Source organism: Kitasatospora purpeofusca, from assembly GCF_034043715.1.
GTDB lineage: Bacteria > Actinomycetota > Actinomycetes > Streptomycetales > Streptomycetaceae > Kitasatospora > Kitasatospora purpeofusca_A.
This window is the reverse complement of record NZ_JAXCLC010000064.1, coordinates 1-54,572: the sequence shown is the minus strand read 5'-3', so window position 1 is coordinate 54,572 and position 54,572 is coordinate 1. Positions and strand designations below refer to the sequence as shown.

Here is a 54,572-nt window from a genome sequence, read left to right as displayed (position 1 = left end):
GGCGGCGGCGCCGCCACTCGGTCGCGCCGGCGGGCGCCCCCCCCCGCCCCCCCCCCCCCCCCCCCCCCCCCCCCCCCCCCCCCGCGGCCCGTGGGGGGGGGGGGGGGGGGCGGCCCCCCCCCCCCCCCCCCCCGGCCGTTGCCGTGTCCGTACCCCTGTCCTCCCCTTGCCCTGCCCTTGCCTTGCCCTGCCCTCACCTGCCCCGCCCGGGCCTGCCCGGGCCGCCGCTCAGCGCCGCCGCACCGGCCGGGCGAGCGCGACGGCGAGGCCCGCGACGAGGGCGAGCGCGAGCAGGACCGACCGGCCGCCCACCGCCGGACCGGCCAGGTGGACGCCGAGCACCGGCAGCGCGGTGCCGAGCGCCGTGCCGAGACTGCGGGCCATGTTGACCATGCCGCCGCCGACGGCCGAGCACTCCGCCGGGATCGCCCGCATCACCAGCGCGTTGTTGGCCGGCAGCAGCAGGCCGAGGCCGCCGCCGGCCACCAGCAGCGGGCCCGCCAGCAGCACCGCGGGCGCGCCCAGGGCGGGCAGCAGCGCGCAGCCGAGCAGTCCGGCCCCGGCGAGGGCCGCGCCGCAGCGGCAGCGGGCGACGTCGGACCAGCCGCGCGGCAGCAGCCCGCCGCCGACCGTCGCGGCCACCGCGAACGCGGCCGGGAGCACGGTGATCACCAGCCCGGAACGCGCGGTCGGGAGCCCGGCCTCGGCGAGCAGCACCGGGCCGAGGACCAGCGGGCAGAACAGCAGCAGGTAGCCGATCAGCGCGACCGCGAGGCCGGGGCGGACGCCGGGGGTGTTGACCAGGCCGGGAGCGAGGATCGGCCGGGTGGCGCGGCGCTCCTGGCGGACCAGCGCGAGCCCGCACAGGACGGCGGCGGCCAGCAGGGCGGCGACCGCCCAGGCGGGCAGCGGCAGACCGGAGGCGGCGGAGAGGGCGAGCAGCAGCGCGGTGGTGGAGCCGCCGAGCAGCAGCAGGCCGGCCAGGTCGAAGCGCCCGCCGTCCGGCTCGGGCCCGAGGGCGGCACCGGCGTCGACGCGCGGACGCGGCGGCGGGCTCGGTGCGGTCGCCGCGCGCGGGAGCGCCGCGTCCGAGAACACCGCGTGCGGCAGCGCCGGGTGTGACAGCGCCGGTGCGGCCTCGACCCTGGTCCGGGGCAGCAGGAACCACCCGGCCACGATGCCCACCAGCGCGACCGGCACATTGATCCAGAACACCCAGCGCCAGGAGGCGTGCGCCACCAGCAGTCCGCCGAGGCTCGGGCCCAGCGCCAGACCGAGGCCCTGCGCCGCCGCCTGCACCCCGAGCGCCCGGCGCATCGCGTGCCCGGGGACACCGCGCGCGACCAGGGCGACGCTGTTGGCCTGCATCATCGCGCCGCCGACGGCCTGGACCGCCCGGCAGGCGACCAGGGTGCCGAGGCCGCCCGCGAACCCGGCCCCCAGCGAGGCCAGGCCGAAGACCGCGAACCCGCCCAGGTACATGATCTTGCGGCCGACCAGGTCGGACAGCCGGCCGATCGGCGCGAGCAGCGCGACCAGGACCAACAGATACCCGAGGGCGACCCATTCGACGGCCGCGAACCCGGCGTCGAACCGGCGCTGGAGCGCCGGGTAGACGAGCGCGGTGACGCTGGCCGTCAGCTGGCCGAGGAACGCGCCGAGGCAGACGGTCCCGACGGCGAGCCAGTGGGCGTACCGGCGGCCGGCTATGCCGCGCGGTCGGGGGCGCTCGGCGAGCAGCCGGGCGGTGAGCGTTGACGCGGCGTTCATACGGGGAAATATATCGGATGCAGATATGTTCGTTCTACGACGTGTTCTGCGGGCGACCGGTCCGTGACCGAGCGGGACCGGTCGCCCCCGACCGATCCGCCGCCGTCAAAGGGCACCGGTACCAGGCGCTACGCTGTCGGCCATGCCGTCGTCACCACCCGTTCCCGAATCCGCCACAGGCCCGCAGGACATCGAGCCGCAGGACACGGAGCCGACGACGATCGAACGCGCCCGCCGGCTCACCGACGCGGTCACCCGGCTCCGCCGCGCCCTGCGCAGCAGTATCCGGACCGACTACCCGTGGGAGTCCCTGCCGATGGCGCAGGTCGAACTCCTCCAGACGCTCGCCGCCGCCCCGCTCCGGGTCGGCGAACTGGCCGCCCAGCAGCGGCTCGCACCGAACACCGTGAGCGGACTGGTCGGCAAACTGCTGGAAGCCGGCTTCGTCGACCGCCAGGCCGACCCCGGGGACCGCCGCACCGCCCGGATCGCGCTCACCCCGGCCGGCCGCCGCCAGCTCGACGACTGGCAGCGCGCCCACGAGCGCCGGATCGCCGGCGCCCTCGACACCCTCTCCACCGCCGACCGCGACGCCGTGATGCACGCGCTCCCCGCCCTGGAGAACCTCGCCCGCGCCCTCGCCGAGCCCCCGGCCTGAACCGCGATCCCCCGGCCTGAGCCGCCAGCCCCCGGCCCGGACTTCCGACCCCCGGCCCGGGCCGCGAAATCCGGTACCGCTCCGGCCGTCGAGGCCACTATCGTCCGGCCATGGACGCCCCCGCGCTGCGACTCGAACCGTGGACCGACGCCGACCTGGGCCTGCTGCGGCTGATCAACACCCCAGAGATGCGCCGACACGTCGGCGGTCCGGAGAGCGAGGAGCGGATGCTCGTCCGCCACCGCCGCTACCTCGACTTCGTCCCCGCCGGGATCGGCTGCATGTACCGCGTGGTGCTGGAGACCGACGGGCCGGAGACCGGGCGGGTGGGGTCCGGCGGGGCGGGGCCCGACGGGGTGGGGTCCGGCGGGGTGGGGTCCGGCGGGGTGGACGTCGGCAGTGTCGGCTACGCCGAGCGCGCGTGGCAGGGCGGCACCGTCTACGAGATGGGCTGGAACGTGCTCGCGCCCTACCGGGGCCGGGGCATCGCCGCCACCGCGGCGCGGGCCGCCGTCGAGGCCGCCGCCCGCACCGCGCGCCACCGCCACCTGCACGCCTTCCCCTCGGTGGACCACCCCGCCTCCAACGCCGTCTGCCGCAAGGCCGGCTTCACCCTCGTCGGCGAGACCGACTTCGAGTTCCCGCCCGGCCGCTGGATGCGCAGCAACGACTGGCGGGTGGACCTGAGCGCGCTCAGGGGCGCCTGACCTGCTCCGGCCCGGTCGGTCCGACCTGCTCGGGGTGGGTGCGGAACAGGGCGCTGCCGCCCTCCAGGTCGAGCAGCCAGCGCTTGCGGTCGACCCCGGCGGCGAAGCCGGTGAGGGCACCGTTGGAACCGAGGACGCGGTGGCAGGGGCGGACGATCAGCAGCGGGTTGGCGCCGACCGCGCCACCGACCGCGCGGACGGCGCGCGGGGACTCGCCGGCCAGATCGGCGAGCTGCCCGTAGGTGACGGTCTCCCCGTACGGGATCCGGTCGAGTGCCTCCCAGACCCGCTTGCGGAAGTCGGTGCCGCCCGGGGCCAGCGGCAGGTCGAAGGTGGTGCGCTCGCCCGCGAAGTACTCGGTGAGCTGGGTGGCCGGTGCCGCGAGCGCGTCCGGGTCGTAGACCCAGCCGTCGGCCGGCTCGGCGAGCGCGTACTTCTGGCCGGGGGCGGTGACGGTGGCGAGCCCGGCCGGTCCGCCGTCCTCCGGCAGGACGCCGCTGAGCATCAGCCGGCCGAAGGGGCTCTCCAGGAAGGTGAAGACGGTGGTGCTCATGCGGGGGTGTTCTCCGTTCGGGTGCTGAGGTCGTCGGCCGGGGCCGCCCAGAGGCGGTGCACGGCATAGGAGCGCCAGGGGGCCCAGGCCCCGGCGGCGAGGGCGGCGGACTTCGGGTCCCCCGGGGCGCCGAGCCGGAGCAGTCCGTGCTTGACGCCGATGTCGCTCGGGAGGAAGACGTCGGGATCGGCGAGCGCGCGCATCCGCAGGTAGCCCACCGTCCACGGGCCGATGCCGGGCAGGGCGAGCAGTCGGGCGGCCGCCTCCTCCCGGTCGACGCCGCCGTCGAGCCGGACGGTGCCCTCGGCGAGGGCGGCGCACAGGCCGGTGAGCGCACGGCGTCGGGCGGCCGGCATCGCGAAGTCCTCCGGGTCGGCGGTGGCCAGGGCGGCGGCGGTCGGGAAGAGCAGCCGCAGTCCGCCGCTGGGTTCGGGCAGCGCGGTGCCGTACTTCTCGGCCAGCCGGCCGGCCAGGGTGCGGGCCGCGCCGACGGTGACCTGCTGGCCGAGGACGGCGCGCACGGCCAGTTCGTGCGGGTCGACGTGCCCCGGCGAGCGCAGCCCGGGGCGGGCCCGGACCAGCGGCCCGAGCAGCGGGTCGGCGCCGAGCTGCTCGTCGACCGCGACCGGGTCGGCGTCCAGGTCGAACAGGTTCCGCATGCGCTGGACGGCGGTCGGCAGGTCGCGCAGGTCGGTGAGGAACAGCCGGCAGTCGAGCCACCCCCGGGTGACCGGCCGGTCGGTGCCCAGGCCGTCCACCTCGGCGATGCCGGTCCCGTACGGGAGCGCGAGGGTGCGGCGGTAGGTCCGCACGCCGGGGCCCCGGCCGGGCACGACCTCCTCCACCCCGGGGACGGCCCGCAGGGCGAGGAAGTCGATCAGGTGGTCACTGTCCAGGGCGCCCCGGTAGGCGAGCCGCAGGGCGAGGCCCCCGGCCGGGGTGGCGGCGCGCCGGCCGGCCGCGACCTCGGCGCGCAGCCCGCTCGGGGTGCGGTCGTAGATCTCCCGCACGGTGTCGTTGAACTGCCGGACGGAGGCGAAGCCGGCCGCGAACGCGATCTCGGTGACCGGCAGCCCGGTGGTCTGGAGCAGCAGCCGGGCGGTCTGGGCGCGACGGGCGCGGGCCAGCGCGATCGGCCCGGCACCGAGTTCGGCGGTGAGCTGGCGCTGGAGCTGGCGGGAGCTGTAGCCGAGGCGGTCGGCCAGACCGGCCACGCCCTCGCGGTCCACCACGCCGTCGCCGATCAGCCGCATGGCCCGGCCGACCAGGTCGGCGCGGTGGTTCCATTCCGGCGAGCCGGGGACGGAGTCGGGGCGGCAGCGGCGGCAGGCCCGGAAGCCGGCGTGCTGGGCGGCGGCGGCGCTGGGGTAGAAGGTGCAGTTGACGCGCTTGGGGGTCACGGCCGGGCAGCTCGGCCGGCAGTAGATGCCGGTGGAGGTGACGGCCGTGAAGAAGACGCCGTCGAAGCGGGCGTCCCGGCTGTCCACCGCGCGGTACCGGATGTCGTCGTCGATCACGTTATCCAGTCTGCGGCACCGGAGGGACCTCGACCGGCGGGAATCGGACATGGGCGTCGGCCGCCCCGCCGGGCCGGCCGGGCGGTGCGGCCGGACACCGGGACCGGTGGAAAACCAGGGGCCCGCGCCCGCTCCGGCCGGATAGCCTGCCCGACGCCCGACGTGTCCCGACACATCCCGACCTTCCGCACGTGCCCCGACCGACAGGAGATCCCGTGTCCGAACAGCCCTACTCCGGTCCGGCCGACCCCCGGGTCGCCGCCCTGCGCCTCGCGGAGTTCGCCTTCCCCGGCCCGCTGCGGGACCAGTTGGTCGACGCCGTGCTGTCCGGGGCCAAGACCAGCACCGCCGGTCTGGTCACCCTGTACGAGGCCGAGGACGAGCCGGTGCCGCGGGCCGGGGACCGGAACGCCGTGGTGGACTCGGCCGGACGGATCGTCGCGGTGACCGAGACCACCGAGGTCCGGATCGTCCGGCTCGACGAGGTCGACCTGCGGCACGCCCTCGACGAGGGCGAGGGGTACACGACGGTCGCCGAGTGGCGGGCCGGGCACGAGCGCTTCTGGCACAGCGACGAGCTGTGCCAGGTGCTCGGCGACCCGGACTTCACCGTGGAGGACGACACCCGGGTGGTCCTGGAGCGGTTCCGGCTGCTCGCCGACTTCCGCTGACGGCCACCACCGCCCGCCCCCGGCCCGCCGCCGGTAGCGGTGGCGGGCCGGACGGGCAGGCGGACAAGCGGACAGCCGGACGGGCACCGGCCCGACGTCACCGCTTCACGGGGCCTCCCGCGGCGCGCATCGACTTGGTGATGCTCTTCCACTTCTTGAGCCGCTCGGAGGCGAGCCTGGCGTCCGAGCGGGAGGCGATCCAGTCGTTCTCCCGCTGGAGCTTGAGATAGCTCTCCATCCGGCGCTCCGGCAGCGAGCCGTCCTCCAGCGCGGCCCGCACCGCGCAGCCGGGCTCGCCCCGGTGGCCGCAGTCGTGGAAGCGGCACCCCTGGGCCAGCTCCTCGATGTCGGCGAAGGCGAGTGCCACCCCCTCGCCGCCGTAGAGGCCGACCTCACGCAGGCCGGGGGTGTCGATCAGCACCCCGCCGCCGGGCAGCGGGACGAGTTCACGGGTGGTCGTGGTGTGCCGGCCCTTCTGGTCGCCCGAGCGGGCGGCCTGGACGGTCATCGCATCGACCCCGGCGAGCACATTGGTGAGGGTGGACTTGCCGACGCCGGACTGGCCGAGCACGGCGGTGGTGCCGGGCGTGCAGGCGCGCAGGACGTCGATGCCCTCGCCCGTCTCGGCGCTGACCACCAGGACGGTGACGCCGGGCGCGGCGGCCTCGACGTCGGACCGGATGAAGTCGGCGTCGTCGACCAGGTCGGCCTTGGTGAGCACGACCAGCGGCTCGGCACCGGACTCCCAGGCGAGGGCGAGGAAGCGCTCGATCCGGCCGAGGTCGGGCTCGGCGGCGAGCGAGGCGGCGATCACCACGGTGTCGACGTTGGCCGCGAGCACCTGGCCGTCGGAGCGCTTGCCCGCGACCTTGCGGATGATCGCGGTGGAGCGCGGCAGCAGGGCCGCGACCGCGGGCAGGGGCCGCCCGGGCGAGAGGTCGACGGCGACCCAGTCCCCGGTGCACGGACAGTTGATCATGTCGGCGTCGCCGACCTGCCGGGTGTCGGCCCGGACGGTGCGGAGCTCGCCCGTCCCGGGGTCGACCAGGACGGCGTCGCACTGCCCCCGGTCGATCCGGACGATCCGGGCCGGGACCAGCCCGGCCTCGGCCAGCGGCGCGAACAGCTCGTCGAGCGCGCTGGTCCAGCCGTAGCCGGCCAGCGACGCGGCGGCCTCGGCGGAGTCGAAACCGTCGGAGCCGGTGGAGGGGAAAGAAGAGGAGAACGGAACGGAGGCAGCGTCGAACAACGCAGTGGGCCCTTCGGGAGGAAAGTGATCCCGCCGGGCGGCTGCGGCTGCGTGCGCGAAGGGCTACGTCAGCCGGCGGCCGGCAGGGAGAGGTGAACGCGGTCGCTGCCCAGGGCAGCCGTCATGGCAATCGTGGCCACGAGACTCACCTCCTGCTTTCTCTCCTCGGACGGCGCACCACGCCGCCCGAACCGGACGCCCAACACGCTAGCGGGCCCCACCGGCCCTGCCAACCGGTTTTTCAGCTGCGGCTCCGTACACCATCTGCGGCTCCGTACACCACCTGCACACCACCTGCGGCTCCGGGCGCCCCTGCGCTCAGCGCCGGTCCCACGGCGGGCTCGGCGGGCGACTCGGCAGCGGGTACTCGGGCGGCGGCGCGGTGGGCCGGTCGCTGTCCGGCGGCGGCGGGGCCGGCCGGTGGTGCGGACCGCCGCCGCGCGCCGTGATCCGGCCGCGGACGTTGTCGGCCGCGAGCACGTCGGCCCACCGCTCGGGGTACTCGGAGGGCACGTCGGCGTCCTCGCCGTCCTCCTCCCAGTACTCCTCCTCGCCGCCCTCGGCGAGGCCCAGCTCGCGTGCCCGGCGGGCCCGTTCGACGGCGCGCCGGGCGGCCACCTCGCGGACCACGGCGGCGGCGGCCTCCTCGTGCGCGCGCTCGTTCTCGGCGCGGGCGTCGGCGGTCTCCAGGGTGGGCCAGCGGCGGTCTATGGCCGCGTTCATGGCGGCGCCGATGAGCACCGCGAGCGCGACCACGAAGATCCACAGCAGTACGGCCACCGGCGCGGCCAGCGAGCCGTACACCGAGTGGCCCTCGATCGAGCTGACCAGGTAGAGGCGCAGCGCGACGCTGCAGAAGACCAGCACCACCAGGGCGACCAGCGCGCCGGGGATGTCCTCGCGCCAGGGCGTGGAGACCGGTACCGCCAGGTGGTAGAGCGTCGTCAGCGAGACGATCAGCAGCAGGATCGCGAACGGCCAGTAGGCGGCGTTGATCAGCCCGCCGCTCTCCGGCACCGCGTTGGTCACCAGCCCCGGCCCGGCCATCAGCAGCGGCAGCACCAGCGAGCCGATCACCAGCGCGCCGAGGTAGAGGCCGAGCGACATCAGCCGGGTCTTGACGATGCCGCGCTTGCCGTCGAGCCCGTACATCACCGTGATGGTGTCGATGAAGATGTAGAGCGCCCGGGATCCGGACCAGAGCGACAGCAGGAAGCCGATCGAGATGAGGTCCGGCCTGGTCTGGTCGAAGACCTGGCGGAGCAGCGGCTGGACGACCTGGGTGATGGAGGAGTCCGAGAGCACCGTGCCGGCCGCCTTGACGATGTCGGCCTTCAGCTTGTCGATGGTGCCCGCGCCGAGGAAGTCGTCGAGGTAGCCGAGGGTGCCGGCCAGGCAGAGCAGCAGCGGCGGGATGGAGAGGAGGGTGAAGAACGCCGCCTCCGCGGCGAGCCCGGTGACCCGGTACTCGACGCAGGTGTTGGTGGTGTCCTTGACCAGCGCCCAGACGGTGGTCCGCCAGGTGGCCTGCTTGGCCGCCCGCCGGGAACCCTTGCCCCGACGACGGGAGGGGCGTTCGGGGGTCGACCGGGTCGTTTCGCCTGCTGCTTGCACAGGGCCAACGTTATCGGGCCCGGACCGGTCGGCCGCTCTCCCGGGGCACGGGCGCGACACGGACGCGACACGGACGGGCACACGGGCACGGCACAGACGGGTGCGCGGGCGCGGCACGGGCGCGGCACGGGCGCGGCGCGGGCGCCCCAGCGGCGCGGCGGCGGCTCGGCGGCGGCTCGGCGACAGGGCGGCGGCGGGACGGAAAAGAAGGGGCGCCGTCGGCCCGGTCGGCAGGAGCGGCGGGAACGCTCCGACATCTCGCCATCCGAAACCAGGAGGTCCAAAATACGGACGTTAGTGGACCTCGAGTCGTGCTCCGTGCGAATCTCTTGCCATGCCGAGCGCCGGAACCACCCTAGTAGGTCGACTGCACGTCGATCTCCTTCGCGTGTCCAGCGCCATCTGTCCGGTGACCTGAGCCCAACCCCGCCGCCTCCCACCGCACCCGGCGCCACCTCACCGCCATCCCCGTCGAAGCGGATGCGCAGGCGCCCGCCCGGCCGCCGCGAATGCTCTCCCGGTCCTGAGAAACCCGCAGGTCACAGCAGCTTCGCCGGGTCGAGCACGCCCCGTGACCAACCCGGCGTCAGAGCCACCTGCCCCGAAGGACTTCACCATGGCCACCACTCCCGAGACCGCCGAGCCACAGGCCGAGAGCGCCCCCGCGCGCCGCCCCGCCGCGGTTCGCAAGGTGACCCGTCACCGCGGCGAGGGCCAGTGGGGCATGGGCCACTTCACCCCCTTGAACGCCAACGAGCAGTTCAAGAAGGACGACGACGGTCTCAATGTGCGGACACGTATTGAGACGATCTACTCCCAGCGGGGCTTCGACTCGATCGACCCGGCCGACCTGCGCGGCCGGATGCGCTGGTGGGGGCTGTACACCCAGCGCAAGGAGGGCATCGACGGCGGCAAGACCGCGATCCTGGACCCGCACGAGCTCGACGCCGAGTACTTCATGCTCCGGGTCCGGATCGACGGCGGCCGGCTGACGGTCGCCCAGCTGCGCGCCGTCGCCGAGGTCTCCGAGGAGTACGGCCGCAACACCGCCGACCTGACCGACCGGCAGAACGTCCAGTACCACTGGATCCGGATCGAGGACGTCCCGGCGATCTGGCAGAAGCTGGAGGCCGTCGGCCTGTCCACCACCGAGGCCTGCGGCGACACCCCGCGCGTCATCCTCGGCTCCCCGGTGGCCGGCGTCGCCGAGGACGAGATCATCGACGGCACCCCCGCCATCGACGAGATCCAGCGCCGCTTCATCGGCAACAAGGACTTCTCCAACCTGCCGCGCAAGTTCAAGTCCGCCGTCTCCGGCTCGCCGCTGCTGGACGTCGCCCACGAGATCAACGACATCGCCTTCGTCGGCGTGGTCCACCCCGAGCACGGCCCCGGCTTCGACCTCTGGGTCGGCGGCGGCCTCTCCACCAACCCCAAGCTCGGCGTCCGGCTCGGCGCCTGGGTCCCGCTCGACGAGGTCGCCGACGTCTACGGCGGCGTCATCGGCATCTTCCGCGACTACGGCTACCGCCGGCTGCGCAACCGCGCCCGGTTGAAGTTCCTGGTCGCCGACTGGGGCACCGAGAAGTTCCGCCAGGTGCTGGAGGACGAGTACCTCGGGTACAAGCTGGTCGACGGCCCCGCCCCGGCCGAGCCGAGCGGCCGCTGGCGCGACCACGTCGGCGTGCACCGGCAGAAGGACGGCCGCTACTACGTCGGCTTCGCGCCCCGGGTCGGCCGGGTCGACGGCAAGCTGCTCGGGCAGATCGCCGACCTCGTCGAGGCCCACGGCAGCGACCGGCTGCGCACCACCGCCGAGCAGAAGATGATCGTGCTCGACATCGCCGAGGACCGGGTCGAGTCCCTGGTGGCCGGCCTGGAGGCGCTGGACCTGCGGGTCACCCCCTCGCCGTTCCGCCGCGGCACCATGGCCTGCACCGGCATCGAGTACTGCAAGCTCGCCATCGTCGAGACCAAGGAGCGCGGCCGCACGCTCATCGACGAGCTGGAGCAGCGGCTGCCCGAGTTCGCCGAGCCACTGACCATCAACATCAACGGCTGCCCGAACGCCTGCGCCCGCATCCAGGTCGCGGACATCGGCCTCAAGGGCCAGCTGGTGACGGACGAGCACGGCAACCAGGTCGAGGGCTACCAGGTGCACCTGGGCGGCGCGCTCGGACTGGAGGCCGGCTTCGGCCGCAAGGTCCGCGGCCTCAAGGTCACCAAGGACGGCCTGCCCGACTACGTCGAGCGCGTCCTGACCCGGTACCAGGAGGACCGCACCGAGGGCGAGCGCTTCGCCCAGTGGGCGGCCCGGGCCGACGAGGAGCAGCTGTCGTGAGCGAGCGTGCCGCCCCGTTCTTCTGCCCGTACTGCGGGGACGAGGACCTGCGCCCGTCCGAGGCCGGGCACGGCGCCTGGGAATGCCACGGATGCCGCCGGGCCTTCCAGTTGAAGTTCCTCGGCCTGCTGTCACCGAGCAATGGGGGTAACCGGAGTGACCGGCACGACGACTGACTTCGAGGAGCTGGCCACCAGGGCCGGCCGCGAGCTGGAGGAGGCCGACCCGCGGGAGATCCTGCGCTGGGCCGCCGACACCTTCGGGAAGCGCTTCTGCGTCACCTCCTCGATGGAGGACGCGGTCGTCGCGCACCTGGCCTCCTCGGTGTTCCCCGGGGTGGACGTGGTGTTCCTGGACACCGGCTACCACTTCCCGGAGACCATCGGCACCCGGGACGCGGTGGCCGCGACCATGCCGGTCAACGTCATCACGCTCACCCCGGCGCTGACCGTGGCCGAGCAGGACGCCCAGTACGGGCCGGAGCTGCACGACCGCGACCCGGACCAGTGCTGCGCGCTGCGGAAGGTCGAGCCGCTGAACCGCGGCCTCGGCGGCTACGACGCCTGGGCCACCGGACTGCGCCGCGACGAGTCGCCGACCCGCGCGAACACCCCGGTGGTCTCCTGGGACCCGCGGCGCCGCAAGGTCAAGATCGCCCCGATCGCCCGCTGGACGCAGGAGGACGTGGACGCCTACGTCAACGCCAACGGCGTGCTGCTCAACCCGCTGCTGTGGGAGGGCTACACCTCGATCGGCTGCTCGCCGCTGTCCTGCACCCGCAAGCCGGGCGAGGGCGAGGACGCCAGGGCCGGCCGCTGGTCCGGCTCCGGCAAGACCGAGTGCGGCATCCACCTCTAGCCCCGATCCGCCGACCGCCGTAGAACACGGCAGACCACCGCGCAGCACCCCGCTCACCACCGCAGACCACCGCCGACCCCGTTCTAAGGACTTCCACCGTGACCACAGCCGACACCCCGGCCGCCGCCGGAGCCGCAGAGGCGGCCCCCTCGGCCGGTCCCTGCGAGCGCGGCGCCACCGTGTGGCTGACCGGGCTCCCGAGCGCGGGCAAGACCACGCTCGCCTTCGCCCTGGCGGACCGGCTGCGCGCCGAGGGCCACAAGGTCGAGGTCCTGGACGGCGACGAGATCCGCGAGTTCCTCTCCAAGGGCCTCGGCTTCGGCCGCGAGGACCGCCACACCAACGTCACCCGGATCGGCTTCGTCGCCGAGAAGCTCGCCGCCAACGGCGTCAAGGTGCTCGCCCCGGTGATCGCCCCGTTCGCGGACTCCCGGGCGGCGGTCCGCGCACGGCACACCGCCAACGGCACCGAGTTCCTCGAGATCCACGTCGCCACCCCGGTCGAGCTCTGCGCCGAGCGCGACGTCAAGGGGCTGTACGCGAAGCAGGCGGCCGGCGAGATCTCCGGCCTGACCGGTGTCGACGACCCGTACGAGGCCCCGGAGAACCCGGAGCTGCGACTGCAGACCCAGGGGCGCGAGGTGGCCGACTCCGCCGCCGAACTGCACGTCTTCCTGACCGAGAGGGGCCTGGCATGACCACCGCGACGGACAGCCTGCTCCGTACCGACGACACGCCGTACGCACTGTCCCACCTGGACGCGCTGGAGGCCGAGTCGGTGCACATCTTCCGCGAGGTCGCGGGGGAGTTCGAGCGCCCGGTGATCCTGTTCTCCGGCGGCAAGGACTCCATCGTCATGCTGCACCTGGCGCTCAAGGCCTTCCGGCCGGCCGCGATCCCGTTCTCGCTGCTGCACGTCGACACCGGTCACAACTTCCCCGAGGTCATCGCCTACCGGGACCGCGTGGCGGCCGAGCACAACCTGCGGCTGCACGTCGCCTCGGTACAGGACTTCATCGACCGCGGCGAGCTGCGCGAGCGCCCGGACGGCACCCGCAACCCGCTGCAGACCGTCCCCCTGCTCGACGCCATCGAGAAGGGCCGCTTCGACGCCGTCTTCGGCGGCGGCCGCCGCGACGAGGAGAAGGCCCGCGCCAAGGAGCGCGTCTTCTCCCTGCGCGACGAGTTCGGCGCCTGGGACCCGCGCCGCCAGCGCCCCGAGCTGTGGTCGCTCTACAACGGCCGGCACGCCGTCGGCGAGCACGTGCGCGTCTTCCCGCTCTCCAACTGGACCGAGCTGGACGTCTGGCAGTACATCGAGCGCGAGTCCATCGACCTCCCCGAGATCTACTACGCCCACGAGCGCGACGTCTTCGCCCGCGGCGGCATGTGGCTGACCGCCGGCGAGTGGGGCGGGCCCGGCGACGACGAGCCCGTCGAGCGGCGGCTGATCCGCTACCGCACCGTCGGCGACATGTCCTGCACCGGCGCCGTCGACTCCGACGCCACCACCATCCGGGCCGTCATCGCCGAGATCGCCGCCAGCCGCCTCACCGAGCGCGGCGCCACCCGGGCCGACGACAAGCTCTCCGAGGCCGCGATGGAAGACCGCAAGCGCGAGGGATACTTCTAATGAGCACCACCCCGATCGGCACGCCCCAGACCGGCACCGCCACCTCGCTGCTGCGCTTCGCCACCGCCGGCTCCGTCGACGACGGAAAGTCCACCCTGGTCGGCCGGCTGCTGCACGACTCCAAGTCGGTGCTCGCCGACCAGTTGGAGGCCGTCGAGCGCGTCTCCCTCAGCCGCGGCCAGGAGACGCCCGACCTGGCGCTGCTCACCGACGGCCTGCGCGCCGAGCGCGAGCAGGGCATCACCATCGACGTCGCCTACCGCTACTTCGCCACCCCCCGGCGGCGGTTCATCCTCGCCGACACCCCCGGGCACGTGCAGTACACCCGGAACATGGTGACCGGCGCCTCCACCGCCGAGCTGGCCGTCGTCCTGGTCGACGCCCGCAACGGCGTGGTCGAGCAGACCCGCCGGCACGCCGCCGTCGCCGCCCTGCTGCGGGTGCCGCACGTCGTGCTGGCCGTCAACAAGATGGACCTGGTCGACTACGCGGAGCCGGTCTTCGCCGCCATCGCCGCCGAGTTCACCGCCTACGCGGCCTCGCTCGGCATCGGGGACGTGCTCGCCGTCCCGATCTCGGCGCTCGCCGGGGACAACGTCGTCGAACCGTCCGCGCACATGGACTGGTACGGCGGCCCGACCCTGCTGGAGCACCTGGAGACGGTCCCGGTCGGCAACGACCCGAGCGCCGAACCGACCCGCTTCCCGGTCCAGTACGTGATCCGCCCGCAGACCGAGGAGCACCCGGACTACCGCGGCTACGCGGGCCAGCTGGCCTCCGGCGTACTGCGGGTCGGCGACCCGGTCACCGTGCTGCCCTCCGGCCACACCAGCACCGTCACCGGTATCGACGTGCTCGGCCGCGCCGCGGACATCGCCTGGTCCCCCCAGTCGGTCACCGTGCGCCTGGCCGACGACATCGACATCTCCCGCGGCGACCTCATCGCGGCGGGCCCGGCCCCCGTCCCCACCAAGGACATCGAGGCCACCGTCAGCCACCTCAACGAGCGTCCGCTGCGGGCCGGCGACAAGGTGCTGCTCAAGCACACCACCCGCACGGTCCGGGCACTGGTCAAGGAGATCGGCTACCGGATCGACATCGACACGCTGGAGCGGCGCTCAGGCGCCGACGGCCTGAACGTCAACGACATCGGCCACGTGGTGCTGCGCACCGCGGAGCCGCTGGCGCTCGACGACTACACCGACAACCGCCGGACCGGATCGTTCCTGCTGATCGACCCGGCCGACGGCGCCACTCTCACCGCCGGCATGGCGGGCGAGGCCTTCGGGACCGCGGGCAGCACCGGCACCGACGGCGACGAACCCGACGAGGAGGACTGGGTCTGATGCCCAGCGAGGCGTTCTCGGGCATGGACAAGGAAGGCGGCCGCATCGGCAGCGGCGTCCTCGGCAGCGGCCAGGGCGGCCTGACGCGATGTGCGGGCCGACAGGGCTGAGAAGCGCCCTGTCACCGGGCCGACTGCCGCGACACCGCGGGCCGGCCCGGCTTGCCCGGCACCCGCACGGGTGCCGCAAGCACAATCTTGACCGAACTTCCGCCCCGAGACCGCTTCCTGACGGTCCGTCCGCGAACAGGACTCACCATGGCACCGAACCAGGCACTGTCGCACGGCCACGACCCGCATCCGGGCACTCGCCCCCTCGCCGGCCGGATCAGACGCTCCGCCGTCGCCGCCGTCGCCGGCCTCACCGCCGTCGCACTGCTCTCCGCGTGCGGCTACGGCTCCAAGAACGACGACAAGAAGACCAACACCGCGGCCCCCGCCGGTGATTCCGCCTCCGGCGCGAAGCTGTCCGCCGACACCGTGCGGATCGGCTACTTCGCCAACCTCACCCACGGCACCCCGCTGGTCGGCCTCCAGGACGGCATATTCCAGAAGGAGCTGGGCGCCACCCAGATCAAGACCCAGGTCTTCAACGCGGGCCCGGCCGAGATCGAGGCGCTCAACGCCGGCTCCATCGACATCGGCTGGATCGGCCCCTCCCCGGCGATCAACGGCTTCACCAAGTCCGAGGGCAAGTCGCTGAAGATCATCGGCGGTTCGGCCTCCGGCGGGGTCAAGCTGGTGGCCAACCCGGACAAGGTCACCTCGCTGGACGACCTCAAGGGCAAGAAGATCGCCACCCCGCAGCTGGGCAACACCCAGGACGTGGCCCTGCTCAACTACCTGGCCGGCAAGGGCTTCAAGGTCGACGCCCAGTCCGGCGCCGGCGACGTCAGCGTGGTCCGCACCGACAACAAGGTCACCCCGGACGCCTACAAGCAGGGCTCCATCGACGCCGCCTGGGTGCCCGAGCCGACCGCCTCCAAGCTGGTCACCCTCGGGGCGAAGGTCCTCCTCAACGAGAAGGACATCTGGCCGGACAAGAAGTTCGTGATCACCAACATCATCGTCTCGCAGAAGTTCCTCGCCGAGCACCCCGATGTGGTCGAGGCCGTGCTGCGCGGCTCGGCGAGCACCAACGCCTACATCAAGGCCAACCCGGACAAGGCCAAGGCCACCGCCAACGAGGCGATCAAGAAGGAGGCCGGCAACGCCCTGGAGCCCGCCGTCCTCGACCCGGCCTGGGCCGACATCGACTTCCTGGACGACCCGCTGGCCGCCACCCTGCAGACCGAGGCGGCGAACGCGGTCACCGCGGGCCTGCTCAAGAAGCCGAACCTGAACGGCATCTACGACCTCACCCTGCTCAACAAGGTGCTGAAGGAGAAGGGGCAGAGCCCCGTCGCGGACGCCGGCCTCGGCGCCAAGTAGCGCCCGCCGTACCGCAGTACCGCGCCCGAACTCCGAGGTCCGGCCCCCGCCCGTCCGTCCGATACCCGCTCGATGCCCCGAGCACGGCCGGGCGGGGCCCGGACCCCGGTCCCGCTCCCTCGACACCAGACGCCAGACCACACACGCAGGAGGTGCCCGGAATGAGCCCGGCACTGACCACCTCGAACGACGCCGGCGGCGTCGGCACCCTCGACGGTGCCCCCGCCGTCCGGATCTCGCACGTGCACAAGACCTTCGGCCGTCCCGGCGCGCAGACCCACGTCCTGGACGACATCACCCTCGACGTCGCCCCGGGCGAGTTCGTCACGCTGCTCGGCGCCTCGGGCTGCGGCAAGTCCACCCTGCTCAACCTGGTCGCCGGCCTCGACAAGCCCACCGCGGGCAGCATCGAGGTCCCCGGCGGACGCCCCGCGCTGATGTTCCAGGAGCACGCGCTCTTCCCCTGGCTCACCGCCGGCAAGAACATCGAACTCGCCCTCAAGCTCGCCGGGGTCGCCCGCGCCGAACGCCGCCCCGAGGCCGAGCGCCTGCTCGACCTCGTCCGGCTCCAGGGCTCCTACGGCAAGCGCGTGCACGAGCTGTCCGGCGGCATGCGCCAGCGCGTCGCGATGGCCCGCGCCCTCGCCCAGGGCAGCCAGGTGCTGCTCATGGACGAGCCGTTCGCCGCCCTCGACGCCATCACCCGCGACGTCCTGCACAACGAGATCACCCGGATCTGGGCCGAGCAGAAGCTGTCCGTCCTCTTCGTCACCCACAACGTGCGGGAGGCCGTCCGGCTCGCCCAGCGCGTGGTTCTGCTCTCCTCCCGCCCCGGGCGGGTCGCCCGGGAGTGGACGATCGACCTCCCGCAGCCCCGCCGGATCGAGTCCACCGGCGTGGCGGACCTGTCCATCGAGATCACCGAAGAACTGCGTGGGGAGATCCGCCGCCATGGCCAGCACTGACACCACCACCAAGGCCGGACCGGGCCACGGCGGTACCGTCGCCGACTTCGCCGGCGTCGAGGCCGGGCTGGACGCACTGGACGCGGTCGTCACCCAGCGCAGCTCCACCGCCGAGACGCTGCGGCAGAAGGTCCTGCCGCCACTGCTCGGCGTCCTGCTGGTGCTGGCCCTCTGGCAGGGCGCCTACAGCCTGCACGTCACCTCCGCGTACAAGCTCCCCAGCCCGCTCGACGTCTGGCGGGCCGCCGAGGACCTCTGGGACCAGGGGACGCTGTTCTCGATCATCTGGACCAGTGTCTGGCGCGGCCTGTCCGGCTTCCTGATCGCGCTCGTCATCGGCACCCCGATCGGCCTGCTGGTCTCCCGGGTCAGGCCGGTGCGCGCCGCGCTCGGCCCGGTCCTCTCCGGCCTCCAGTCGCTGCCCTCGGTCGCCTGGGTGCCGGCCGCCGTCATCTGGCTCGGCATCAACGACACGATGATGTACGCCGTCATCCTGCTCGGCGCCGTCCCCTCGATCGCCAACGGCCTGGTGGCCGGCATCGACCAGGTGCCGCCGCTGTTCCTGCGGGCCGGCCGCACCATCGGCGCCACCGGCCTGGCCGGCGCCCGGCACATCCTGCTGCCGGCCGCACTGCCCGGCTACCTCGCCGGGCTCAAGCAGGGCTGGGCCTTCTCCTGGCGCTCGCTGATGGCCGCCGAACTCGTCGCCTCCTCCCCCGACCTGGGCCTCGGCCTCGGCCGGTTCCTGGAGAACCAGCGCGAGTTCTCCGACATGGCGGGCGTCCTGCTCGGCATCATCCTGATCCTGTTCGTCGGCATCGCCATCGAACTGCTGGTCTTCACCCCGGTCGAGCGCCGGGTCCTGCGCAACCGCGGCCTGCTGGCCGCCGTCAAGTGAGGCCCCCCGCATGACCGAACGACGGCTGTCCGCCGCCCCCGCCACCCCGGTGGCGGCGGGCGGCCCCGCCCTGCTGCTGATCGCCCACGGCAGCCGCGACCCCCGGCACGCCGCCGCGGTGGCCGCCCTGGTCGCCGAAGTCCGCGCGCTGCGCCCCCGGCTGGACGTCGCCACCGCCTACCTCGACCACTGCGCGCCGCGGATCCCGCAGGTCACCGCCCGGCTCGACCGCTCCGCGATCGCCGTCCCGCTGCTGCTCAACCGGGCCTTCCACGCCAAGCACGACATCCCCGCCGCCCTCCGCGCGGCCTGCGCCGACCTGCCGCTCGCGGAGGTGCTGGGGCCGTCACCGCTGCTGCTCGCCGCGCTCGACCGCCGGCTCACCGAGGCGGCGCCGGAGCTCGCCTGCCCCGCCGCGCGCGCCCGCACCGGCGTCGTCCTCGCCGCGGCCGGCTCCTCCGACCCGGCCGCCGACGCCGCCACCAGGGCGGTCGCCGCCGCCTGGCGCCGCACCCGCGGCTGGGCCGCCGTCGAGGTCGCCTACGCCTCGGCCGGCGGCCCGCGCGTCCCCGACGCCGTCACCGCCCTGCGCCGCGTCCCGGCCGTCGAGCGGGTCGCGGTCTCCCCCTACCTGCTCGCCCCCGGCCTGCTCCCCGACCGCATCGCCGAAGCCGCCGCCGAGGCCGCCGCCGACCACCTCGCCGACGTCCTCGCCCCCACCCCCGACCTCGCCCGCCTCCTCCTCACCCGCTACGACGAGGCACGCGCGGCGACCCGCACTCCCCGGGCCCTGACGGCCTGACCCTCACGAGGCCCTCCGGTGCTGGTACTCCGTGACCGCCGCGGTGATCACACTGAGCGGGACCACGGCCTCCTGATCGGCGACCGCCGCCTCGATCCACTCCCGCATGATCGCCGTCGGCTTGACTCCCCGGATCCGCGCCCTCCGTCGGACCTCGTCCATCACGGGCTTGGGCAACCGCAGCGATGTCGTGATCATCACCGATTCCACCGGCAGCGGCTCCGCCGGCTCGGCCGCCATGATCTCGTCCTCGGTCAGCTCGTGCGTCTCGTAGAACTCGGCCAGTGCTTCGACTTCTGCACCGTTGTCAGTCATGTGCCACCCTCAACTCGTCCGCTTGAGGAACAAGCGCCGCTCGGAGACGGTCATGTCCCGCGCCGTGGCGCAGTACCAGCCGGACCTCACCGCGGTGCTCACCACCAGCACCACCAACAGGTGACGCCCGGCATCCGTCACGCCGAGGCAGAGTGTCGAACCCTCGCGACCTGAGGTGAACCACCTCGGCAGGCGCGTGAATGCATTCGACCGGCGCATGGAAGGCTCCGTGCGCCGGTCGACCGGGGAGCCGCCCCCGGACCCTCACCGCCTGAACGGGCCCGGGCCCGGCCCCGTCGGCAGTATCGTGAGGCCATGAGCGTCGCCCACGACCACTACCCCGAACTCCATGACCTCATCGACCGGCTGGACCCGGAGCAGGCCGAGGAAGTTCGCCGCCACGCCCTCCGCCTGGTGGGCGAGGGCGAGGTTCCGCCACGCCATCGGCTGAGCTTCACCGCCATAGGAGTGAGTGCCAACCCCGACCTCGGCTCCGAGGCCAAGCGGATCATCAGGTCCGAGCTCCGGGGAGTCGACGAGTGATCCTGGTCGACACCGGCCCTCTGGTGGCCACCCTCGCCGCCACCGACGCGAACCACGTGCGATGCACACGGTTCTTCGACAACTACTCCGGCGAACTGCTGGTCACCCCGTACGTGGTCACCGAGGTGTGTTACCTCGTTGAGCGCGACATGAGCAGCAAGGCCGAGGCCTCCTTCCTGCGGGCCGTCGCGGCCGGGGAGCTGCGTCAGACCGAGATCACCGACGCCGACCTCACGCGGATGGCCGAGCTCGTCGAGATCTACGCCGATTTCCCGCTCGGCGCAGCGGACGCTTCGGTGGTCGCCGTCGCCGAGCGGCTCGGCCTGACCGAGATCGCGACACTGGACCGCCGGCACTTCAGCGTCGTCCGGCCTCGGCACATCGCCGCCTTCCGGCTGCTGCCCGACTGACGGAGCGGCGCCGCCGAATCCCGCGCGAGGTTCGGCGGCCCTCGGGTCCCCCCGTGCTTCAGTGGCCCGCCGACCCCAGGTGGACCGTGACCAGGCCGGTGGTGATCAGGGCGAGGCCGGCGAAGGTGGTGGGGGACGGGACCTCGTGGCGGACGGTGAGGGCGGTCAGGACGGTGCCGACGGTGCCGATGCCGGTGAAGACGGCGTAGCCGGTGCCGACCGGGAGGTCCTGGAGGGCGCGGGAGAGCAGGTAGACCGCGCCCAGCATGAGGGCGAGGCACAGGGCGCTCTGCGGGAGGCGGGTGAATCCGCGGGTCGGTTCGATCGACTGCGCCCAGGCGACCTCCACCACCCCCGCGAGCAGCAGCCAGAGCCACGGCACGGCGCTCAGTCCTCCCTCGGGATGCGGTGGCCGACCAGCTTGGTGCCGAGTTCGCCGGCCCGGTGCAGCGCGTCGGCCAGCGACTCGCGGTGCTGTCCGAGCCGCCCGGCCAGGGCGGGGTCGACGAGGGAGTTGACCAGTTCGGCGGCGATCACCTCGGCGTCCTCGACCGCGTAGTGGCCGCGGAAGAAGTCGGTCAGGTAGCGGCCGTGGTGGTCGTAGGGCTCGCGCGGGGTGCCCGGGCCGTAGGCGCCGCCGCGGGCGGCGACCACCACGAACTTGCGCGGCGCGAGCACCATCCGGGGGAAGGTGACCTGGTCGATCCAGGCCTTGAGCGCGGACGGGATGCCGTAGTTGTACATCGGCGCGCCGACCAGGACGGCGTCGGCCGCGAGGAGTTCGTCGAGCAGCGGCCGCACCACGGCCCAGGCCGCGCGTTCCTGGTCGGTGCGGACCGCCTCGGGGTAGCGGGCGGTGTCGGTGATCTCCTCGCGCTGGAGGGTGTCGCAGATCCGGGTCCAGCCCTCGCGGACGGGCGGGACGGGGTCGGCGGCGAGGTCGCGGTGGGTGACTTCGCCGCCGCCGGCGCGCCAGGCGTCGGCGAAGGCGGCGCCGAGGCGACGGGTGAAGGAGTCGGTGCGCGCGCTGCTGTCGAGGTGCAGGAGGTGGGACACGGTGAACCCCCGGGGCGGTCTGGGCGGGACGAGGCCGCCGAATTAAGCGGACATAATGTCCACTTGGCGACGCGCCCAACGATAAAGGGAAGCGGACAGTGTGTCCACTTCCCTTGGGCCTGCCTTCGCTCTACCGTTGCTCCCCATGACGACCGAGCTCCCCCTGGCCGACGGCCCGCCGCCCCGCGAACGGGCCGACGCCGCCCGCAACCGGGCCAAGGTGCTGGCCGCCGCCGAGCGGCTCTTCGCGACCGGCGACCCGGCCGCCGTCACCATGGACGACATCGCCCGGGCCGCCGGCATCGGCCGCGGCACGCTCTACCGCCGCTACCCCGACCGCGCCTCGATCGCCCGCGCGCTGCTCGACGAGCACGAACGCGCCCTGCAGGAACGGCTCCTGCGCGGCGACCCGCCGCTCGGCCCCGGCGACCCGGCCACCGGAACGGGCCCCCGCCCGGCGGAGCGGCTGGCCGCCTTCTACGCGGCGATGGTCGAACTGCTGGAGACCCACGTCCACCTGGTGCTCGGCGCCGAGACCGGCGAGGCGCGCTACCGGACCGGCGCCCACACCTTCTGGCGGCTGCACGTCGCCCACCTGGTGCGAGAGGCCGGCCGGCCGGACCCGGAGGTCCTGGCCGACCAGCTGCTCGCCCCGCTCGCCCCCGAGCTGTTCCGCCACCAGCGGGAGCGCGGCGTCACACCGAAACGGATCACGGCCGGCCTCGCCGCCCTGGCCCACGGCGCCCTGGGCCAGGGCACCCTGGCTCACGGCACCCTGGGCCGGGACGCCGCGGACCAGGGCTGAGCACAGGTCAAGCAGGCAGGTGCCAGACCTGGTTGGCGGCGCCGTTGCAGTCCCAGATCACGATCCGGCTCCCGTTGGTGGTGGAGTACGCGTACTGGTCCAGGCAGCGACCGGACATCGGGTTGAACAGCGAGCCGTCGGCCCGGGGCCGCCACTGCTGGGCGCCGCCGCCGTTGCAGTCGTAGAGCTGGACCGGGGTGCCCATGTCGGTCACGCCGCCCTGGATGTCCAGGCACTTGCCGAGCGCGCGGACGGTGCCGTCGACGGCGACCTTCCAGGTCTGGGCGGTGTTGCCGAGGCAGTCCCAGATCTGCACCGGGGTGCCGTTGGCGGGGTTGCCGTCCTTCACCCCGACGCACTTGCTTCCGTAGCCGGTGATCGGTCCGACCGGACCCGCCGGGGCGGTCGGACCGAACACAATGATCGCCCGCCAAGGGCTCGACCCACCGAGGCACAAAGCCGTGCTGGTGGTGTTGCCGGTGACCAGGGACGTCCAAGCCTGCGTGTAGACGATCTCCTCGAGGAACCAGTCGTACCTTGTACAGGTCCCCGCGATGCCCCAGGTCTGCAGCGGGTCGATGCCCGTACAGGTGGCGGAGAAGCCCCCGGGGATGGGGGCGAGGGGGCAGTTGTCGGCGGCCGAGCCGGCGACGGCGGCGGGTGCCCCGGCGCCCGGGTCGGTCACGGCGGCGTGGGCGGCGGGCGCGGTCAGCGCGGCGGCTGCCGCGAGCAGGGCGGTGGCGAACATGGCGGCGATACGACGCACGGTGAAGCTCCCGGAGGTGGCGAGGAGGGGGACGGTCCGGTGCGGAACGCGGATCAGGCGGGGGCGTGCCAGAGCTGGTTGGCGGTGCCGTTGAAGTCCCAGAGCTGCGCGATCGCACCGTTGGCGGTGTCGTAGCCCCGGACGTCCAGGACCCGGCCTGACTTCACGTTGACGATCGCGCCGTCGGGCCGCACCCGCCACTGCTGGCTGACGGCGCCGTTGCACTCCCACATCTGCACCGGCGTGCCGTTGCCGGTCGCGCCGCCCTGCGGGTCCAGGCACAGGCCGACGGCGCGGACGGTACCGTCCGAGGCGACCCGCCAGGTCTGGTTGACGTTGCCGAGGCAGTCCCACATCTGGACGGGGGTGCCGTTGCGGGAGGTACCGCCGCGCACGTCCAGGCACTTGTTCACATAGCCGGTGAGCTGGCCGGTCGGGCCGGCCGGCGGGGTGGGGCCGAACGTGATGCCGAGCGACCACGGGAGCGACGTGCCGCCGCACCCGGCGATGGTGCTGGTGTTGCCGGCGACCCAGCCGAGGTTGTACATCGGCGAGATGATCGGGATCCCGGGGTTGTTCATGTCGTAGGTCGCGCAGGACCCGCCGAGCATCCAGGTCTGCATGGGGTCGATGCCCGAGCAGGTGCCGCGATAGTTACCGCCGTCGGGGGTGACGGAGCAGTTGTCGGCCGGGCTCGCGGCCTGCGTGGCCGGCGCGCCCTCGACAGCGGTGGCGGTGGCAGCCGGGGCGGTGACCGCGGCGGCTCCGGCGAGCAGGGCGGTGGCGAGCACGGCGAAGGTACGACGCATCGGGAAGGTCCTTCCGCAGACGGTGAACCGGTCGACCCGCCGACCGGGAACCGTGATGACGGTGTAACCGGTTGTGCGGACAGCGTGAAGCCTCGGGGGATGTACGGTCACGGTCAACATCACGGGGAGGCGATCGCGCCAACGGTCCGCCCACGGACGGGCGCTGGTACGAACGGATGCGCGGGAGCGGTCGCAGGCCGGGGCCCCGGACGATCCGTCCGGAACCCACCGGGCCCCGCGGCGGCCGCCTCTCGCCCGTCGCCCGCTCGCCGCGGCCAACCGGCCGCCGTCACCGCGGATCCGCGGCCTTCCCCCGGAAGCACACATGCGAACGGCCCGGCTCCCCCGCTGGAGGGGAGCCGGGCGTCAGGGCCGGGTCGGTCAGTCGCCCTGGCGGCGCTGGCGGCCGCTGCCGTAGTTGGAGCCGGACTTGGAGCCGCTGCCCGGCTTCGCCCGACCGGAGGAGCGGCCGATGAAGCCGGCCGCCTGGCGCGACGCGCCGCCGCCCTGCCCGCCGCCCGCGGCGCCGGTGCGCTGCTTGGGCCGGGGCCGGCGCGGGTTGCCGTTCATGTCGACGTCGGTCGGCAGCCCGGAGCGCTTGCCGGCGCGTCGGCGCGGGGAGCCGTTCTGCCCGGCGCTCGCGCCCTCCCCGCCGGCCTGGGCCGGCGCGGCCGGGGCGGGCACGGCCACGGTGATCGGCACACCGCTCGGGGTGCGGGCACCGGTGATCCGGCTGAGCTCGACGTCGCCCGGGCGGATCTTCGTGGTGGTGGGGCGGATCCCGGCCACCGTCAGCAGCCGGCTGACCTCGCGCCGCTGGTCCGGCAGGACGAGCGTGACGACGGTGCCGGACTCCCCGGCCCGGGCGGTACGGCCGCCGCGGTGCAGGTAGTCCTTGTGGTCGATCGGCGGATCGACGTTGACGACCAGGTCGAGGCCGTCGATGTGGATGCCGCGGGCGGCGACGTTGGTGGCGATCAGCGCGGTGACGTGGCCGTCGCGGAACTGGTCGAGCACCCGGTTGCGCTGCGGCTGGGACTTGCCGCCGTGCAGGGCCGCGGCCTTCACCCCGCTGGCCAGCAGCTGCTTGGCGAGCCGGTCCGCGCCGTGCTTGGTGTGCACGAACATGATCACGCGACCCTCGCGGGAGGCGATGTGGGCGGTGGTGGACGCCTTGTCCGCCGGGTCCAGCTGGAGCAGGTGGTGGTCCATGGTGGTGACCGCGCCGGCCGAGGGGTCCACGGAGTGGGTCACCGGGTCGGTCAGGAAGCGCTTGACCAGCCGGTCGACGTTGCGGTCCAGGGTGGCGGAGAAGAGCATCCGCTGCCCGCCCTCGGCGACCTGCTCCAGCAGCTTGCTGACCTGCGGCAGGAAGCCCATGTCGGCCATCTGGTCGGCCTCGTCGAGCACGGTGATCGCGACATCGGAGAGGTTGACGTCGCCGCGCCCGATCAGGTCGTCCAGTCGGCCGGGGGTGGCGACCAGGACCTCGGCGCCGCGTCGCACCGCGTTGGCCTGCCGGGTGATCGACATGCCGCCGACGACGGTGACGATCCGCAGGTTGACGGCGGTGGCGTACGGGGTGAGGGCCTCGGTGACCTGCTGGGCCAGCTCGCGGGTGGGCGTCAGCACCAGCGCCAGCGGGTGCCGGGCGTCGGCCCGGCGGCCGGCGGTGCGCGCGAGCAGCGACAGGCCGAAGGCGAGGGTCTTGCCGGAGCCGGTGCGGCCCCGGCCGAGCACGTCACGCCCGGCGATCGAGTCGGGGAGGGTGGCGGACTGGATCGGGAACGGCTCGGTGACGCCCTGGCGGGTCAGCGTGCTCAGGATGGCCTTGGGGAGTTCCAGCTCGGCGAAGCTCGCCGCCGGCGGACGGGCCGGGGTGCCCTCGACCACGGTGAACTCGGCGGACTCGGCGACCCGGGGGGCGTTCCGGCGCGGCGGCCGGGAGGAGGCGTCGGTGCGCGGGGCACCCGTACGAGGGGCACCGGTACGCGGGGCGCCACCGGTGCGCGGGGCGCCGGTGCGGGGCTTGCGGGAACGACCGCCGTCGCGGTGCGGCTGGGCAGGGGTGGTCACAGGATCTCCATCCAGAGCATGACAGCCCCCGGTGAGGGGCTGGTCCGGCCGTCGGAAAGGAGTTCGCCGCCCCGGCCGTTCGGCGGCATGAACGAGGGCCCGCACCGTGCGGTGCGGGCCCTCGCTACGCGAAATCGTGCGTCAGCGGAGGCTGACGTCAGCCGATGACGCGGATGTTCTCGGCCTGCGGGCCCTTCTGGCCCTGGGTGACGTCGAACTCGACCTTCTGGCCCTCGAGCAGCTCACGGAAACCCTGAGCGGTGATGTTCGAGTAGTGGGCGAACACGTCGGGGCCGCCAGTCTCCTGCTCGATGAAGCCGAAGCCCTTTTCGCTGTTGAACCACTTCACGGTGCCGGTAGCCATAACCGTCTCCTCTAACTGGGGCATCGGAGCCCACACCTCGTGGACCCCAAGTAGCCGCGATCCCCATCCGGAGGCTGAAACACCGGACAAAACAAATGCGCCTGTTGGTTGGTACCAGCAGGCGCACACATACGTTCATGGGAACCAAAACTGCAACTGATACGACTCTAGCACGTCCGCACCCCGATTGACCGGGGAGTTTCTGCCACACAGATCACGTTTGCCGGATCGGCGGAACGGGCAAACGGCGCCCGCCGTGAGGCGGGCGCCGTCCGTGTCGCTACCGGCGGTGCGGGGCGGTCAGCGCCGCCCGGCCGACTCCGGCAGACCGTGGGCGCCGTGCGCGCCCGCCGGCACGGCCCCGTCGCCGTGGCCCACGGTGGAGTCGCCACCGTGGCCCGGCCACCAGGCCGCCTTGCCGACCAGCGCGGTGAGCGCCGGGGTGAAGAACATCGCCATCACGAAGGCCGCCAGGGCGATGCCGAAGGCCATGCCGAAGCCGAACTCCAGCATGAAGATGTTGCCCGCGAGCATGAAGGTCGCGAACGACACCGCCAGGATGAAGCCGGCCGCCGCGACGGTCGGGCCGCCGTGGCGCACCGCCTCGCGGGCCGCCTCGCGCGGGTTGCGGCCCGCCCGGGCCTCTTCCCGCAGTCGGGCGATGATCAGGATGTTGTAGTCGGTACCGATCGCCACCACGAAGAGGTAGATGAGGATCGGCAGCATGAACATCATGCCGTGCTCGCCCTTGATGTTCTGGAACAACAGGGTCGAGGAGCCGAGGGTCGCGGTGAAGCCGAGGCCCACCGAGGCCATCAGGTACCAGGGGGCGACCACGCTGCGCAGCTGGAGGGCCAGGATCAGCAGGATCAGCAGACCCGCTATCGGGAACACCAGCTTGTAGTCGTGGGACATCGCCAGGTTGATGTCCTTGTAGATCGCGGTGATGCCGCCGACCTTCGCGTCGGTGCCGGAGGGCGCCTCGGCGTGGGCGACCTTGCGCAGGTCGGTGACCGTGTCGATCGCGTCGTTGCTGGACGGCTCGTGCTTGAGCAGGACGGTGAAGTCCGCCGTCGCGCCGTCCTTGCTGAGCTGCGGCGTCGCGGTGGCCTCGGAGACGCCGGGGACGGCGCCGAGCTTGGCGGCGTAGCCGGCGAACGCGCTCTGGTCGAGCTTCGCCCCGCCGTCGCCCGTCAGGTAGACGTGCGTCGGGTCCGCGGCACCGGCCGAGAAGCCGTTGACCAGCTTGTCCTGGACGACCATCGACTCCGCGGTCTTGGGCATGGAGCTGCCCGCGAGGTCGAAGGTGCCGTTGTAGCCGAGGGCGCCGGCGGTCAGGGCCAGCAGCACACCGCCGGAGGCGACGGCCACCAGGGCCGGCCGCTTCTCGACCACGCGGCCGAGGGCGGCGAACCGGGCGTCGCTCGGCTCGCGCATCCACTTCTTGCCGGGCCAGAACACGCCGCGGGCCGGGATGACCGTGAGCACCGCCGGGACCAGGGTGAGCGAGGAGAGGGCGGTGACGACGACCGCGATGGCCAGTGCCGGGCCGAGCGCCTTGAACATGCCGAGGCTGGAGAGGATCAGCACCGCGAAGGCGACGGTGACCGCGCCGGCCGCGGAGGCGATGGCCTCGCCGACCCGGCCGACGGCGTTGGCCACGGCCTCCTGCCGGGTGTCGCCCGCCCGCAGCCGCTCGCGGTAGCGGAAGGCGAGGAACAGGAAGTAGTCGGTGCCGACACCGAGGACGACGACGATGAGGATCGCCGACAGCACCGGGGTGGACTTCAGGTCGAACGCCTTGGTGGCGTAGGCGATCAGACCGTTCGCGGTCGGCATCGCGATCATCAGCGAGAGCAGCACCGGCAGGAGGCCGGCCAGCACGCTGCGGAAGATCAGGCCGACGATGATCGCGACCAGGACGACACTGCTGATGCCGATGACGGCGTCGGCCGCGCCGGAGGACTCCTGCTGGTCCAGCTGCTGGGCGGCCTGGCCGCCGAGCTGGTACTTCAGGTCGGTACCCTCGGCGAGCTTCTTGCCCTCGTCACGGACCGTCTTGGCGACCTCCCCGAACTTCTCCGAGTTCTGGGTGGCCTTGTCGATGGCGACCGGCGCCAGCGCGTACTTGCCGTCCTTGGAGGTCGTCTGGTCGCTGACCGGGACGATCTGCTCGACGTGCTCGATCTTCTTGTCGGTGAGGCCCTGGACGATCTTCGCCACGGCGGCCTTGTCGGCGGCCGTCAGCGGGGCGCCGTCGTTGCGCTCGAACAGGGCGAGCGCGGACGGCGTGAAGTTCGCCGGGAACGCCTTCTCCTGCAGCTGCGCGGCCTGGATGGACTCGTAGTGCTTGGGAAGGAATGCGGCCTCGTCGGTCTGGGCCGTGATCTTCGGGGCCGAGACGGCGATGGCGATCATCGCGACGACCCACGCCGCGATCACCCACCAGGCGCGACGGACGACGAAATGTCCTAGTCGGTGGAACATGCTCGTGATGCCTCCTGGGCATGGTTCACCGCAGCCCTCGGGGGACGGGACGTCGGGCGACGGATCGGATCGGCCCGACCTGTGCGGGGCACAGCTCTAGCCGGTCGGCAGGTAAGTACTCGGAGGGACTCATCCTACGGTCACTTGCTAGCCGACCGGCAAGCAGTTTTCCCCGTGACCCCGTTGCCGCAGTGCGACCCCCTCGGGGACGCCGCGAAGTGCCCCCGAGCCATTTTCGCGTGCGGAGGACCGGTTTGACCTCGTACTCGGGGTGGAGACGGCTCCCCCTCAAGGTGGAGCTTCCTCCCCTGCCCCCAGGAGGAGATATCAGGGTTGCTTGGTAGGGAAAACCCCACCCCGACCCCCGGGAAGACCACAGGGCCCACTCCCCCGCCAGCCGGATACCCCGTCAGCACCCGCTTCCCTACTGTCGATCACGACGCCGGACCGCACCCCGGCGCCCGACTCCGGCGGCCCACCGCCGCCGTACCACCGGCCCGCGCCCGCCACCGGCGCCGGCCGCTCTCCCAGGGGGAACCGTGAAGACCAAGCCCGGCATAGCCGCCGCCATGGGCGCCTGGAGCGCCCGGCACAGAAAGACCGCCGTCTTCGGCTGGCTGCTGTTCGTCGTCCTCGCCAGCCTGCTCGGCGGCCTGCACGGCAGCACCCGGGTCGACGAGGCGGAGGCGATGCCCGGCCAGGTCTCCCGGGCCGCCGAGATCCTCGACCGGGCCGGACTCAAGTCCCCCGCCACCGAGACCGTCCTCGTCCAGAGCACCGACCTGACCGCCGACGCCCCCGGCTTCCGCACCGTCGTCGACCAGGTGCTGGCCGGGGTCAACGGCACCGGCAGGGCCGCCGACGTCCGCTCCCCCTACGACACCGGGGCCGTCTCCGCCGACCGCCGCTCCGCGCTCGTCCAGCTCACCGTGAAGGGCGACCACGAGGAGGCCACCGCGAACGTCGGCGCCGTGGTCGACGCCGTCGCCGCCGTCCAGAAGCAGCACCCCGGCCTCACCGTGGTGGAACTCGGCGACGCCAGCTCCGGCAAGTGGATGGACGAGCAGTTCGCCGACGACTTCGCCCGCGCCGAGTGGACGGCCGTCCCGCTCGCCCTCGGCATCCTGCTGGTCGCCTTCGGCGCGCTGGTCGCCGCCGTGCTGCCCGTCCTGCTCGCGCTCACCGCCTTCGTCGCGGCCGGCGGACTCGTCGCCCTCAGCAGCGGAATCCTGCACACCAGCAACAGCGCCAGCTCGGTGATGCTGCTGGTCGGCCTCGCCGTCGGCGTCGACTACTGCCTCTTCTACCTGCGCCGCGAACGCGAGGAGCGGGCCGCCGGACGCGACCTCGACACCTCGCTGCGGATCGCCGCCGCCACCAGCGGCCGGGCCGTACTGGTCTCCGGCGTCACCGTGGTGATCGCCATGGCCGGCATGTTCCTCACCGGCATCGCCGAGTTCAAGGCCATGGCGTACGCCACCATCCTGGTCGTCGTCACCGCCGTGCTCGGCTCGCTCACCGTGCTGCCTGCCCTGCTCTCGATGCTCGGCGACCGGGTCGACAAGGGCCGGGTGCCCCTCCTCCGCCGGCTGCGCCGCCCCGACGCCGCCACCGGCGGCCGGTTCTGGAACGCCGTGCTCACCCCGGTGCTGCGCCGCCCGCTGGCCGCCGCCGCCCTGTCCGGCGCCGTCCTGATCGGCCTGGCCGCGCCGCTGCTCACCATGCACACCGCCAACCTGACCTTCCAGCAGCAGCTGCCGAAGGGCAACGAGCTGGTCGCCGTCTCGCAGAAGATCGAGGCGGCCTTCCCCGGCAGCCCCGCGCCCGCCTCGGTGGTGATCAAGGCCCTCGACATCGACTCCCCCGCGATGACCGCCGCGATCGCCGACCTCAGGGCCCGCGCGCTGGCCTCCGGCCGGATGCACGGACCGGTCGACGTCACCGTCCACCCCGAGCAGAACGTCGCCACCGTCGACATCCCGCTCAACGGCAGCGGCAACGACGCGGTCAGCAACGCCGCCCTGCGCACCCTGCGCGAGGACCTGGTGCCCGCCACCGTGCTCGCGGTGCCCGGCACCGAGGCCCCGGTCACCGGCCGCACCGCCGGCTCCTACGACTTCAACGCCAAGATGACCGGATCGATGCCGCTGGTCTTCGCCTTCGTGGTGGCCTTCGCCTTCCTGCTCATGCTCACCTCCTTCCGCTCGCCGGCCGTCGCCGGCACCGCCGTGGTGCTCAACCTGCTCTCGGTCGGCGCCGCGTACGGGGTGCTGACCCTCGTCTTCCAGCACGGCGTCGGGGCCTCGCTGCTCGGCACCGAGGGGGTCGGCGCGGTCGAGTCCTGGGTGCCGCTGTTCCTCTTCGTGATCCTCTTCGGCCTCTCGATGGACTACCACGTGTTCGTGGTCTCCCGGATCAAGGAGGGCCGCGACCGAGGCCTGCCCACCCGGGCCGCGATCGCCCACGGCATCCGCTCCACGGCCGGGGTGGTCACCAGCGCGGCCGTGATCATGGTGGCGGTCTTCGCGGTCTTCGGCACCCTCTCCATGCAGGCCATGAAGCAGATGGGCATCGGTCTCGCGGTCGCGGTGCTGATCGATGCGACGATCATCCGCGCGGTGCTGCTGCCCTCGGTGATGACCCTGCTCGACGAGCGCAACTGGTACCTGCCGCGCTGGCTCGCCTGGCTGCCCGACTTCTCCCACACCGAGAGCGTCCCGCCGCTCGGGACCGGCGCCCCGCTCGCGACGGCCGCCGCCACCGCCGAACCGCACGCCCCGCAGGCCCGGCACCGCCGGATCGGGGTCTGACACTTCCCCACCGGGCCCCCGGGCCCGCAGACCCCGGACAACCGCCGGGCCCCGCGTCGCGCGGGGCCCGGCACCCGTTTGCCAGAATGATCGCCCACCCCCACCCGGCTGTCACGAAGGAAACCGACACCCTCATGCTCCCCTTCGACGAGGGGCGGGCGCGGCTGCTGCTCGCCCGTGCCTGCGAGTCCGCCGGCCTGCCCGACCCCGCCGACGCCCGGCTGCTCGCCCTCGGCGAGAACGCCGTCTTCGACCTCGGCGACCCGGCCGTGGTCGCCAAGGTCGGCCGGGCACCCGAACTGCACGACCGGGCCCGCCGTGAACTCGCCGTCGCCGACTGGCTGGCCGGCCACGACGTCCCGGTGGTCCGCCCGTACGACGCCGTGCCCGCCGGGCCGCGGCTCGCCGACGGCCACCCGGTGACCTTCTGGCACCGGCTCGCCCCCGCCGAGCGGCCCGCCCGCCCGGTGGACCTCGCCCCGCTGCTGCACGCCGTGCACCGGCTGCCCGACCCGCCGTTCGCCCTCGGCCGCCGCGACCTGCTCGCCCCCGTCGAACGCTGGCTCGCCTCCGCCGAGGGCCACGTCGACCCGGCCGACGTCGACTTCCTGCGCGACCGCCGGAACTCCTTCGCCGCCGCGGCGGCCGAGCTCGTCCCGCACCTGCCGACCGGGGTGATCCACGGCGACGCGCTGCCGCGCAACGTGCACGTCGGTCCGGACGGGCCCGTCCTGCTCGACCTGGAGTTCGTCGCGCACGACCTGCGCGAGCACGACCTGGTGGTGCTCGCGCTCAGCCACGACCGGTACGGCGTGCCGGACGAGGACTACCGGGAGTTCACCGGGGCGTACGGCTGGGACGTGCGCGAGTGGCCCGGCTTCGCGGCACTGCGCGGGGCCAGGGAGACGGCCAGCGCCTCCTGGGTCGCCCAGCAGGCACCGGGCAACCCGGCGGCACTGGCCGAGTTCCGGCGCCGGGTGGACTCGCTGCGGACGGGCGCCACCGAGGTCCGCTGGTACCCGTTCTGACCGCGCACCGGGCGGCCCGGTGGCTGCCTGGTACGGGCGGCCCGGTGCCGGCGGCCCGGTACGGGGGGCTCCATGCGGACAGCTCGGCGCCGACGGCTCAGCGCAGGGGCCAGCGGGGGTCTATCACCGCCTCGGGGTCCTTGGCCCGGCGGAGCCAGGCCTGGAGGTCCTCGGCCCAGGCCCGGTGCCAGTCGATCTGACGGGCGTGGAGTTCGGCCACGGGGACGGCGCCGACCTGGTCGGGGTAGCGCTCGGCGAGGGCGACCGCGACCCGGACGGCGGCGAGGGCGTCACTGCCCGCCTCGTGGGCGTCGGTCAGCTCGACCCCGTACACCTCGCAGACCCGCTGCAGGGTCCGGGAGCCCTTGCGGTACTTGTCCACCGCGCGGTCGATCACCAAGGCGTCCAGCACCGGCACGACCGGCCCGCCGAGCCGCTCGGCCAGCGCCGGCAGCCCGTGCCGGCGCAGCTCGGCGTCGAGCATCGAGAGGTCGAACGGGGCGTTGAACGCCACCACCGCCCGCCCCTCGGCGAGCCGCGCGCACAGCGCGCCGGCTATCTCGTCCACCGCCTCCTTGGCGGGCCGCCCCTTGGCCCGCGCCAGGTCGTCCCCGATCCCGTGGATCGCCGCCGCCTCGGCGGGGATCGGCACCCCCGGGTCGAGCAGCCACCCGGTGGCATCCAGCCGGCGGTCCCCGACGGTGTCCACGAGGGCGGCCGTGACAATCCGGTCCACGGCCGGGTCGGTACCCGTGGTCTCCAGGTCGAAGCCGACCAGTGGCTGCTGCCACCAGCTCATAGGAATGCGTCCTTCCGTCCTCCACTCGAACAGCCCCCATCATCACCCGCCCCTCCGACAGTCCGGCCCCTGGGTCCGTCCTCGGCCCCCGTCCGCGCTGCGCCGCCGGGGGCGCGGGTGCCCCGGTCCCCCGGGTCAGGCCGGGGCGAGGAGGCTGCGGCCGAGCCAGTCGGCGGCGTCCTGGACGCCGGGGAGGACGTAGAAGTAGCCGCCGCCGGTGGGGCGGAGGAAGCGGGCGAGCGGTTCGTCGATCAGCCGGGTCTGGACGGTCTCGAACTGGCGGCGGATGTCGCGCTGGTAGCAGCAGAAGGCGAGGCCGAGTTCGGGGACGCCGCCCGCGTCGAGGCCCCGGTCGTAGTTGAAGGCGCGGCGCAGGACGCGGTCGGCGCGGGTGGCGTCGGTGCGGGGGTTGGCGAGCCGGATGTGGGAGTCGAGGGCGATCACGGCGCCGTTCGGGTCCTGGGTGTAGTCGGGGGTGTCGCCCTCCTTGGTGCGGCCGAGCGGGGCGCCGTCGGCCTTGCGGCGGCCGATGATCCGCTCCTGCTCGCGCAGGGGCAGTTCGTCCCACCGGACGACCAGGGTGCGGATGGCGCGGATCACCTGGTAGGTGCCGCCGACGGCCCAGGCCGGTCCGCCGGCGTCCGGGCCGACCCAGACCAGGGCGTCCATCTGCTGGGCGGAGCCGGTGTCGGGGTTCTGGATGCCGTCCTTGAAGCCGAGCAGGTTGCGGGCGGCGCCGGCGGGGCGGGCGCGGTTCTGGTAGCCGTCGAGCTGCCAGCGCGGGCTGAGCGACCGGCTGGTGGCGCGCAGCAGGTCGCGGATCGCGTGCTGGACGGTGTCCCGGCTGGTGGCGCAGACCTGGAGGGAGAGGTCGCCGTGGCACTCGGCGGGGCGCAGGCCGTCGTTGGGGAAGGTGCGCATCGCGGTGAGCCCGGCCGGGCGGGCGTCGGCGAGACCGTAGCGGGCGTCGAAGAGGGAGGCGCCGACGCCGACGGTGACGGTGAGGTCGTCGGTGGGCAGGGCGGCGGGGCCGAGGGTGCCGCTGTCGGCGGGTGCGGCGCCGGGGCCGAGGTCGGGCGGGGTGCCGCCGTCGGTGAGGAAGCGGATCCGGTCGGTCAGGGTGCGCAGCAGGGCGGCCAGTGCGGTGCGGTCGTTCACGTGGACGTCGAGGGCGAGGAAGGTGCCGTAGCCGGGGGGCGGGTTGAGGATGCCGGCCTGGTGGACGCCGTGGAAGGGGATCCGCCCGGCGGTGGCGCGCGGGGCGGCGGGGGCGGCCGGGGCGGCGGCGCCGAGGGTGAGGGCCCCGACGGCGCCGGCGCCGAGCGCGGTGCGGACGAAGGCGCGGCGCGAGGCGCCGGGGGTGCCGGGCTCGGTCGTGTGCTGACTGGTCAACGGCGGGGCCTTCCGGGGCGGCGGAGCACGAGGGGGAGGCGGGCCCGGGACCGGGCCGCTGATCATGGAATCGACGCTAGCAACGCCTGCCCCGGCCCGCCTGCGCTCGCCGCCCGGAAGGGGGAGCCGCGCAGGCCCTACCGGCGGAAGGCGAAGCCGCCCCGGACGAGGTGGAGGCCGGCGTCGGTCGGGGCCTGGCAGGCGGTGGCGACCGGCGGGGCGGTCGGCTGCGCCGGGACCCCGCTCCAGCCGACCCGCAGCCGCCCCTGCTCGTCGTGGCGGAGGCCGAGGGCCACCTCGGGGTGCCAGTCGCCCGGGAACGGCGGCACCGGGTCCAGGGCCGGGCCGGCGGTGTAGGTCACCGAGTCGACGGAGCCGGTGAGGACGACGGTCCCGTCCCGCTCGGTCAGGCAGTCGACCCGGATCTCGGCCCGGGCGGTGAACTCCCGGTCGGTGTCCCGGTCGAAGACGTGCTGGATGGTGGCGTGCCCCCGGCCCCCGGTGGACGGGCGCCCGGTGGCGTGGGCGTCCACGGCCAGGGTGATCAGCTGGCTGGGCTCGGGGACCGGCCCGAACAGGTCGAGCCTGGCCCAGCCGTGCAGGCTCGCGCTCGACCGACCGGTGCCCGAGAACGCCGGAGCGGACCCCGGGGCGGACCCCGGGGCGGACGTCCCGTCAGCGGCCCGGGCGGACGCCGGGGCCGACGTCCCGTCAGCGGCCGGGGCGGACGCCGGAGCGGCGGCGGCGAAGGTCGGGGTGGCGAGCACCAGGGCGCTCGCCGTCACGACGCCCAGCAGGAGTGTGCGCATGGTCGGACCTCGTTCCTCGGAAGGTGCCGGGGCCGTTCCCGGCCCGGTGCTTCCAAGGTGCCCGCCCCGCCCCCCGCGCCGCTTCGGCCCCGGGGAGGGGACGCCTCCCCCACGAGGGGGAGCCGACTCGGGGTGCCGAACGGCAGCCGCTCAGGACACCGGACGGCAGCCGCTCAGGACACCGGGCGGGAGTCCGCCCAGATGCCCTCGAACTCCTCGCGGTAGACCTCCAGCAGTCCGGGGTCGGTGCCGCCCGGCTCCTGGCCGGCGCCGCCGCGCAGGACCAGGGCGGGCGATTCCATGCCCCGGGCGCGGCGCAGGTACGGCTGGACGACGCCGAGGTCCCGGGTCTGCCGCCGGCCGCCGGGGGCCGTCGCACCCGCCGGCGTGCCCTCGACCAGGTAGGCGGTGAACCTCGGGGTCTCGTCGAACACCCGGATCTCGAAGCCGCCCTGGTCGCGCAGCGCGGCCCGGACCCGGCGGACGTGCAGGATGTTCATCTGGATGGCGCGGCCCAGCTCGCCGCGTCCGAGCCCGAGTTCGCGCTCGCGGCGGCGGACGGCGCTGCTGGCCGGGTTGAGGAAGAGCAGCCGGACCCGGCAGCCCTCGGTGGCGAGCCGGACCAGCCGCTTGCCGGTGTAGTTCTGGCAGAGCATGCCGAGGCCGATGCCGAGCGCATCGAGCCGCCGGGCGCCGTCGAGGAGGTCCTCGACCGGCAGGTCGCGCTGGAGCCGGACCCGGTCGGGGTGGACGGCGACGACGTCCGCGTACCGGCCGGCGACCAGCGACTCGACCACGTCCGCGGGCACCGCCCCGGTGCCGCCGTCGAGCAGGGCGAGCAACCGGGCGGCGGCCCGTTCGGCCTGGGCGAGGACGGTCGGGGTGAGGACGCGGTTGCGGGAGACGACGTGCCGGGCGACCTCCAGCTCGTCGAGGGCCAGCTCGATCTCCCGGCGGTCGGCCAGGTACGGCTCGAAGCAGGGCCAGTGCTGGACCATCAGTTCGCGCAGCTGCGGCAGGGTGAGGAAGACCAGCGGGTCGTCGTCGGCCGGGTCGAGCAGGTAGCCCTTGCGGCGGCTGACCTCGCGGACGGCGCCGGCCCGGTGCGCCCACTCCTCGCCGGCCGGGCCGGCCGCGGCGGTGACCCAGTCCTCGCCGTGGGCGGGCGCGTAGATCGGGTGCAGCACCTCGTCGACGAGCGAGCGGAGCCGCTGCTCGACCAGGTTGAGCCAGACGTAGGCGCGACCGGAGAGCCTGACCCGCTGGTAGGCGTCCTCCCACTCGGCGCCTGACCAGGCGAGCGCGGGGACCTCCACCGGCCCGCCCTGGGCGGGGACGAGCGAGCGCCCGCCGGTCAGGGCGGGGCGCATGACCACCGTCGGCGCCTCGCTGCGGGCGCCGCCACGGTCGGGGCCGCCGGGCCCACCGCCACGACCGCCGGCGGGGAACACCATGCGCACCTCACCTGGTTCCTGTCGTGAGCCGGCCGGGGCCGCTCCGAGCTGTCTGCCTGTCCGTCTGTCCGTCTGTCCATCTGCCTGCTTGTCCGCCTGCCGTCCGACCGGTCGGACGGCCGGCCGGCGTACCGGGCGACCGGGCGGCGCACCGCCGACGCACCGCCGGTTCGCTGACGGTTCGCCTGATGGATCGCCACGAGTACCGAACAGCCGGACGATCAAGGGTACTGCCCGCCGCGAACCGCCCGCAGCCGGTTGGGGCGGGCGGCGGCCGGGCCGCCGGGCCCCCCGAGCGTCCCACCCGCCCCGCCCGCCACGAAAGCCTCGCGACAAAAGCCCCGCGACCGCCCGCGACGGCCCATGGCGACGCGCGGACACCCGTTCGGGCGAATACGGCACAAATGGCCCCGCCCTCGGGCGAAGCGTCGGGGAGTATGCGGACTGTGCCGCCGTGTGCCGTGGGTCACGGTGCCCGAGCGGCGCATGCCCGGCCGCCCGGCCGGGAAGAGAGTGCCCCCGAGGTCCGGGCCCGACCACCGGACTTCATATCAGTTCCCCTTCTAAGCAGGGAAGTTGAGGAACCATGCAGGTCTGGCCAGGGACCGCCTACCCCCTCGGTGCCACCTACGACGGGGCCGGCACCAACTTCGCCGTGTTCTCGGAGAGCGCCGACCGGATCGAGCTCTGCCTGCTCGACGAGGACGGTTCGGAGTCCTCCGTCGAACTGCGCGAGACGGACGCCTTCGTCCGGCACGCCTACCTCCCGGGCGTCCAGCCGGGCCAGCGCTACGGATTCCGCGTGCACGGCCCCTACAACCCGGGCCTCGGCCAGCGGCACAACAGCGCCAAACTGCTGCTGGACCCGTACGCCAAGGCGATGAGCGGGCACATCGACTGGGACGAGTCCGTCTACGGCTACCACTTCGGCGCCCCCGAGCGCCGCAACGACCTCGACTCGGCCCCGCACACCATGCACTCGGTGGTGATCAATCCGTACTTCGACTGGGGCACCGACCGGCCGCCCCGCACCGACTACCACCGCACGGTGCTCTACGAGGCCCATGTGAAGGGCCTGACCAAGCTGCACCCGGGGATCCCCGAGGAGATCCGCGGCACCTACGCGGGCGTCGCCCACCCGGCCGTGATCGAGCACCTCGCCAAGCTCGGCGTCACCGCGATCGAGCTGATGCCGGTGCACCAGTTCGTCCGCGACCACCGGCTGCGGGACCTCGGGCTGGCCAACTACTGGGGCTACAACACCATCGGCTTCTTCGCCCCGCACTCCTCCTACTCCTCCACCGGCGACCGGGGCCAGCAGGTGCAGGAGTTCAAGTCGATGGTGAAGGCGCTGCACGCGGCCGGCATCGAGGTCATCCTCGACGTGGTCTACAACCACACCGCCGAGGGCAACCACCTCGGGCCGACGCTCTCCCTGCGCGGCCTGGACAACGTCTCCTACTACCGGCTCGCCCGGGACCAGCGGTTCTACGAGGACACCACCGGCACCGGCAACAGCCTGCTGATGCGCAGCCCGCACGTGCTCCAGCTGATCATGGACTCGCTGCGCTACTGGGTCACCGAGATGCACGTCGACGGCTTCCGCTTCGACCTCGCCGCCACCCTGGCCCGGCAGTTCCACGAGGTGGACCGGCTGTCCTCGTTCTTCGACCTGGTCCAGCAGGACCCGGTGGTCTCCCAGGCCAAGCTGATCGCCGAACCCTGGGACCTCGGCGAGGGCGGCTACCAGGTCGGCAACTTCCCGCCGCTGTGGACGGAGTGGAACGGCATGTACCGGGACACCGTCCGCGACCTGTGGCGCGGCGAGAACGCCACCCTCGCCGAGTTCGGCTCCCGGCTCACCGGCTCCTCCGACCTCTACCAGGACGACGGCCGCCGCCCGATCGCCTCGATCAACTTCGTCACCTGCCACGACGGCTTCACCCTGCGCGACCTGGTCTCCTACAACGACAAGCACAACGAGGCCAACGGCGAGAACAACCGGGACGGCGAATCCTTCAACCGCTCCTGGAACTGCGGGGTCGAGGGCCCCAGCGAGGACCCGGGCACCGAGGAGCTGCGGGCCCGCCAGCAGCGCAACTTCCTCGCCACCCTGATGCTCTCCCAGGGCGTGCCGATGATCGCCCACGGCGACGAGCTCGGCCGCACCCAGCAGGGCAACAACAACGCCTACTGCCAGGACAACCCGCTCACCTGGGTGCACTGGCCGACGGGCGACGGGCCGGACGCCCGGCTGCTGGAGTTCACCCAGGGCATGGTCTGGCTGCGGCGCGACCACCCGGTGTTCCGCCGCCGCCGCTTCTTCCACGGCCGCCCGGTCCCGGGGCGGCCCACCGGGGAGGGCGGCGGCGCCGGCCCGTACGAGGACCTCACCGACATCGCCTGGTTCACCCCCGCCGGGGAGGAGATGACCAAGCGCAACTGGGGTGCCAGCTACGCCAAGTCGCTCACCGTCTTCCTCAACGGCTACGCCATCTCGGAGCCGGACCGGCGCGGCGGGCGGATCGTCGACGACTCCTTCCTGCTGATGTTCAACGCGCACTTCGAGCCGCTGGAGTTCACCGTGCCGGCCGGGCACGGGCAGGAGTGGCAGGTCGTGGTGGACACCGCGCAGGCCCGGCTGCCCGCGCCGGGGACGGGCGCGGTGGTCAAGGCCGGGGACGCGCTCCGGCTCGTCGACCGCTCGCTGATGGTGCTGCAGCGCCCCGCCTGAGCACCCGGGCGCCCGCGGTGTGCCGGTGGGCCGACGGCCCTTGCGCATCCGTCGCCGCACGGGCCACCGTGGTCCCCGGGGAGGCCGGAGCCTGCCCGGGGACCGGACCGAGGGGCGGCGCGGCGATGGCGGGCGATCGGACGACCACGACGGAGTTCCTGCTCGGGACGCTGCTCTCCCTCCCGGGCCGGGTCGCGGACGCGACGATCCGGCGCCCGCCCCCCGACCGGTGGGTGCTCGCACGTACCCGCACCCCCGAGGCGGAGGCGGCGCGGGCCGCCGAACACGCCCTGGTCGAGGGACTGGTCGAACGACTCGGGGAGGTCGACGGGGTCACCCTCGTCGTCGCCCAGGTGGACGACCGCCGGGTCACCCCCGGACTCGGGCTCGACCCGGGCCGCCGCCTGGAGCTGGTCTGCCGGCTCGCCGCGACCGCCTACTTCGCCACCGCGCTGGACCCGCCGGAGCTGCTGCGCCGGATCGGCGCGGCCGCCGTCGCCGACTGGGGCACCGGGGCGTACGCCGACCCCCGGACGGCGCACCCGCCCGGCTCGGTCGCCGCCGCGCTGGCGTACTACCGGGACGGCGGCCGCCACCCGGACGGGTCGCCGCGGGAGCACCCCGCACTGTTCGCGCCGGGGGTCCCGGGGGCGCGCCTGACCTGGGACGAGCCGGGCCGGACGCCGGTCGCGGAGCCCAGCCCGACCATGTTCAACAGCTCGTTCGCCCAGTACGCGGACGACCCGGCCGCCGCCGAGGCGGTGCGGGCCGCCCGGGCCGAGTACGGCCGGATCCTCTGCCTCGGCCGGTCCGGGGCCGGCGGGCCGCAGCGTCCCGGCTACTTCACGGTGCCCCGGGGACGGCGCCGCCGCGGCCACTGAGCGTCCACGCAGCCCCCAGTACCCGGACCGGCCCCGTGCCGCCCACGACCCGCCCCGCTCACCTGTTCGGTCCAGCAACGGGTCTTGCCCCCGCGTCCCGCCGGGTAGGCATGGAGGCATGACCCACGCCGCCGAGCCCGCGCAGTCCCGCCCGGCCGCCGCCCCCGCCGCCGTGCCGTCGGCCACCTACCGCCTCCAGCTCCAGCCCGGCTTCACCCTGCGCGACGCCACCGCCGCCGTCCCCTACCTGGCCGCCCTCGGCGTCTCCCACCTGCACCTCTCCCCGCTGCTGGCCGCCGCACCCGGCTCCACCCACGGCTACGACACCGTCGACCACGGCCGGATATCCGAGCAGCTCGGCGGCGAGGAGGCCCTGCGGGCGCTGGCCGCCGAGGCGCACCGGCACCACCTGCGGCTGATCGCCGACGTCGTGCCCAACCACATGGCGGTCCCCGTCCCCGAGCACCTCAACCGGCCGCTCTGGGAGGTACTGCGGGACGGCCCCGACTCGCCGTACGCGGACTGGTTCGACATCGACTGGACCGCCCAGCCGGGCCCGGTGGACGCCCCCGGACGCGGCCGGGTGCTGCTGCCCCTGCTCGGCGACCGGCTCGGCGCCGTCCTCGACCAGCTGGCCGTCGACGGCGACACCCTCCGCTACCACGACCACGTGCTGCCGCTGCGCCCCGGCACCGAGACGCTGCCGCTGCCCGAGCTGCTCGGCCGGCAGTGGTACCGCCCGGCCTGGTGGCGGCTGGCCCGCACCGAGCTGAACTACCGGCGGTTCTTCACCGTCAACGAGCTGATCGCCGTCCGGGTCGAGCGTCCCGAGGTGTTCGAGGCCACCCACGGCGTGCTGCTGCGGCTGCACCGCGAAGGCGTGCTGGACGGCTTCCGGATCGACCACCCGGACGGGCTCGCCGACCCGCGCGGCTACCTGGAGCGGCTGGCCGCGGCCACCGGCGGGGCCTACACGGTGGTCGAGAAGATCCTCACCGGCGACGAGCGGCTGCCCGCCGACTGGCCCTGCGCCGGCACCACCGGGTACGACGCGCTGCGCCGGATCGACGGCGTGCTCACCGACCACGCGGGCGCCTGCCGGCTGGCCGGGGCGTACGAGGCGTTCCTCGCCGACGACGCCCCCGCCGATCCGGACCGCGGCGAGCCCTGCGCCGACCCGCATCCGGCGCTGGCCGCCGCCCGGCGGGGGCGGGCCGACATGACCGGGCCCGGCGGCGAGCTGTCCGCCGAGCTGGAGCGGCTGGTCCGGCTGGCCGTCCGGCTCGGCGCGGCCCACCCGGCGCACGCCGACCACCCGCCGGAGCGGCTGCGCGCCGCACTGGGCCGGCTGCTGACCGGCTACCCCGCGTACCGGCCCTACGTCCGCCCCGGGGAGCCCCTGCCGGAGTCCTCCGCCGAGCAGCTGCGCGCCGCCCGCGCGGCCGACGAGGGACCCACCGACGCCACCGACCGGTTCGTCGCCGAGCTCGCGGCGGGCGCGCTCGGGCGCGGGCCCGAGCAGGACGAGTTCGCCGTCCGGTTCGGGCAGACCGCCGCCGCGGTGGCCGCCAAGGGCGTCGAGGACACCGCCTTCTACCGCTGGAACGCGCTGCTGAGCCTCAACGAGGTCGGCGGCGAGCCCGCCCGGCCCGGGGTGCGGCCGGAGGACTTCCACGCCTGGTGCCACTACGTCGAACGGCACTGGCCGCACACCATGACGGCGCTCTCCACCCACGACACCAAGCGCAGCGCCGACGCCCGGGCCCGGCTGGCGGTGCTCGCCGAGCAGCCCCGGGAGTGGGCCGCCGAGGCGGCGGCCTGGTCGACGGCGGCCGGGCGCGGCCCGGGTCCCGGCTCCGGCTCCGGCTCCGCTGCCGGCTCGGGCCACGGCTCCGCTGCCGGCTCGGGCCACGACCCGGACAGCGACTGGCTGCTCTGGCAGACCCTGGTCGCCGGCTGGCCGCTCTCCCCGGAACGGCTGGTCGCCGCCGTGCTCAAGGCGGCCCGCGAGGCGAAGCTGCGCACCTCCTGGACCACCCAGGACGTCCGCTTCGAACGCGCCCTCGCCGACCGCGTCCACGGCGTCTTCGGCAACCCCGGGCTGCTGCCCCGGATCGAGGGGTACGTCGCCGGGCTCGCCCCGTACGCCCGCTCGAACACGCTCGCCGCCGCCCTGCTGCACCTCACCGTGCCCGGGGTGCCGGACCTCTACCAGGGCAGCGAGGAGCCGCTCTACACCCTGGTCGACCCGGACAACCGGCGCCCGGTCGACCTCGGCGCGCTGGCCGTACGGCTCACCGACTCGTCGACCGCCCGCCCCGGCGACCTGGCCCGGGAGAAGCTGCACCTCACCACCACCGCCCTGCACCTGCGCCGCACCCGGGAGTTGGGCGCCCACCACCCGCTCGCCGCCGTCGGCCCGGCCGCCGGCCACCTGCTCGCCTTCGGACGCGGCCCGGATGTCCTCACCGCCGTCACCCGGCTGCCGTACCGGCTCGCCCGGACCGGCGGCTGGCACGACACCGTGCTGCACCTGCCCGACGGACCGGGCTGGACGGACGAACTGACGGGCCGTCACCTCCCTTCCGGTCCGGTCCCGGTGGGCGATCTGCTGGCCGGCGACCGGCCGGTGGTCCTGCTGACCAGGAGGGGCACGTCATGAGGCACCAGGCCGGGAGGGGCACGTCATGAGGTACCAGGTCTGGGCCCCGAACGCCGCCGACCGGGTCGAGGTGGCGGTCGACGGCGCGCACCACCCGCTGGCCCGGGACGCCGTCCGCGCCGGGTGGTGGCAGGGCGAGGCACCCGCCGGGGACTACGCGTTCGTACTGGACGGCGGGCGCCCGCTGCCGGACCCGCGCTCGCCCCGGCAGCCGCACGGCCCGGACGGCCCCAGCCGGGCCGTCGACCACGCCGCGTTCAACTGGTCGCACACCGGCTGGCGCGGCCGCCCGCTGCCCGGCGCGGTGCTGTACGAGCTGCACATCGGCACCTTCACGCCCGCCGGAACCTTCGACGCCGCCGCCGAACGACTGGACCACCTGGTCGAACTGGGCGTCGACTTCGTCGAGCTGATGCCCGTCTGCCCGTTCCCCGGCAAGCACGGCTGGGGGTACGACGGCGTGTCGCTGTGGGCCGTGCACGAGCCCTACGGCGGCCCCGAGGGCCTCAAGCGCTTCGTCGACGCCGCCCACCGCAAGGGCCTCGGCGTCGTCCTCGACGTGGTGCACAACCACCTCGGCCCGGCCGGCAACCACCTGCCCGCCTTCGGCCCCTACTTCACCGACCGGCACCACACCCCGTGGGGCTCGGCGGTCAACCTGGACGCGCCCGGCTCCGACGAGGTGCGCGCCTATCTGATCGGCAGCGCGCTCGGCTGGCTGCGCGACTACCGGATGGACGGCCTGCGGCTGGACGCCGTGCACGCCCTGGCCGACGACCGGGCGGTGCACTTCCTGGAGGAACTCGCCACCGAGGTCGACCGGTTGGCGGTGGCGACCAACCGCCCGCTGTTCCTGGTCGCCGAGTCCGACCTGAACGACCCCCGCACCACCACGCCCCGCGAGGCCGGCGGGCAGGGGCTCGCCGCCCAGTGGAGCGACGACTTCCACCACGCCCTGCACTGCGCCCTGACCGGCGAGTCCCAGGGCTACTACGGGGACTTCGCCGCCGCGCCGCTCGCCGCCGTGGCCCGGACCCTCACCCGGGGCTGGTTCCACGACGGCGGCTGGTCCTCGTTCCGCGGCCGCCACCACGGCCGCCCGTTCCCGCCCGCCCACGGCCACCGGCTGCTCGGCTACCTCCAGACCCACGACCAGATCGGCAACCGGGCGCTCGGCGACCGGATCTCCACCAGCCTCTCCCCCGGCCGGCTCGCCTGCGGGGCCGCGCTGGTGCTCACCTCGCCGTTCACCCCGATGCTGTTCATGGGCGAGGAGTGGGGCGCGGCCACGCCCTGGCAGTACTTCACCGACCACACCGACGCGAACCTCGCCGAGGCCGTCCGCCGGGGCCGGCGGCGGGAGTTCACCGAGCACGGCTGGGCGGCGGACTCGGTGCCGGACCCGCAGGAGCCGGCCACCGTGCTGCGCTCGGTGCTCGACTGGACCGAGCCCCGGCGCGGACCGCACCGGGCGCTGCTGGAGTGGACCAGGACGCTGATCCGGCTGCGGCGGGAGCACCCGGAGCTGACCGATCCCGATCTGGCGGCCGTCCGGGTCGAGTTCGACGAGGAGGCCGGCTGGCTGGTAGCGCACCGGGGGCCGTACCGGGTGGCGGTGAACCTGGGGCGGGCGCCGGCCTCGGTGCCGGCGGCCGGCGAAGTGGTGGCCGCGTTCGGCGGGCACCGCCGCTCCGGGGACCGGCTGACCCTCGATCCGGACTCGGTCGCGGTGGTCCGCCGCTGACGGCCGTCGGCCGGTCGGTCGTCGGCCGGTCGGTCGGTCGCCGGCCGGTTGTCGACTGGTCGTCGCTACTTCAGGAAGCCGTCGATCCGCTCCCGCAGTCCGTGCGCGTCCAGTCCGTACGCCGCCAGGTGCTCGGGGATCGATCCGTACTGCCGGTGCTCCGCCTGCGGCACACCGAGGGCCAGCACCCGGTGCGGCCGGTCGGCGAGTGCCTCGTGCGCCGCGTTGGCGGAGGTGCCGACCAGGTACGGCTCGACCAGCACCACGTCCGCCCGCTGCCCGGTGGCGGCCCGCAGCGCGGCGCCGTCGAAGGGCCGGACGGTGGCCGCGTACAGCACGGTGACGTCCAGGTTGGCGGTCGCGGCGAGGACGGCGTCCAGCATCGGGCCGACCGCGACCACCGCGCCCCGGCCGCCCTCGCGGACGACCGTGAACCGGCCCGGCTCGACGTTCACCGCCGCCTCGTTCTGGTGCGCGGACAGCCGGACGTACACCTTGCGGTCACCGTCGGCCACCGCGTGCCGCAGCAGCCGCTCCGCCTCGTCCGGGTGGCCGGGCACGTGCACCGTCCAGTCGGGCAGGGTGTCCAGCAGGGCGACGTCGCCCGGCGCCATGTGGGTGCGGCCACCGGCCGGCCAGTCGTAGGAGCCTGCCGCGCTCACCAGCACCGCGCCGACATCCTGGTGGTTGAGGTCCAGTTTGACCTGCTCGAACGGCCGCTCGATCAGGAAGCTGGCGAAGGTGTGGGCGATCGGCCGCATCCTGGTCAGCGCCAGTCCGGCGGTGGCGCCGATCAGCAGCTGCTCGCGGATGCCGACGTTGACCAGCCGGTCCGGGTGCCGCTCGGCGGCCTTCTGGAAGCCCGCGGCGCTGATGTCCGCGAGGACGAGGGCGAGCCGGGGGTCCTCGTCCAGCAGGCCGGAGGTGACCTCGATGAAGCGGTCGCGCATGGTGTCCATGGATGTTCGGGCCCTTTCCGGCTCAGGAGTTCTTCGGTTCAGGACTTGTTCGGTCCAGGAGTTCTTCGGTTCACGAGTTCTTCGGTTCGACGCGGGCGACCACGACCCGCGGCCGGCCCGGGTGCCCGGCGGTGTACGCCGCGTACAGGGCCTCGTGGTCGCGGCCGTCCACGGTCTCCGCCGACCAGCCCTCGGCGGCGAAGCGCGCCGCGATGCCGCCGCGCCAGCCGTGCGTGGCGGAGGAGTTGTCGATCACCAGGGCGTGCAGCCGGTCCAGGCCGTAGGCCCCGGCGAAGGCCACCGCCTCGTGGTTGGAGCCCTCGTCGAACTCCGCGTCGCCGAGCAGCACCCAGACCGCCGGGTCGTGCAGGCCCTGGGCGCGCAGGCCGAGCGCGGTGCCGACCCCGATCGGCAGCCCGTGCCCGAGCGAGCCCGAGCTGATCTCCACCCCGGGGACCAGCAGCCGGTCCGGGTGGTGGCCGAGCGGCGAGTCGTAGGCGCCGAAGCTGGGCAGCACCTCCGGGTCGATGAAGCCCTTGGCCGCCAGCACCGCGTAGTACGCCATCGGGCCGTGGCCCTTGGAGAGCAGGAAGCGGTCCCGGTCCTGGGCCTGCGCCGTCTCCGGGGTGACCCGCAGGATCCGGTCGTAGAGCACCCACAGGGCGTCCAGGGTGGAGGTCGCGGCCGGGCCGTGCTTCTCGTCGCCGGTCATCAGCGCCATCAGGTGCGGCAGTTCGCCGAAACCGGAGGCAGTGGTTCTGGTGCGGTTCGTCATGCCTCCGATGCTGCAACCTGAAGTCGGCTTCAAGTCAAGCGCTACAGTGTCACCCATGATCGCCAACCGGCCGGGCCGCCACGACCTGCTCACCATCGGCCAGCTCTCCGAGCGGAGCGGCCTCGCCACCTCCGCGCTGCGCTACTACGAGCGACTGGAGCTGATCCACGCCACCCGCACCACCGGCAACCAGCGCCGCTACACCCGCGGCACCCTGCGCCGGATCGCCTTCGTCCGCGCCGCCCAGCGGGTCGGGCTGTCCCTGGACGAGGCCAAGGTCGCCCTCGACCGCCTCCCCGAGCACCGCGCTCCCAGCGGCACCGAGTGGGACGGCGTCGCCCAGTCCTGGCAGAGCCGGATCGACGAGCAGATCGCCGAACTGGAGCGGCTCAAGGCCAAGCTCACCGGCTGCATCGGCTGCGGCTGCCTCTCGCTCACCCGCTGCGGGCTCTACAACGCCGCCGACCGCGCGGGCGCGGCCGGCCCCGGCGCCCGCTACCTGCTCACCCGCGATCCGGCCACCGGCCCGGAGTCCGCCGGCGACGGCTTCACGGAGTGACCGCGCGGCCCGGACGAAGCCCGTTCGGACGCTGCTGGTGAGCACACGACCTGACCGCGTGTGACTGTGAGACCGCGCGGGAGAGACTCTCCCCGCGGACCCTCAAGGAGCTTTGATGAACCGCTTTGCCAAGGCGTCGGTCACCGCCCTGATCTCGCTCACCCTGAGCCTGGGAACGATCGCCACCGCCACCTCCCCGGCCGTGGCGGCCTCCCCCGACGTGTGCGGCGGGGCCATCAGTGACTACACCGGCCTCAACAGCGTCGATGTGCCCTTCACCGGTACCGCCACCAACGGCGCCACGAGCCGCCAGTTCACCATCATTCCCCAGATGGCCAAGAGCCCGCTGGTCAAGACGGAACTGGTCACGGCCTCCAACGACGTGTACGCGATCGTGAACTTCGAGCTGGGCGTGAACGACCTCGGTCAGGGCACCATCTACTTCGCGGTCTTCGGCGGCACCGGCTACAGCACCGGCATCCGGTGCGAGAGCGGCACCCGGGTCACCAAGATCACCGGCTTCCTCCACGTCCCGGACTCCGAGAGTCTGCTGGAGTTCAACGTCAGCCGCGCCTGACCCCCCGGGCGACCCGGACTGACGGCGCACAGCCGTCCGGGCGCTTTCCACAGGAAGACGTCGAAGCCCTCCCCGCCGGTCGAGGCGCGGGGAGGGCTTTTCGCCTGCCCGGTCGTTCGGGCGGTCGGCAGACCCGGTCCACGGGCCTCCCGGCGCGCCCGCCGTGACGGCCGTGCGGCGGGCCCTAGCGTGGGCAGGTCGCCGCAGGTAGCGAGGCTGGAGCAGCTGATGAACCACCGTTCTTCCCGTTCTTTCCGTTCTTCCCGTTCGTGCAGGACCGCCCTCGCCGCCGCTGCGGCGGCCTGGCTGCTGCTCGGGGCCGCCGGCTGTTCGAGCGGCGGGGGCGGGGGTGGTTCCTCCGCTTCTTCCCCGGTGGCCTCCTCCCCGGCCGCCTCCTCCCCGGTGGCCTCCTCCCCCGTCGGCTCCTCGCAGGCCACGTCCTCCACGCCGGCCGGGGCGGTGACCGTGACGATCAAGGACTTCAAGTTCGGCCCCGCCACCCTCACCGTGGCCCCGGGCACCGCGATCACCGTCACCAACCAGGACTCCGCCGGCCACACCCTCACCGCCATCGCCCCCCACGCCGGGGCGTTCGACACCGGCCTGCTGGAACAAGGCAAATCGGCGACGATCACCGCCCCGACCGCCCCCGGCTCGTACCCGTTCCACTGCGACGTCCACCCGACCATGACGGGCACCCTCGTCGTCCAGTGACCGTTCGTGCCGGACCCACCGCCTGGCCTCCGGCGCCTGCTCCGAGTCGCCCGCCCACCCGCCCGCGAAGCGAGCGCGCCGCCGCCCCCTGAGCCTGGGCGGCGGCACGCGGTTCACGGCGTCACGGGGTGTAGCTGACCCAGCCCTGCTTCGGGGTGGTGTTCGGCGGGCAGTACACGCGGACGTTCAGGAAGGTGGTGTACGGGCCGACGGTCCGGGTGGAGTTGTCGGAGCAGCTGATGTTCACCCACCACTTGGTGGTGCCCGTGGCCGAGCAGGAGATGTTGTAGTACCACTGTGTGCCGTCCTGGCCGAACGACCCGGTGCTGCAGTTGATGCTGTCGAGCCGGGTCGGCGAGCTGGTCTGCGCACTGGCGGCCGGCGCCGTGACGACCGCGGCCGCGGCGACGCCGGCCAGCAGACAGCCGGCCAGGCTGATCCTCTTGGTGTTCCTGCGCACGATGGTTCCGTCCTCGTTGTCGGTGGTGACAAAACGCGCCGCTGAAACCCGCGGCCGGGACGTGCCTCGGCGAAATATAGGGAGGGAGTGTGAAGTTCCGCATATGACAGCGGAATTGTCGCCAGGACCGCTGTGCGCTGCCGGTTCGTCCGCGCCGTGCGGAACGCCCGGCGCGTTCCGAGCCTGACGGGTCACCCGGTTCGCCGAGGCCGTGCACCAACCACCGGCCCATCGGCCGGAATCCGCCGTTCCCCGGGAGCGGCCCGGCCCTACGGCGCGATCTCCGCCCAGACGATCTTCCCCACGCCGTCACGCGGGCAGCAACCCCAGCGCTGGGACAGCAACTTGACGAGCGCCAGGCCCCGCCCGGACTCGTCCTCCCCGGAGGCGGCTCTCAGCACCGTCCCCCGCTCACCGCGCGCGTCGTGCACCTCGATCCGCAGCCGCCGCCGGTCGACGTCGAGCACGAGCTGAACCCGGCGCCCCATCGGCGTGCCGTGCAGGACGGCGTTGGTCACCAGCTCACTGACGAGCAACTGCCCCGCATCGGCGAACCGTTCACCCCCCGGCGCATCGGTGAGCAGCTTGTCGAGGAGTCGGCGGGCCTCGCCGGGCGAGCGCCGGCTGCGCGGGAGCCAGGTCGAGAGCGAGGCGGAGGGGGAGGGAAAGGGAGAGGGGGAGGGGGAGGAGTTGCAGGAGGACATGGCGGATTCACCTTCCACGTGCAGGGAGTTGAAGGCATGGGGATGCCCGGCATCCGCCCACTTGATCACTCAGACGATCCGGACGGTCACGTGATGTAGTGTGCACCTCGCAGCTGATTGTGCGCAAGCGCATCCAACCTGCAATTGCAGTCTCTGCCATCATGGTTGAGGCTCGAAGAGGGGTGGCAGACTATGCAAGGACCCGAACAGGCAGGGAGTGTGACCGGTGAGCAGTCCGACCGTGTTGCGGCGTAGGCTCGGCAGCGAACTCGGCAAGTTGCGTGCGTCTCGCGACTTGAGCGCCAAGGACGTGGCCGCCGCCCTCGGTTGGTCCGCCTCCAAGCTGAGTCGCATCGAGAGTGGCCTCGTGTCACTACAAGAGCGCGATGCGACGAAGCTGTTGACGCACTACGGCGTTACTTCACCCGAAGAGGTGAAGCAGTTCCTGAAACTCACAAGGCAGAGCCGGCAACAGGGCTGGTGGCACGCCTACGGCGACGCCCTGCCCGATCGATTTCGCGCTTACGTCGGCTTCGAGACCGACGCCACGAAGATCGTGACATTCCAGTGCGAGGCCGTGCCCGGCCTGCTCCAGACGGAGGGCTACGCGCGGCACATCATCCGCGCGATGAATCCGACGGAGTCGGCCGAAGGCGTGGAACTCAAGCTCGCGCTTCGCATGGAGCGGCAGCACATCCTCGATCGCCCCAACCCGCCCCAGATCTGGGCGATCCTCGGCGAGGCCGCCATTCGACGGCCCGTCGGCGGCGAACTCGTCATGGCAGAGCAGTTGAATCACATCGCGGCCATGGCCGAAGAGCGCCCCAACATCACCGTGCAGGTGCTTCCGTTCTCAGCAGGCGCCCACGCTGCCATGGGGTCGTCCTTCTCGATCTTCGCCTTCAGTGACATCCCGAGCAGCGTGGTCTACTGCGAGACGATCAGCAGCAAGACCTACATCGAGCAGCAGTCCGAGATTGCCCGCCACGAGGACGTCTTCCATCGACTCATGGCGTCTTCAGCTCAACCCGAGAAGTCGATCTCCTGGTTGAGGCAGGTCGCAGAGGAGTACAGCAAGTGAATCGTGAATTCCGTGGCGCCCGATGGCGCAAGAGCACCTACAGCATCGCCGACGGTGACTGCATCGAGGTCGCCGACGGGCTGTCGGACATAGTTCCCGTCCGTGACAGCAAAGACCCTCACGGTCCCACCCTCGCCTTCACCGCCACCGCCTGGACGTCCTTCCTCGCCGCCATCCACACCGGCGAGCTGCCCACCAGCTGACACGGAAAACGCCCTCCCCGGAGATTGAGGCGCCGGGGAGGGCATTTTTCATTTCCGTACTAGCCGGACTTTCCGATCAGGAGGCGATTACCCGACCGGAATCCAGGTCAACGGCCGCCGCCACGGCGAGGGTTCGTTCACCCCGCACCTGTGACGGCCGCGACAACGACGTCGGCCAGCTCCTCGAGGGACCGGCCGTCGCCCGCGTCCAGCGGCTCCGACCCGAGCGCGGCCGGCTCGGCGAGCAGCAGGTCCTGGTAACGCACCGACCTGGCCAGGAACTTGTCCATCAGGTACCGGCCGTCCGGGGTCGCCTCCGGGTAGCGCCCGGCCGTCCGGATCCGGGTACGCAGGACGGCCTCGTCGGCCCGCAGCCAGTGGGCGGAGACCCGGCCGCCGGAGCCCCGCGCGCCGGTCAGCCGCGCCACCTCGGGCGGCCACAGCGCCGAGCCCTCCAGGACGAGGCCCGCTCCCCCGCCCTCCGCGACCAGTTGCCCGATCCGGGGCCGCAGCCGCGCGTAGTGCTCCCGCACCGAGGCGACCAACTCCTCGACGGTGAGGGTCCGGTAGTGCTCGGCCACGTGCGGGGGCACCTCCCACCCCGGCACCGGCCACGGTCGGCCGGGGTGCCGCGCCAGCGTGTCCGTCGACCGGTACGCGAAGCCGAGCCGGTCCGCCACCAGACGGGCGAGCGTCGACTTCCCGGTGTTCGACGTCCCGCCGATCAGCACCACCCGCACACCGTCGTCCGCCATGCGACCGACCCTATCCACCGGCCCCGGCCCGCGCACCGGAAGTCGGACCCGCCGACTTCCGGTGCGCGGCGGAGTGCTTGGAGAACGCCGACCGGAGCGGCAGCCCGACCGCGAGCACCGCCAGGGCGACCATCGCCACTCCCGTCCCGGCCAGCGTCGCGCGGGCGCCGAGGGCCGCCGTCAGCGGACCGCCGAGGGCCGCGCCCGCCGGGCCCGCCGTCAGCACCAGGGACGCGCGCAGGGCGAGCACGGAGGTGAGGACGGGCGCCGGGGCGAGCTCCTGGAACCGGCCGACCACCAGCGCGCTGTACGGGCCGTACACCAGCCCGGCCACGGCGAACCCCGTGACCGACAGCGCGGCCGGGCCCGGCAGGGCGAACGACATCATCGCGAGACCGTGCCCGGCGACGATCCCGGGCAGCACCCACCGCACCGCCCTCCTGCTCAGCACGCCGAGGCCCAGCGCGCCCAGCACCGCCCCGACCCCGAACGCCACCCAGTAGAGGCCCAGCAGACCGGGGCCGGCCGCCAGTTCCTCCCCGACGAACAGCGGCAGGGCGACCTCGACCGGACCGTAGAACAGGTTGAAGAACCAGGTCAGCACCAGCAGGCCGAGCAGCTCCGGGCGGGTCCGCAGCACCCGCAGGCCCTCGCCGCGCCGCACCGGCCCCTCCGACCGGTCCCCCGCCGAGGCGGCGGCACCACCGGAGAGCGGGACCGAGGCCGGGCCCGGGAGCGGGACCGCCGACAGCCGCCCCGCGCCCACCGCCAGCACCAGGAACGACACCGCGTCCAGCCCGATCACCCAGGCCGGCGCGACCACCACCGCCAGCACCCCCGCCAGCGCCGGTCCGGCGATCATCGCCACCCAGGCGCTCGTGCTGAGCAGCGCGTTCGCCGCCTGCCGCCGCTCGGCCGGGATCACCTCGGCCACCAGCGCGTACCTGGCGCTCGCGCCCCACGCGTGCAGCAGCGAGGACCCGGCCAGCAGCACCAGCAGCAGCCCGGGTCCGAGCAGGCCGAACGCCCACCCGACCGGGATCCCGCCGAGGAAAAGCCCACGCGTCCACGCGTCCGCCCGGATCAGCCGCCGCGCGGGCAGTCCGCGCAGCCGCCGGCCGAACAGCAGCGCACCGAGCGCGCCGGGCAGGACGTAGGCGGCGACGGCCGCCCCGACGAACAGCCCGGCCCGCCCGGGCGGGGCCAGTCCCAGCGCGAGCCACGGCACGGCGACGGCGCTCATGCCGTCGCCGAGGTCGGACACCGCGAGCGCGGGGAGCAGCCGGCGGAACGGGCCGGGGGCGAACAGCGGACGGTAGGCCGGGGGAAGCCGACGGAGCAGCGGCGCGGATGAGGTCATGCGGGCCAGGCAAGCGGTTCACGCGCGCTTGAAGTCAAGCGGAACCGGGGACGGGGGCGGACGTGCAGGATGTCGGTATCGGGGAGCTGGCCCGGCAGACCGGTCTGCGGCCCTCCGCGCTGCGGTACTACGAGAGCCTCGGGCTGCTGCCCGCCGCCCGCCGCGAGGGCGGCCGCCGGGTCTGGCCGGCGGCCACGCTGCGCCGGGTCGCCCTGATCCGGATGTCCCAGCGGGCGGGCTTCACGCTGGCCGAGATCCGGGGGCTGCTGGACACGTCCACCACGCGCGGCACCACCCGCCAGTGGCGCGCCCTGGCCGAACGCAAGCTCCCCGAGCTCGACCGCGTCGTCCGGCAGACCCAGCAGCTCCGGGACGCCGTCGCGGCCTGCCTCGCCTGCGGCTGCATGAACTTCGCCGACTGCGAACTCCTCTCCGCCGGTGCGGCCGACGGCGGCTGAGGGTGGCTCGGAACGCGGGCGGCACGGCCTCCGGAACGTGATCGACATGTGATCCGGCGGCCTGTCCGGCGGGCTCCGGCGACCCTCCCGAACGCCCCTTCCCGGGCCTGCGGGACGGCGCGGCCGGTCGTCCGCCCCAGGGTCCGGGGGCCACGGCGGGGACCGTCCGACCGGGGCCGCAGCAGGGCCCAACGGCCTTTTCGGCGAAGGGAATCGGGGGTGAAAGAACGTCCGCGTACTTCTAGGCTGGGCGTATTCCACCCCACCGAAAGGCCCGCCCTTGAACCGCGCCATCCGCTCCGTCGACGACGTCCTCGACCTGCTCGACGGGCTCTTCCGACCCGAGGCGGACCGCTGGACCGACCACGCCGCCGACTGGTGGGACGACTTCTACGCCGACCGGGCCTCGGGGCGGCCGTTCTTCGTCGACAAGCCGGACGAGAACCTCGCCGCGCGGCTCGACGGCGGCCTGCTGCCGCCCGGCGCGCGGGTGCTGGACCTCGGCTGCGGGGCGGGCCGCAACGCCGTGCACCTCGCCTCGCTCGGCTTCGAGGTGGATGCCGTCGACCTCTCCGCGACCGCCCTCGCCTGGGCGCGCGAACGCGCGGAGGCGGCGGGCGTCGCCCCGCGCTTCCACCACGGCAACATTTTCAGCACCGAACTCCCCCTCCCCCAGTACGACCTGGTGTACGACTCGGGCTGTCTGCACCACCTCCCGCCGCACCGCCGGATCAGCTACCTGGCGCTGCTGGAACGCGTCCTCGCGCCGGGCGGGTACTTCGGACTGACCTGCTTCGCGGCCGGCGGGATGGGCTCGGAGCTGCCGGACGCCGCGCTGTACCGCAACGGCCGGCTGGACGGCGGACTGGCCTTCGCGCCGGACGAACTCCGCTGGATCTTCGCCGGGTTCGACGAGCTGGAGATCCGCCCGATGGTCCCGCAGGAGCCCGCGTCCCCGCTCTTCGGCCTGCCGGTGCTGCTCACCGCCCTGTTCCGCAGGCCGCTCGCCGA

The 54,572-nt window shown here is 73.7% G+C and carries 53 protein-coding genes; 30 read left to right on the top strand and 23 right to left on the bottom strand.

Annotated elements, in window-relative coordinates; genetic code table 11:
• Positions 1-228 precede the first annotated feature (228 nt).
• Positions 229-1,770 carry an MFS transporter gene (locus tag SM793_RS27860; protein WP_320441045.1) on the bottom strand — a complete coding sequence of 514 codons (1,542 nt, stop codon included), beginning with the start codon at positions 1,768-1,770 and terminating at the stop codon, positions 229-231.
• Positions 1,771-1,912: 142 nt separating this feature from the next.
• Here SM793_RS27860 and SM793_RS27855 point away from each other — a divergent pair, with 142 nt between their 5' ends.
• Both SM793_RS27855 and SM793_RS27850 read left to right on the top strand, forming a co-directional pair.
• Entirely contained in the window at positions 1,913-2,428 is a 516-nt protein-coding gene (locus SM793_RS27855; RefSeq protein ID WP_320441044.1) for a MarR family winged helix-turn-helix transcriptional regulator, read from the top strand.
• 110 nt (positions 2,429-2,538) lie between these two features.
• On the top strand, positions 2,539-3,135 hold the full coding sequence (locus tag SM793_RS27850; RefSeq protein WP_320441043.1) for a GNAT family N-acetyltransferase: 597 nt from the start codon (positions 2,539-2,541) through the stop codon (positions 3,133-3,135).
• Here the strand turns inward: SM793_RS27850 and SM793_RS27845 are convergent.
• Entirely contained in the window at positions 3,122-3,688 is a 567-nt protein-coding gene (locus tag SM793_RS27845) for a methylated-DNA--[protein]-cysteine S-methyltransferase (protein ID WP_320441042.1), read from the bottom strand. The two genes, SM793_RS27850 and SM793_RS27845, sit on opposite strands and share 14 nt — an antisense overlap.
• Entirely contained in the window at positions 3,685-5,256 is a 1,572-nt protein-coding gene (locus SM793_RS27840) for a DNA-3-methyladenine glycosylase 2 family protein (RefSeq protein WP_320441041.1), read from the bottom strand. Before SM793_RS27840 ends, SM793_RS27845 begins: the two co-directional genes overlap by 4 nt.
• Positions 5,257-5,420: 164 nt before the next feature.
• Here SM793_RS27840 and SM793_RS27835 point away from each other — a divergent pair, with 164 nt between their 5' ends.
• Positions 5,421-5,876 (top strand): ASCH domain-containing protein, encoded by a 456-nt coding sequence (locus SM793_RS27835; RefSeq protein WP_320441040.1) that lies wholly within the window; start codon positions 5,421-5,423, stop codon positions 5,874-5,876.
• Between the two features lie 97 nt (positions 5,877-5,973).
• Here the strand turns inward: SM793_RS27835 and rsgA are convergent, their stop codons facing one another.
• Both rsgA and SM793_RS27825 read right to left on the bottom strand, forming a co-directional pair.
• Positions 5,974-7,125: a ribosome small subunit-dependent GTPase A gene (gene rsgA / locus SM793_RS27830; protein ID WP_413816046.1), complete on the bottom strand. Its 1,152-nt coding sequence runs from the start codon at positions 7,123-7,125 to the stop codon at positions 5,974-5,976.
• Positions 7,126-7,443: 318 nt separating this feature from the next.
• Entirely contained in the window at positions 7,444-8,739 is a 1,296-nt protein-coding gene (locus SM793_RS27825; protein ID WP_320441039.1) for a YihY/virulence factor BrkB family protein, read from the bottom strand.
• A gap of 334 nt (positions 8,740-9,073) precedes the next feature.
• Here SM793_RS27825 and SM793_RS27820 point away from each other — a divergent pair, with 334 nt between their 5' ends.
• The 11 genes from SM793_RS27820 (at position 9,074) to SM793_RS27770 (ending at position 19,012) form a co-directional block, all read left to right on the top strand.
• Complete coding sequence (locus SM793_RS27820) at positions 9,074-9,157, top strand: putative leader peptide (RefSeq protein WP_310593185.1); 84 nt, start codon at positions 9,074-9,076, stop codon at positions 9,155-9,157.
• A 198-nt stretch (positions 9,158-9,355) separates the two neighbouring features.
• Entirely contained in the window at positions 9,356-11,080 is a 1,725-nt protein-coding gene (locus SM793_RS27815; protein WP_320441038.1) for a nitrite/sulfite reductase, read from the top strand.
• Positions 11,077-11,256 (top strand): hypothetical protein, encoded by a 180-nt coding sequence (locus tag SM793_RS27810; protein WP_030391290.1) that lies wholly within the window; start codon positions 11,077-11,079, stop codon positions 11,254-11,256. Before SM793_RS27815 ends, SM793_RS27810 begins: the two co-directional genes overlap by 4 nt.
• Positions 11,237-11,938, top strand: a complete 702-nt coding sequence (locus SM793_RS27805) for a phosphoadenylyl-sulfate reductase (RefSeq protein WP_320441037.1) — start codon at positions 11,237-11,239, stop codon at positions 11,936-11,938. The genes SM793_RS27810 and SM793_RS27805 overlap by 20 nt, the downstream gene beginning before the upstream one ends.
• A 98-nt stretch (positions 11,939-12,036) precedes the next feature.
• On the top strand, positions 12,037-12,636 hold the full coding sequence (gene cysC, locus SM793_RS27800) for an adenylyl-sulfate kinase (RefSeq protein ID WP_320441036.1): 600 nt from the start codon (positions 12,037-12,039) through the stop codon (positions 12,634-12,636).
• The gene (cysD, locus tag SM793_RS27795; RefSeq protein WP_320441035.1) at positions 12,633-13,571 is read left to right on the top strand and encodes a sulfate adenylyltransferase subunit CysD; all 939 of its coding nucleotides are present in this window, start codon (positions 12,633-12,635) and stop codon (positions 13,569-13,571) included. The genes cysC and cysD overlap by 4 nt, the downstream gene beginning before the upstream one ends.
• Entirely contained in the window at positions 13,571-14,917 is a 1,347-nt protein-coding gene (locus SM793_RS27790; RefSeq protein ID WP_320441034.1) for a sulfate adenylyltransferase subunit 1, read from the top strand. Before cysD ends, SM793_RS27790 begins: the two co-directional genes overlap by 1 nt.
• 257 nt (positions 14,918-15,174) lie before the next feature.
• Positions 15,175-16,347, top strand: a complete 1,173-nt coding sequence (locus SM793_RS27785) for an aliphatic sulfonate ABC transporter substrate-binding protein (RefSeq protein ID WP_320441033.1) — start codon at positions 15,175-15,177, stop codon at positions 16,345-16,347.
• A 161-nt stretch (positions 16,348-16,508) separates the two neighbouring features.
• Entirely contained in the window at positions 16,509-17,312 is an 804-nt protein-coding gene (locus SM793_RS27780) for an ABC transporter ATP-binding protein (protein WP_320441032.1), read from the top strand.
• Entirely contained in the window at positions 17,299-18,210 is a 912-nt protein-coding gene (locus SM793_RS27775; protein WP_320441031.1) for an ABC transporter permease, read from the top strand. Before SM793_RS27780 ends, SM793_RS27775 begins: the two co-directional genes overlap by 14 nt.
• A 10-nt stretch (positions 18,211-18,220) precedes the next feature.
• A complete protein-coding gene (locus SM793_RS27770; RefSeq protein ID WP_320441030.1) occupies positions 18,221-19,012 on the top strand; it encodes a sirohydrochlorin chelatase in 792 nt (263 codons plus the stop codon).
• A gap of 3 nt (positions 19,013-19,015) precedes the next feature.
• On the opposite strand, the gene SM793_RS27765 is transcribed toward SM793_RS27770, so the two are convergent.
• Positions 19,016-19,327, bottom strand: coding sequence for a hypothetical protein (locus tag SM793_RS27765; protein ID WP_266310685.1), 312 nt, complete (start codon positions 19,325-19,327; stop codon positions 19,016-19,018).
• 315 nt (positions 19,328-19,642) lie between these two features.
• Between SM793_RS27765 and SM793_RS27760 the strand changes: the two genes are divergently transcribed.
• Complete coding sequence (locus SM793_RS27760) at positions 19,643-19,870, top strand: hypothetical protein (RefSeq protein WP_320441029.1); 228 nt, start codon at positions 19,643-19,645, stop codon at positions 19,868-19,870.
• Positions 19,867-20,280 carry a type II toxin-antitoxin system VapC family toxin gene (locus SM793_RS27755; RefSeq protein WP_320441028.1) on the top strand — a complete coding sequence of 138 codons (414 nt, stop codon included), beginning with the start codon at positions 19,867-19,869 and terminating at the stop codon, positions 20,278-20,280. The genes SM793_RS27760 and SM793_RS27755 overlap by 4 nt, the downstream gene beginning before the upstream one ends.
• Before the next feature lie 58 nt (positions 20,281-20,338).
• Here the strand turns inward: SM793_RS27755 and SM793_RS27750 are convergent, their stop codons facing one another.
• Entirely contained in the window at positions 20,339-20,662 is a 324-nt protein-coding gene (locus SM793_RS27750; protein WP_045939387.1) for a DMT family transporter, read from the bottom strand.
• 5 nt (positions 20,663-20,667) lie between these two features.
• The gene (locus SM793_RS27745; protein ID WP_320441027.1) at positions 20,668-21,336 is read right to left on the bottom strand and encodes an FMN-dependent NADH-azoreductase; all 669 of its coding nucleotides are present in this window, start codon (positions 21,334-21,336) and stop codon (positions 20,668-20,670) included.
• A gap of 145 nt (positions 21,337-21,481) precedes the next feature.
• On the opposite strand from SM793_RS27745, the gene SM793_RS27740 reads away from it, so the two are divergent.
• Entirely contained in the window at positions 21,482-22,141 is a 660-nt protein-coding gene (locus tag SM793_RS27740) for a helix-turn-helix domain-containing protein (RefSeq protein ID WP_320441026.1), read from the top strand.
• A gap of 7 nt (positions 22,142-22,148) precedes the next feature.
• Here the strand turns inward: SM793_RS27740 and SM793_RS27735 are convergent, their stop codons facing one another.
• The 5 genes from SM793_RS27735 to SM793_RS27715 all read right to left on the bottom strand — a co-directional run bounded on the left by SM793_RS27735 (position 22,149) and on the right by SM793_RS27715 (position 28,643).
• Positions 22,149-22,907: a ricin-type beta-trefoil lectin domain protein gene (locus SM793_RS27735; RefSeq protein ID WP_320441025.1), complete on the bottom strand. Its 759-nt coding sequence runs from the start codon at positions 22,905-22,907 to the stop codon at positions 22,149-22,151.
• 53 nt (positions 22,908-22,960) lie between these two features.
• Positions 22,961-23,716, bottom strand: coding sequence for a ricin-type beta-trefoil lectin domain protein (locus SM793_RS27730; protein ID WP_320441024.1), 756 nt, complete (start codon positions 23,714-23,716; stop codon positions 22,961-22,963).
• A gap of 381 nt (positions 23,717-24,097) precedes the next feature.
• Positions 24,098-25,792, bottom strand: a complete 1,695-nt coding sequence (locus SM793_RS27725) for a DEAD/DEAH box helicase (RefSeq protein ID WP_320441023.1) — start codon at positions 25,790-25,792, stop codon at positions 24,098-24,100.
• A gap of 157 nt (positions 25,793-25,949) precedes the next feature.
• Entirely contained in the window at positions 25,950-26,156 is a 207-nt protein-coding gene (locus SM793_RS27720; protein ID WP_030391310.1) for a cold-shock protein, read from the bottom strand.
• A gap of 300 nt (positions 26,157-26,456) precedes the next feature.
• Positions 26,457-28,643 carry an MMPL family transporter gene (locus SM793_RS27715; RefSeq protein WP_320441022.1) on the bottom strand — a complete coding sequence of 729 codons (2,187 nt, stop codon included), beginning with the start codon at positions 28,641-28,643 and terminating at the stop codon, positions 26,457-26,459.
• Between the two features lie 569 nt (positions 28,644-29,212).
• On the opposite strand from SM793_RS27715, the gene SM793_RS27710 reads away from it, so the two are divergent.
• Complete coding sequence (locus SM793_RS27710; RefSeq protein WP_320441047.1) at positions 29,213-31,453, top strand: MMPL family transporter; 2,241 nt, start codon at positions 29,213-29,215, stop codon at positions 31,451-31,453.
• A 134-nt stretch (positions 31,454-31,587) separates the two neighbouring features.
• Complete coding sequence (locus SM793_RS27705) at positions 31,588-32,481, top strand: aminoglycoside phosphotransferase family protein (protein ID WP_320441021.1); 894 nt, start codon at positions 31,588-31,590, stop codon at positions 32,479-32,481.
• A 97-nt stretch (positions 32,482-32,578) separates the two neighbouring features.
• On the opposite strand, the gene SM793_RS27700 is transcribed toward SM793_RS27705, so the two are convergent.
• From SM793_RS27700 to SM793_RS27685, 4 genes are all read right to left on the bottom strand, one after another.
• Entirely contained in the window at positions 32,579-33,280 is a 702-nt protein-coding gene (locus tag SM793_RS27700) for an exonuclease domain-containing protein (RefSeq protein ID WP_320441020.1), read from the bottom strand.
• A 135-nt stretch (positions 33,281-33,415) separates the two neighbouring features.
• Positions 33,416-34,672 carry a Dyp-type peroxidase gene (locus SM793_RS27695; protein WP_320441019.1) on the bottom strand — a complete coding sequence of 419 codons (1,257 nt, stop codon included), beginning with the start codon at positions 34,670-34,672 and terminating at the stop codon, positions 33,416-33,418.
• Positions 34,673-34,809: 137 nt separating this feature from the next.
• Complete coding sequence (locus SM793_RS27690) at positions 34,810-35,481, bottom strand: hypothetical protein (RefSeq protein WP_320441018.1); 672 nt, start codon at positions 35,479-35,481, stop codon at positions 34,810-34,812.
• Positions 35,482-35,654: 173 nt separating this feature from the next.
• A complete protein-coding gene (locus SM793_RS27685; RefSeq protein ID WP_413816045.1) occupies positions 35,655-36,935 on the bottom strand; it encodes an SAV2148 family HEPN domain-containing protein in 1,281 nt (426 codons plus the stop codon).
• A 586-nt stretch (positions 36,936-37,521) separates the two neighbouring features.
• On the opposite strand from SM793_RS27685, the gene glgX reads away from it, so the two are divergent.
• From glgX to treZ, 4 genes are all read left to right on the top strand, one after another.
• A complete protein-coding gene (gene glgX / locus SM793_RS27680; protein WP_320441017.1) occupies positions 37,522-39,669 on the top strand; it encodes a glycogen debranching protein GlgX in 2,148 nt (715 codons plus the stop codon).
• 125 nt (positions 39,670-39,794) lie between these two features.
• Positions 39,795-40,550, top strand: a complete 756-nt coding sequence (locus tag SM793_RS27675) for a hypothetical protein (protein ID WP_320441016.1) — start codon at positions 39,795-39,797, stop codon at positions 40,548-40,550.
• A 118-nt stretch (positions 40,551-40,668) separates the two neighbouring features.
• A complete protein-coding gene (gene treY, locus SM793_RS27670; RefSeq protein ID WP_320441015.1) occupies positions 40,669-43,212 on the top strand; it encodes a malto-oligosyltrehalose synthase in 2,544 nt (847 codons plus the stop codon).
• Between the two features lie 25 nt (positions 43,213-43,237).
• The gene (gene treZ, locus SM793_RS27665) at positions 43,238-44,956 is read left to right on the top strand and encodes a malto-oligosyltrehalose trehalohydrolase (protein WP_320441014.1); all 1,719 of its coding nucleotides are present in this window, start codon (positions 43,238-43,240) and stop codon (positions 44,954-44,956) included.
• Positions 44,957-45,021: 65 nt separating this feature from the next.
• Here the strand turns inward: treZ and SM793_RS27660 are convergent, their stop codons facing one another.
• The gene (locus SM793_RS27660; protein ID WP_320441013.1) at positions 45,022-45,915 is read right to left on the bottom strand and encodes a transketolase family protein; all 894 of its coding nucleotides are present in this window, start codon (positions 45,913-45,915) and stop codon (positions 45,022-45,024) included.
• A 70-nt stretch (positions 45,916-45,985) separates the two neighbouring features.
• A complete protein-coding gene (locus SM793_RS27655) occupies positions 45,986-46,690 on the bottom strand; it encodes a transketolase (RefSeq protein ID WP_320441012.1) in 705 nt (234 codons plus the stop codon).
• 55 nt (positions 46,691-46,745) lie between these two features.
• Between SM793_RS27655 and soxR the strand changes: the two genes are divergently transcribed.
• The 3 genes from soxR to SM793_RS27640 all read left to right on the top strand — a co-directional run bounded on the left by soxR (position 46,746) and on the right by SM793_RS27640 (position 48,540).
• Positions 46,746-47,249 carry a redox-sensitive transcriptional activator SoxR gene (gene soxR / locus SM793_RS27650; protein ID WP_320441011.1) on the top strand — a complete coding sequence of 168 codons (504 nt, stop codon included), beginning with the start codon at positions 46,746-46,748 and terminating at the stop codon, positions 47,247-47,249.
• A gap of 115 nt (positions 47,250-47,364) precedes the next feature.
• Positions 47,365-47,826, top strand: coding sequence for a hypothetical protein (locus SM793_RS27645; RefSeq protein WP_320441010.1), 462 nt, complete (start codon positions 47,365-47,367; stop codon positions 47,824-47,826).
• Positions 47,827-48,198: 372 nt separating this feature from the next.
• Positions 48,199-48,540 (top strand): cupredoxin domain-containing protein, encoded by a 342-nt coding sequence (locus SM793_RS27640; protein WP_320441009.1) that lies wholly within the window; start codon positions 48,199-48,201, stop codon positions 48,538-48,540.
• Between the two features lie 121 nt (positions 48,541-48,661).
• Here the strand turns inward: SM793_RS27640 and SM793_RS27635 are convergent, their stop codons facing one another.
• The gene (locus SM793_RS27635; protein WP_320441008.1) at positions 48,662-49,000 is read right to left on the bottom strand and encodes a hypothetical protein; all 339 of its coding nucleotides are present in this window, start codon (positions 48,998-49,000) and stop codon (positions 48,662-48,664) included.
• Between the two features lie 269 nt (positions 49,001-49,269).
• Positions 49,270-49,704: an ATP-binding protein gene (locus SM793_RS27630; protein ID WP_320441007.1), complete on the bottom strand. Its 435-nt coding sequence runs from the start codon at positions 49,702-49,704 to the stop codon at positions 49,270-49,272.
• 226 nt (positions 49,705-49,930) lie between these two features.
• On the opposite strand from SM793_RS27630, the gene SM793_RS27625 reads away from it, so the two are divergent.
• Together SM793_RS27625 and SM793_RS27620 are read left to right on the top strand one after the other, a co-directional pair.
• Positions 49,931-50,785: a helix-turn-helix transcriptional regulator gene (locus tag SM793_RS27625; RefSeq protein ID WP_320441006.1), complete on the top strand. Its 855-nt coding sequence runs from the start codon at positions 49,931-49,933 to the stop codon at positions 50,783-50,785.
• Positions 50,782-50,988 (top strand): DUF397 domain-containing protein, encoded by a 207-nt coding sequence (locus SM793_RS27620; protein WP_320441005.1) that lies wholly within the window; start codon positions 50,782-50,784, stop codon positions 50,986-50,988. Before SM793_RS27625 ends, SM793_RS27620 begins: the two co-directional genes overlap by 4 nt.
• A gap of 137 nt (positions 50,989-51,125) precedes the next feature.
• On the opposite strand, the gene SM793_RS27615 is transcribed toward SM793_RS27620, so the two are convergent.
• Positions 51,126-51,743: a hypothetical protein gene (locus SM793_RS27615; RefSeq protein ID WP_320441004.1), complete on the bottom strand. Its 618-nt coding sequence runs from the start codon at positions 51,741-51,743 to the stop codon at positions 51,126-51,128.
• Between the two features lie 10 nt (positions 51,744-51,753).
• Complete coding sequence (locus SM793_RS27610) at positions 51,754-53,103, bottom strand: MFS transporter (RefSeq protein WP_320441003.1); 1,350 nt, start codon at positions 53,101-53,103, stop codon at positions 51,754-51,756.
• Between the two features lie 62 nt (positions 53,104-53,165).
• Here SM793_RS27610 and SM793_RS27605 point away from each other — a divergent pair, with 62 nt between their 5' ends.
• Positions 53,166-53,561 carry a MerR family transcriptional regulator gene (locus SM793_RS27605; RefSeq protein ID WP_320441002.1) on the top strand — a complete coding sequence of 132 codons (396 nt, stop codon included), beginning with the start codon at positions 53,166-53,168 and terminating at the stop codon, positions 53,559-53,561.
• A 280-nt stretch (positions 53,562-53,841) separates the two neighbouring features.
• Positions 53,842-54,572: class I SAM-dependent methyltransferase (locus SM793_RS27600; RefSeq protein WP_320441001.1), on the top strand; the 731-nt coding region annotated here is incomplete at its 3' end.

Excerpts from the sequence above, each read along its gene's own strand:
- SM793_RS27860 (WP_320441045.1), bottom strand. The coding sequence starts at position 1,770 with ATGAACGCCGCGTCAACGCTCACCGCCCGGCTGCTCGCCGAGCGCCCC.
- SM793_RS27855 (WP_320441044.1), top strand. The coding sequence starts at position 1,913 with ATGCCGTCGTCACCACCCGTTCCCGAATCCGCCACAGGCCCGCAGGAC.
- SM793_RS27850 (WP_320441043.1), top strand. The coding sequence starts at position 2,539 with ATGGACGCCCCCGCGCTGCGACTCGAACCGTGGACCGACGCCGACCTG.
- SM793_RS27845 (WP_320441042.1), bottom strand. The coding sequence starts at position 3,688 with ATGAGCACCACCGTCTTCACCTTCCTGGAGAGCCCCTTCGGCCGGCTG.
- SM793_RS27840 (WP_320441041.1), bottom strand. The coding sequence starts at position 5,256 with ATGTCCGATTCCCGCCGGTCGAGGTCCCTCCGGTGCCGCAGACTGGAT.
- SM793_RS27820 (WP_310593185.1), top strand. The coding sequence starts at position 9,074 with ATGCCGAGCGCCGGAACCACCCTAGTAGGTCGACTGCACGTCGATCTC.
- SM793_RS27815 (WP_320441038.1), top strand. The coding sequence starts at position 9,356 with ATGGCCACCACTCCCGAGACCGCCGAGCCACAGGCCGAGAGCGCCCCC.
- cysD (WP_320441035.1), top strand. The coding sequence starts at position 12,633 with ATGACCACCGCGACGGACAGCCTGCTCCGTACCGACGACACGCCGTAC.
- SM793_RS27790 (WP_320441034.1), top strand. The coding sequence starts at position 13,571 with ATGAGCACCACCCCGATCGGCACGCCCCAGACCGGCACCGCCACCTCG.
- SM793_RS27785 (WP_320441033.1), top strand. The coding sequence starts at position 15,175 with ATGGCACCGAACCAGGCACTGTCGCACGGCCACGACCCGCATCCGGGC.
- SM793_RS27780 (WP_320441032.1), top strand. The coding sequence starts at position 16,509 with ATGAGCCCGGCACTGACCACCTCGAACGACGCCGGCGGCGTCGGCACC.
- SM793_RS27775 (WP_320441031.1), top strand. The coding sequence starts at position 17,299 with ATGGCCAGCACTGACACCACCACCAAGGCCGGACCGGGCCACGGCGGT.
- SM793_RS27770 (WP_320441030.1), top strand. The coding sequence starts at position 18,221 with ATGACCGAACGACGGCTGTCCGCCGCCCCCGCCACCCCGGTGGCGGCG.
- SM793_RS27765 (WP_266310685.1), bottom strand. The coding sequence starts at position 19,327 with ATGACTGACAACGGTGCAGAAGTCGAAGCACTGGCCGAGTTCTACGAG.
- SM793_RS27760 (WP_320441029.1), top strand. The coding sequence starts at position 19,643 with ATGAGCGTCGCCCACGACCACTACCCCGAACTCCATGACCTCATCGAC.
- SM793_RS27740 (WP_320441026.1), top strand. The coding sequence starts at position 21,482 with ATGACGACCGAGCTCCCCCTGGCCGACGGCCCGCCGCCCCGCGAACGG.
- SM793_RS27730 (WP_320441024.1), bottom strand. The coding sequence starts at position 23,716 with ATGCGTCGTACCTTCGCCGTGCTCGCCACCGCCCTGCTCGCCGGAGCC.
- SM793_RS27720 (WP_030391310.1), bottom strand. The coding sequence starts at position 26,156 with ATGGCTACCGGCACCGTGAAGTGGTTCAACAGCGAAAAGGGCTTCGGC.
- SM793_RS27715 (WP_320441022.1), bottom strand. The coding sequence starts at position 28,643 with ATGTTCCACCGACTAGGACATTTCGTCGTCCGTCGCGCCTGGTGGGTG.
- SM793_RS27710 (WP_320441047.1), top strand. The coding sequence starts at position 29,213 with ATGGGCGCCTGGAGCGCCCGGCACAGAAAGACCGCCGTCTTCGGCTGG.
- SM793_RS27705 (WP_320441021.1), top strand. The coding sequence starts at position 31,588 with ATGCTCCCCTTCGACGAGGGGCGGGCGCGGCTGCTGCTCGCCCGTGCC.
- SM793_RS27700 (WP_320441020.1), bottom strand. The coding sequence starts at position 33,280 with ATGAGCTGGTGGCAGCAGCCACTGGTCGGCTTCGACCTGGAGACCACG.
- SM793_RS27690 (WP_320441018.1), bottom strand. The coding sequence starts at position 35,481 with ATGCGCACACTCCTGCTGGGCGTCGTGACGGCGAGCGCCCTGGTGCTC.
- SM793_RS27685 (WP_413816045.1), bottom strand. The coding sequence starts at position 36,935 with ATGGTGTTCCCCGCCGGCGGTCGTGGCGGTGGGCCCGGCGGCCCCGAC.
- glgX (WP_320441017.1), top strand. The coding sequence starts at position 37,522 with ATGCAGGTCTGGCCAGGGACCGCCTACCCCCTCGGTGCCACCTACGAC.
- SM793_RS27675 (WP_320441016.1), top strand. The coding sequence starts at position 39,795 with ATGGCGGGCGATCGGACGACCACGACGGAGTTCCTGCTCGGGACGCTG.
- treY (WP_320441015.1), top strand. The coding sequence starts at position 40,669 with ATGACCCACGCCGCCGAGCCCGCGCAGTCCCGCCCGGCCGCCGCCCCC.
- treZ (WP_320441014.1), top strand. The coding sequence starts at position 43,238 with ATGAGGTACCAGGTCTGGGCCCCGAACGCCGCCGACCGGGTCGAGGTG.
- SM793_RS27660 (WP_320441013.1), bottom strand. The coding sequence starts at position 45,915 with ATGGACACCATGCGCGACCGCTTCATCGAGGTCACCTCCGGCCTGCTG.
- SM793_RS27655 (WP_320441012.1), bottom strand. The coding sequence starts at position 46,690 with ATGACGAACCGCACCAGAACCACTGCCTCCGGTTTCGGCGAACTGCCG.
- soxR (WP_320441011.1), top strand. The coding sequence starts at position 46,746 with ATGATCGCCAACCGGCCGGGCCGCCACGACCTGCTCACCATCGGCCAG.
- SM793_RS27645 (WP_320441010.1), top strand. The coding sequence starts at position 47,365 with ATGAACCGCTTTGCCAAGGCGTCGGTCACCGCCCTGATCTCGCTCACC.
- SM793_RS27630 (WP_320441007.1), bottom strand. The coding sequence starts at position 49,704 with ATGTCCTCCTGCAACTCCTCCCCCTCCCCCTCTCCCTTTCCCTCCCCC.
- SM793_RS27615 (WP_320441004.1), bottom strand. The coding sequence starts at position 51,743 with ATGGCGGACGACGGTGTGCGGGTGGTGCTGATCGGCGGGACGTCGAAC.
- SM793_RS27610 (WP_320441003.1), bottom strand. The coding sequence starts at position 53,103 with ATGACCTCATCCGCGCCGCTGCTCCGTCGGCTTCCCCCGGCCTACCGT.